A 46,359-nucleotide genomic window follows, 5' to 3' on the forward strand; every position below is an offset into this window, starting at 1 on the left:
CCTCTTCGCCGAGGACCGCCCTGAGCACCGCGGGCCCGCCGAGCCCCCTCACCTCGGCGGGCCAGCCGTACCGCATCCAGTCCGCGTCGTACAACGCCCGGCGGACCCGGGCCAGTTGAGCGACCTGGGCGTCCAGGGAGTGGTCGGGGCCGGGGGACAGGTCGTGCTCGTCCAGCCAGCCGCGCAGGTCCGAGCGGAAGTCGGCGGCGTTCACGTACCCGGGCGCGGAGGCGGCGTTCATGTTCCCGGACGCTGATAGGCGTGCGGGCGGCCCGAGTCGTGCGCTCCGCTGCGGCGGATGAACGTCATCGCGCGGGTGCGCAGCCGCCACCCCTCGTCCGTGCGGACGTAGGTGTCGTTGTAGTAGCCGATCCGCATGCCGTGCGTGGCGTGGTCGACGAAACACAGCGGCTGGGTGCCGGTGGCGGTGTCGCCGGACAGGTCGACGGCCGGTGTACCTGTGAGGAACAGCCCCTTGGGGGCGGCGGCCACGAGCGCCGGGAACTCGTCGAGGCCGTAGGAGTCCCCGAAGGCGCTGTACGTGCCGTCGGGCGTGAAGACCGCCAGCACGCCGTCCAGGTCGCCGCGCGTGATGCACACCGCGTAGCGGGCGAGGAGCTGCTGGATCTCCATCAGGTCGTCGGTCGGACCCGGGGGAGGAGCCGGAACAGGCAAGGAGGACAAGGACTTTCCGCCCTTCACCATGAGTGAGAATGTCATTCTCTCAGATGAGTGGCAGATTTCCATGCTGCGTGAGGCGACGTCAACAGTCTCTGTCTGAATGGTTGATTCTCCGTAGATGAGAAGCTAGTTTCCAGCGATGGAGAGGGGAGATCCGACGCGATGGACCAGTTCCTCACCTTCGGGATCGTCGGCCTGAGCACGGCCGCGATCTATGCCGTCATCGGCAGTGGGCTCGTGCTCACCTACACCACCACCGGTGTGTTCAACTTCGCGCACGGCGCGGCCGGCATGCTGTCCGCGTTCATGTACTGGCAGCTGACCGTCGGCTGGGGCTGGCCCGTTCCGGTCGCCCTGGCCGTGGTGCTGCTCGTGCTCGCCCCCGGCTTCGGACTGCTCGTCGAGCGGTTCGTACTGCGGCCGGTCCAAGCCCTCGGCGAAGCCGAACGGCTCGTCATGACGGTCGCGCTGCTCAGCGGACTCATCGCCGCGGCGCGCTGGATCTGGGACCCGAACGTGGCCCGCCCGCTGCCGATGTTCTTCGCCGGCCGCAAGCCGTTCCACGTGGGGCCGGCCGTCATCACCTGGCACCAGGCGATCACCATGGCGGTGGCCGTCGCCGTCGCGATCGGCCTGCGCGTCCTGCTCTACCGCACCCGCGCCGGAGCCGAGATGCGCGCGGCCGTCGACGACCGGGCACTGGTCGGTCTGACCGGCGCGGACCCGGTCCGGGCGGGCCGGGTCTCCTGGATCCTGGGCACTCAACTGGCCGCGATCGGCGGCATCCTGATCGCCCCGACGGTCACACTCGACGCCGCCCAGCTCTCCCTGCTGATCGTGAGCGCGTACACCGCGGCCGTCTTCGGCAGGCTGCGCAGCCTGCCGCTCACCTTCCTCGGCGCTGTCGTCGTCGGCTGCATGGAGAGCTACCTGACCGGCTACCTCCCGCAGAACGAATACCTCCCCGGACTACGGCTCGCCGCCCCCGCACTCCTCCTCTTCCTCGCCCTGCTGGTCTTCCCGCACCGCCGCCTGCGCGGCCGGGAACGACGGCTCGCCCGTGTACCGGTGCCGAGCGCGCGCGGCACACTCGTGTTCGCCGCGGTGGTCATCGCCTTCGGCGCGATCCTGGCCTCCCTCCTCGGGGAAGCCGACCTCATCACCTACGGAGCGATCTTCTCGCTGGGCGTGGTGGCCCTCTCCTACGTCCCGCTCGCCGGGTACGCCGGACAGGTCTCCCTGTGCCAGCTGAGCATGGCCGGCATCGGCGCGGTCGTCTGGGGACACCTCGGCGCCCACGGCCAACTGTGGGCGCTCGGTGCCGCGATCCTGGTCTCGGCGGCGGCCGGAGCACTGGTCGCGCTCCCCGCACTACGGCTCTCCGGTGTGTATCTCGCTCTGGGCACAGCCGCGTTCGCCGTGATCCTCGACCGCTGGATCTTCACCATCCCGGCCTTCCACGTCTTCGGCCTGCGGATCGCCCTGTTCGACCAGGGCTCGGTGGACATCTCAGGACCCCACCTCTTCGGCCTACGGCTCGACAGCGGACGCCAGTTGATGGTGTTCGCCGCAGTCTGCCTCGCCCTCGCCTCGATCGGTGTGGCGGCCCTGCGCCGCAGCCGCTTCGGGCGGCGGCTCATAGCCCTGCGTGACAGCGAGGCCGCGTACGCCACCCTGGGCGGCAACCTGTTGGTCGCGAAGGTCGCGGTGTTCGCCCTCGCCTCCGGCATCGCCGGACTCGGCGGAGCGCTGTACGGAATGCAGCAACGCACGGTCACCGCCGACCAGTTCAGCCTGATCGCGGGACTGCCGATCTTCCTCGTCGCCGTGGTCGGCGGGCTCGGCGCGGTCGGCAACGGGCTCTTCGCCGGCACCGCCTTCGCCGGCCCGACGAACGCCCTGATCGCCGTAGCCCCCGGTACCGCGAACCTGGTCGCCCTGCTTCCGGGCCTCGCCGGCGTCGGACTCGGCCACAACCCCGACGGCATCGTCTCCCGCTTCCGCCGCCAGTGGGAGCCCCTCGCCCGCGACCGCATCGCCCTGCCCGCCCTGCTCTGCGTCCTCGCCCTGGCCTGGGCGCTGCGCTTCGGCGACGTCATCAACGACTGGACGTACTACGGCGGTTCACTGCTGCTCGCCGTCGCGCTGCGCACCTGGGCCGACGCCCGCCAGGCCGTTCCGACCGAGCCGGAGATCCCCGTCGAGTGGTGGGGCCTACGGCGCGAATGGCGCCCCGAGGACGAGGAGGTGCTGGCCCGTGGCATCGCTGCAGGTTAGTGGAGTGACCGTCTCCTTCGGTGGGAACCGTGCTCTCGACGGAGTCGCGCTGACCGCCGAGGCGGGCCGGGTCACCGGACTCATCGGCCCCAACGGGGCAGGAAAAAGTACCCTGTTCGACGTCGCCTCCGGACTACGCAGACCGTCCTCGGGGCAGGTCCGGCTGGACGGCCGTGACGTGACCAGGGCCCGGCCCTCCGCGCGCGCCCGGCACGGACTGGCCCGCACCTTCCAACGCCTGGAACTCTTCGGCCGGTTGAGCGTGCGCGACAACCTCCTCGTCGCCGCCGAACTCGGCCCCGAACGCCGCCGGGCGGAGCAGGTCGTCACCGAGATCCTGCACCGCCTCGACCTCACCGACGTCGCCGACACCTCACCCGACGCCCTCCCCACCGGAGTCGGCCGCCTGGTCGAGGTCGGCAGGGCCCTCGCGATCCGCCCGAAGGTGCTCCTCCTCGACGAACCCGCCGCCGGACAGGACGCGGAGGAGACCGAACGCTTCGCGGAACTCCTGCGCGCCCTCACGGAGGACGGCACCGCCGTCGTCCTCGTCGAGCACGACATGAGCCTCGTGATGGCGGTCTGCGACGAGGTGTACGTCCTCGACCTCGGCAAGATCATCGCCGTAGGGCCGCCCGAGGTGATCCGCAGCGACGAAACGGTACTCGCCGCCTATCTGGGGGACGCGTGAGCGCACTTCTCGAACTGCGCGGCATCCGCGCCGCCCATGAACGCATCACCGTCCTGCACGGCGTCGACCTCGACGTCGCCGCCGGACAGGTGGTGGCGCTGCTCGGCCCGAACGGCGCCGGAAAGACCACCACCCTGCGCGTCGCCGCCGGAGTCCACCCGGTCGAGTCAGGTCAACTCCTGCTCGGCGGAAGGGACATGACCGGCGCCTTCCCCCGCGACCTGGCCCGCGCCGGAGTCTGCCTCATCCCCGAGGGGCGAGGCGTGTTCCCGAACCTGTCCGTCCGCGACAACCTCCTGATGATGACCTTCACGGGCCGCAGCCGCGAGGAGATCGAGGAGATCGCGTTCGCCCGCTTCCCGGTCCTGGCGCAGCGCGCCGGACAGGCCGCGGGCACCCTCTCGGGCGGCGAGCAGCAGATGCTCGCCCTCGCCCGCGGCCTGGCCACCGACCCCGCCGTGCTGCTGCTCGACGAACTCTCCATGGGGCTGGCCCCGTTGGTCGTCGGCCGGCTCTACGAGCAGGTCGGCGAAATCGCCCGGCAGGGCGTGGCAGTCCTGGTGGTTGAGCAGTTCGCCGCCGCGGTTCTCGACATCTGCGACCATGCCGCCGTCCTCGTCCGCGGCCGGGTCGAACGGCAGGGCCACCCCGACGGCGGCCTGCGCGCCGAACTGTCCGCTCTCTACCTGGGGAGTTCCACATGACGTCCACCGAGACGCGAGCGGACCGCTTCGTCCGCGAACTCACCGTCCTGAAAATCCCGGACCCGGCCGCCGGAAGGTCCGCCCTCTGGCTGCGCGCGGGCGCCGCCCTGATGACGATCGGCGTCGTCCTCGGCGTGAGCGCCTACTTCATCTCGCACAACACCAGCGACCCGCTGGTCCAGAACGACGCCCTCACCCTCGGCCTCGCCGCGGTCGCCGGAAGCGTCGTCGGCTCCGCGCTCTTCCTGCGGTACTCGCTCACCGGCTTCCTGCGGTACTGGATGGCCCGTCAGTCCTACGACGTGGAACTCCTCGCCGACCGCCTGCTCGAAAGGGAACTCCGCCATGACCCCACCGGCACCGACGCCGCGCCCCGGTGACCAACTCGCCAGCACCGTCTGCGGCACCCGCGTGGTCGTCATCCGCGCACCCGCCGACGTACAGCCCCAACTGGCCTGCGGCGGCAGCCCGTTGGTGCCCGCGGCCGACGCGCCCCCGGCGAAGCCCGGACCGGCCGGCACCACCACCCTCATCGGCAAACGGTACGTCGACGCCGGCGGGACGCTCGAACTGCTCTGCACCGCCTCCGGCGCGGGCGAACTCACCTGTGACGGCGCCCCCATGACCCTGAAGGCGGCCAAGCCGCTGCCCGCCTCCGACTGACCGACCCACCCCCGAAGGAGCCGTCATGGACCGCGACGACCTCATCCTCATCAGCGTCGACGACCACATCATCGAACCCCCCGACATGTTCGTGAACCACCTCCCCGAGCGCTACAAGAAAGACGCGCCCCAACTGGTGCACCGGGACGACGGAACCGACGTCTGGCAGTTCCGCGGCGTCACCATCACCAACTCGGCGCTCAACGCCGTGGCCGGCCGCCCCAAGGAGGAGTACGGCGTCGAACCGCAGGGCCTCGACGAGATCCGCCCCGGCTGTTACGACGTGCACGAGCGCATCAAGGACATGAACGCGGGCGGCATCCTCGCCCAGATGAACTTCCCGTCCTTCCCCGGCTTCTCGGCCCGGCTCTTCGCCACCGAGGACGCCGACTTCTCCCTCGCGCTCGTCCGGGCCTACAACGACTGGCACATCGACGAGTGGTGCGCCGCCTACCCGGGCCGCTTCATCCCGATGGCGCTGCCCGCCATCTGGGACGCGGAGCTGTGCGCGGCGGAGGTCCGCCGGGTCGCCGAGAAGGGCGTTCACTCCCTCACCTTCACCGAGAACCCCGCCGTCCTCGGCTACCCGAGCTTCCACGACCCGTACTGGAACCCGCTGTGGCGCGCGCTGTCCGACACGGACACCGTCATGTCGGTGCACATCGGCTCGTCCGGCAGGCTCGCCGTCCCGGCCGCCGACTCCCCGCCCGACGTGATGATCACGCTCCAGCCGATGAACATCGTCTCCGCCGCCGCCGACCTGCTCTGGTCGCAGCCGGTCAAGGAGTTCCCGAATCTGAAGATCGCCCTCTCGGAAGGCGGAACGGGCTGGATCCCGTACTTCCTGGAGCGCCTCGACCGCACCTTCGAGATGCACTCCACCTGGACCCTCCAGGACTTCGGCGGCAAGCTGCCCTCCGAGGTCTTCCGCGAGCACTTCCTGACCTGCTTCATCACCGACAAACTGGGCGTACGACTCCGCCACGACATCGGCATCGACAACATCTGCTGGGAGGGCGACTACCCGCACAGCGACTCCCTCTGGCCGGACGCGCCCGAGCAGCTGCACGACGTGCTGTCGAGCTGCGACGTCCCCGACGACGACGCCAGGAAGATCACCTTCGAGAACGCGATGCGCTGGTACTCCTTCGACCCCTTCGCGCACATCCCGCGCGAACAGGCCACCGTGGGCGCGCTGCGCAAGGCGGCCGAGGGCCACGACGTCACCACCCGCTCGCGCAGCCACCAACTCATCGAGCCCGCAGAGAAGTTGGAGGCGTTCCGCTCCAAGGCCCGGGCGGCCGTGGCGGCGGCCCGATGAGCGACCTGATCCTGACGGAACGGGTCGGCGCCGTCCTGGTGGCGACCCTGAACCGTCCCGAGGTCCGAAACGCCATGAGCCCGGAGCTGATTGACGACCTGTCAGCCGTGCTGCGGGAGGCGGACGCCGACCCGGCGGTCCGGGCGATCGTCCTCACGGGCGCCGGAACGGTCTTCTGCTCCGGCATGGACCTCAAGGCGTTCGCGAAGGGCGGCGGCACATTCGACGGCCTGGTGTGGTTCTTCCGCGAGGGCATCGCCACCCCGGTGATCGCCGCCCTCAACGGCTCGGCACTCGCCGGCGGCTTCGAACTCGCCCTGGCCTGCGACCTGGTGGTGGCCGCCGAGGACGCAAAGCTGGGCATCGCCGAGGTCAAACGGGGCCTCTTCGCGGCCGGTGGCGGTACGACCCTCGCCGACCGGGTGCCGCTGGCCGTCGCCCTGGAGATGGGGCTGACCGGCGAACTCGTCACGGCGGCGGACGCCAAGCAGTTCGGCCTGGTCAACCGAGCCGTACCGGCCGAGCGGGTACGGGAGACCGCGCTGGACCTGGCCGCACGCATCGCCGAGAACGGTCCTCTCGGTGTCGCGATGACCAAGAAGCTTATGCGGGAGCGCCGTTGGGCCGAGCCGGAAGAGGTCGAGGCGGTGTTCAGGAGCGCCGACGCGGCGGAGGGGGCACGGGCCTTCGCCGAACGCCGTAGTCCTGTGTGGACCGGGAAGTGACCGAACTCCGGTGTCTTCGACGACTGTTGGAGACACCGGAGTGAGGCTCAGGAGCGGACCGCTTCCTGAGCATCGGCGGTCACGTCGTCGGTGTCGCCGATCTCGTCGACCAACCCCCAGCGCAGTGCGTCTACGACGCTCAACTCCGCGCCGGACAGGGCGAGATACGCGGTCCGCTCCCGACCGACCCGGAGCGGGACGCTCGCCGTGCCGCCCGCACCCGGAATCAGCCCCATCCCGATCTCCGGCAACCGGATCACCGTGTCCGGCGCGGCGACCACCCGCCCCGCGAAGGCGGCGAGCTCGATCCCCGCGCCGACACAGGCCCCGTGCAGATGCGCGGTCACACGCGACGCGCACCGGTGCAGGAGCGCGGCCGGACTCCGATGGACCCGCACGAGATGCGCGTGCGCGGGATCACGGGACGTACCGAACTCGGCGAGATCGCCCCCACTGCAGAACGTTGGACCGTTCCCGTACAGGTCGACGCGGGTGATCGACGGGTCGGCCACGGCCACCTGGAGCGCCTCGCACAGCGCGTCCCGCGTCGCCGCGTCGAACGCGTTGCGCACCCAGGGCCGGTCCAGCGTGACGGACAACCGGGAACCATCACGACCGAGCCGTACGGGAGTCTCGGCCGGGCGGTGCGTACGCCGGGGGGCGGCGGCCAGCCAGGACCGGAAGGTGGCTCCGCCCTGAAGCGTCGAGTAGGCCAGGGATTCGAGAACCAGCCTGTCCGGGACCGAGAGCCCGCTGCCCATCCGTAGCACCTGCACCAGCGCGACGGACGCGGCGGGCCGACTCTCGATGATGTGCCCCAGCTCCCGAGCCGTGGCCTGCGGATCCGCGCACGACACCCACGGCCTGGGCGGATCGGGGACAGCGGTGAGCAGTACGTCGTACCCGTCGATCGAGTCCTTGGGCGCTGCGGCCACACCGATCACGACACGGTCGCGGGCGGCTGGTTCCCACGTGGGGGCGCGGTCGAGATCGACGATCACGAAGGGTGACTCCACGGTGATCTCCCTCCAGGCGTGGACCGGAGTGTAATTTGAGATCACCTGTGGAGAGAAGGGGGTTCGACTCGTGGAGAATCACGCTCTCCGCGCATGGATGGGCACTGTCGAGCCTTACATGGCCCCTCTCGCTGACGTCGCCCGCTCGTTCACCGATCTGACGGGCGTACCGGTGGATCTGCCGAGCGCACTGTTCCTCCGGGCCCAACTGGCCGGTCTGGAACGCCCGGGAAGGATCTCGGCCAACGGCTCCTGCCACCTCCTCCGAGCCGCCGACGGCTGGACCGCCGTGAACCTGGCCCGCCCCGACGACCTCGCCGCCGTACCCGCACTGCTGGCGTTGCTCGGCTCGCCAGGTGAGCCCAGGGGTCGTCTGGATGCGGCCGTACGACGGGTCGCGGCTGCCGAAGCGGCGGAGGCCGCGCAGCTGCTGGATATGGCCGCTGCGGTACCCGGATCGGTGACCCCGGACGCACGTCCTGCGGTGCGCGCCGAGCAGTGGGGCGAGCGGCGTGTGCGAGCCATGGCCGATCTGCGGATTGTGGACTTCTCCGCGCTCTGGGCGGGGCCGTTGTGCGCGCGGTTGCTCGGGCTGGCGGGCGCGCGGGTGGTGAAGGTGGAGAGCGCGACCCGACCGGACGGCGCGCGCCTCGGGTCGCCCGCCTTCTACCGCTGGCTGCACGACGGCCACGACAACGTGGTGGTGGATTTCGCCCCCGGTGCGCTGGACGAACTCGTGGCCGAGGCCGACATCGTCATCGAGGCCTCACGACCCCGCGCGTTGCGCCGACTCGGCCTTCGCGCCGAGGAGTTCCTCGCCGCCCGCCCCGGCCGGGTCTGGGTCGGCATCACCGGCTACGGACGGGAGAACGACCGCATCGCTTTCGGAGACGACGCTGCCGTCGCCGGCGGCCTGACCGGCCTCGACCCGAACGGTGACCCCGTCTTCCTCGGCGACGCACTCGCCGACCCCGTCACCGGCGTCTTCGCCGCCCACGCCGCGGCCCGCTCCCTCGCCAGCGGCGGCGGAGAACTCCTCTGCGTCTCCATGGCCGCCTGCGCCGCGACCCTCGCCGAGACGCACACACCGGTCCGCCCGCCGTGCTGATCAGGAACGTGGAGGTGGTGGGCCACAGAGCGGCGGTGGACGTACGGATCGAAGGCGGGCGGATCGCCGAGATCGGGCCCGGGCTGCCGGGGCGCGGTGAAGTGGACGGTCGGGGCGGTGCGTTGCTGCCCGGTCTGCACGACCACCACGTCCACCTCGCGGCGCTGGCCGCCGAAGCCGCCTCCGTGCGCGTCGGACCGACAGACGTCCGGGACCGTACGGCGTTCGCGGCGGCCTTGGCGAGTGGGCCGCAGGGGGAGTGGGTGCGGGCCGTCGGCTACCACGAAAGCGTGGCGGGGGAGTTGGACCGGTGGACGCTGGACGCGCTGGTCCCCGATCGGCCGGTGCGGGTGCAGCATCGCACCGGCGCGCTGTGGGTGTGGAACAGCGCCGCGCTCCGGGCGGCCGGGCTGGACGGCGACGGACGGTTCTGGCGCGAGGACGAGCGGCTGCGCGGGTTCGTGCCGCCCATACGGCTGGATCTGGAGGGCGTGGGGCGGCGGGCGGCGGCACTCGGCGTCACCGGGTTCACCAACGCCGACCCGCACCCGGCCGCCGGGCTCACCCAGCTGCTGTCGGTCCTCCCGCAACGCCTCCTGGTGATGGGCGTCGACGAGCCTGTGAAGCTGATGCTCGACGATCCGACGCTCCCCACACCGGCCCAACTCGCTGGCACCATAGGGGAGATCAGACCCAGACCGGTCGCCGTGCACTGCGTGACCCGGGTGCAGTTGCTGGTGACGCTGCTCGCCCTGGACGAGGTGGGCCCGGCCGACGGCGACCGGATCGAGCACGGGTCGGTCATCCCGGCCGAGACGATCCCGTGGCTGCGACGACTAGGGGTGACGGTGGTGACCCAGCCCCACTTTCCCGCCGAACGGGCCGCCGCGTACGCCACCGACGTGGACCCCGACGACCGCCCCCACCTCTACCGCTGCCGCACCCTGACCGAGGCCGGCATCCCCCTCGCCGCGGGCACCGACGCGCCCTACGGCACCTCGGACCCCTGGGCGGTCATGCGGGCGGCGACCGAACGGGTCGACGGCGAGCGGCTCCGACCAGAGGCTGCGCTACGGCTGTTCACCGGCGAGCCCCAACACCCAGCCCGGACAAGACGGTTGGCGGTGGGCGCGGTCGCCGACCTGTGCCTGCTCCATGTACCGCTGCGCGAGGCCCTCAACGCGTTGTCCGGTGAACTGGTCCGCGCCGCATACGTGTCCGGCCGCCCTATCACGCCCGTATGACCTCTACACGCTGTACCCGCCGTCGACTCCCAACGCCTGCCCGGTGATGAACCCCGCCCGGTCCGAGGCGAGGAACGCGACCGCCTCCGCGATGTCGGTCGCATCGCCGAAGCGGCGCATCGGGATGTTGCGCCGGGTGACTGCGAGGGCGTCCTCGTCGAGTTCGCCGGAGCTGATCAGACGACCGGCGATACCGTCGTTGAGCATGCCGGGTGCCACGCAGTTCACGCGGACGCCGTAGCGGCCCTCCTCGGCGGCCAGTGCCCGGGCCACCGCCTCGACCGCGCCCTTCGCGCCCGACGACAGCCCGTCCCGTACGGGGAAGCGGCGGGTGGCGACGGTCGTCACGGCGACGATGTTGCCCCGGCCCTCGCGCAGCAGCGGCAGCGCGGGATGGACGAGGTTGAAGAACGCCACGGCGTCGCCTTCGAGTTGGGCGCGGTACTCGCTCGGCGAGACCCTGCTCAGGTGCCTCATCGGTACATGCGGGCCCGCCGCGTACACGAGCGTGTGGATGCCTCCGGGTGCCTCCGTCACGGCCTCGGCCGTGGCGGCCTCGTCGGTCAAGTCCAGCCGTATCGCCCGCACTTGACGGCCCAGCTTCCTCGCCTCGGCGGCTACGGCGTCCGCCGCTTCCTGGTTGGCCCGGTACGTGAGGACGATGTCGCTGCCCCGTTCGGCGAGGAGTCGTACGACCGCCGCCCCGATACCGCCCGAGCCGCCCGCCACGAACGCGACACCTGGTCTGCTGGAGAAGTCCGGCACCGTAACCGCCTCACAATCCGAGGGACTTGGCGATGATGACCTTCATGACCTCGCTGGTTCCGGCGTAGATGCGGGTGATGCGCGCGTCCGCGTAGAGCCGGGCGATGGGGTATTCCAGCATGTAGCCGTAGCCGCCGAACAGTTGCAGACAGCGGTCGACCGCGCGGGCCTGCATCTCGGTGCAGAAGAGCTTGACCTTGGCGGCGTCCGGCCCGCTCAGTTCACCGGCGACGAGTTCGAGCACCGCCCGGTCGAGCATGGCCTGTGCGGCCTCGACCTCGGCTGCCACGGCGGCGAGTTCGAACTTGGTGTTCTGGAAGGAGGCGACCGTTTTCCCGAACGCCTTGCGCTCCTTGACGTACGCGATCGTCGTGTCCAGGGCCGCCCGCGCCTGCGCGACCGAACCCACCGCCACCGTCATCCGCTCCTGCGGGAGGTTGTGGCCGAGATAGCCGAACGCGGCACCCTCCTCGCCGAGCCGGTTGGCGACCGGGACCCGCACGTCGTCGAAGGCCAGCTCCACCGTGTCCTGCACCTTGATGCCCAGCTTGTGCAGTACCCGGCCCCGAGTGAAACCGGGCATGCCGTCCTCGACGACCAGCAGGGTGAGCCCGGCGCGGCGGTTGTCCGGGTCGGTAGACGTACGGGCCACGACGATCACCAGGTCGGCGAGGAGGCCGCCGGTGATGAAGGTCTTCGCACCGTTGAGAATGTACGAGTCCCCGTCGCGCACGGCGGTCGTACGGATCCCGGCGAGATCCGAGCCTGTGCCCGGCTCGGTCATCGCGATGGCCGTCAGCAGCTTTCCGGAGGCCAGACCGGGGAACCAGCGCTCGCGCTGCTCCCGGTCGGCGTAGGTGAGGAAGTACGGCAGGACGACGTCGAGTTGGGTGCGGACGGTACCCAACGTGACCAGGGCGCGGGCCGATTCCTCCTGGAGGACGACGTTGTAGCGGTAGTCGTCGAGGCCCGCTCCGCCGTACTCCTCGGGGACCGCCGTGCCCAACAGGCCCAGCGAGCCCAGCTGTTCGAAGAGCATGCGGGGGAGTCGGCCGGCCTCCTCCCACTCGGAGTAGTGCGGGACGACCTCCTTGGCGACGAAGTCCCTGGCGAGCCGACGGAATGCCTCGTGGTCGTCGGTGAAGACGTCTCGGCGCACAACATCCCCTGTCAGGAAGCGAGTTCGACGACGGTGGCGTTGGCGGTGCCGCCGCCCTCGCACATGGTCTGCAGGCCGTAGCGGATCCCGTGGTCCCGCATGTGGTGGAGCATGCGCGTCATCAGGACGGCACCCGACGCGCCGAGCGGATGCCCGAGCGCTATGGCGCCCCCGAGCGGGTTGAGGAGGGCCGGGTCCGCTCCGGTCTCGGCCAACCAGGCGAGCGGGATCGGCGCGAAGGCCTCGTTGACCTCGACGACGCCCACTTCGGAGAGTGCCACTCCGGCCTTGCGGAGCACCTTCTCGGTCGCGGGGATCGGCCCGGTCAGCATCAGGACCGGATCGGAACCGGTGACCACGCCCGCCCGGTAGCGCGCGATCGGCGTCAGCCCCAGCTCACGGGCCTTCTCCGGAGTGGTCACCAGCAGGGCCGCCGCACCGTCGGAGATCTGCGAGGAGTTGCCCGCGTGGATCACCCCGTCCTCCTGGAAGGACGGTTTCAGCTTCGCGAGAGTGGCGCTGCTCGTCCCTCGCCGGATGCCTTCGTCCAGGGTCACGGTGTCGCCCTTGTCGTCGGTCACCGGCACGATCTGCGCGTCGAACGCCCCGCCGTCCTGCGCGGCCGCCGCCCGCTCGTGCGACAGCGCGGCGAACTCGTCGAGGACACCCCGGCCCAGTCCCCACTTCCGCGCGATCAGCTCGGCCGAGACGCCCTGGTTGAAGGAGAAGTCCTCGTAACGGGCGAGGACTTGGGGACCGTACGGCATCCCGCCGGCCCGGGAGGCCCCGAGCGGCACCCGGCTCATCACCTCGACGCCGCCCGCCACCACGACGTCCTGCTGGCCGGACATGACCGCCTGGGCGGCGAAGTCCAGGGCCTGCTGGCTCGATCCGCAGGCCCGGTTCACCGTGGTCCCAGGAATGGTCTCGGGCCAGCCCGCGGCCAGTACCGCGTAGCGGCCGATGTTGCTCGACTGGTCGCCGAGCTGGCCCACGCAGCCCCACACCACGTCGTCCACGACCTCGGGATCCAGGCCCGTACGGTCGACGAGGGCCCGGAGGACGACGGCGGAGAGGTCGGCCGCGTGCACGCCGGCCAGACCGCCGTTCCGCTTGCCGACGGCGGTCCGGACCGCCTCGACCACCACTGCCTCACGCATTACGTCTCCTTTGTCGTTCTGGGCGCGGCTGTTCCCGGCACCGCCCAGCGCCCCGTGTAGCGAGGCGGACGCTTCTCCACGAAGGCCGCGTACGCCTCCGGGACGTCCGCCGTGGCGAAGTTCATGGCCTGCGACCGCGCCTCACCGGCAAGGGCCTCGCGCAGGGTGCGATCGGCGTTCTCGTTGAGGAGCGCCTTGTTCTGCGCGAGAGCCACCGGGGCCCCGGCGACCAGTCGGGCGGTCAGGTCGTCCACGTAGGCGTCGATCTTGTCGGTGTCCACGACCCAGGTCACCAGGTTCAGCGCGCGGGCCTCCTCGGCGTCGATCGTCTCGGCCAGCAGCACGAGCCGTTTCGCCTGCTGCAACCCCACCAGCTTCGGCAACAGCCACGAGCCGCCGCAGTCCAGGGACAGGGCACGGCGCGCGAAGATCTGCGAGAACGTGCTGTCCGGGGTGGCCACGACGAAGTCACAGCCCAGGGCGAGATTCCAGCCCGCGCCGACCGCCACGCCCTGCACCTTGGCGATCGTGGGGATCGGCAACTCGTGCAGCAGCAGCGTGACTTCGGTCAGAGTCCGCATCCGGTAGAGGGGATGCTCGTCGCTGACGCCCTTGCGGATGTCGGCCCCGGAGCAGAACGCACCGCCCGCACCGGTCAACACCAGCGCACGTACCGTACGGTCGCGGCCCGCAGCGGAGAGCGCAGTGCGCAGCGCGTCCCACAGTTCGGCGTCGATCGCGTTCTTGCGCTCCGGCCGGTTCAGCGTCAGCGTCCGAACGCCGTCGGCGTCGCTCGTCAGAAGCACCGGCGGCCCGCTCATCGCACCGCTCCCTGTGCCCGGAGAACGGCGATCTCCTCGCCCGTGAGGCCGAGTTCGGTGAGTACGGCGTCGGTGTGCTGGCCGAGCGCGGGAATCGCGCCCATCGGTGGGTCGTACCCGGCGATGACCGGGGGTGGCAGCAGCGCCGGTACCGGACCGGACGGTGTGTCGATCTCCCGCCACCGGTTGCGCGCCTGGAGATGCGGGTGGGCGATGACGTCACTGGTCGTGTTGTAACGGGAGTTGCCGATCCCGGCCGCGTCCGCGCGGTCCTGTACGTACGCGAGGTCGTGCCGTGCGCACCAGGCGCTGATCTCCGGCTCCAGCAGGTCGCGGTGTTCCACCCGCCCCGCGTTGCTCCGGAAGCGGGGATCGTCCGCGAGGTCGGGCCGGTCGAGCAACTCCCGTGCCAGGCGCTGCCATTCACGGTCGTTCGTCGTCCCGAGGATCACGGTGTGGCCGTCGGCGGTGCGATGGGCGCCGTACGGTGCCACGGCGGGCGAACTCAGGCCGAGCGGCTGCTGCTCGACCCCGGAGTGCTGGGTGTAGGTGAGCGGATAGCCCATCAGTTCCGTCATCGTGTCGAACAGGCTCACCGCGACGGACGAGGCAGCGGGACCCACCCCGCGTTCCCTGCCGCAGAGCAGCGCGACGACCGACAGCGCCGCGTACAGGCCGCTGGACACATCGGCCATCGGCGGGCCTGGTTTGGCCGGTGCTCCCGGGTGCCCGGTCACCGAGCAGGCGCCCGACTCGGCCTGCACGAGCAGGTCGTAGGCCCGCTTGTGGGAGAGCGGGCCACCGGGGCCGTAGCCGTCGATCTCGACGGCGATCAGCTCGGGGTGACGGGTCGTCAAGTCGCCGGGGGAGATGCCGAGTTTGGCCGTGGTGCCGGGTGTGAGGTTGGAGACGAGGACGTCGGCGCGCTCCAGCAGCCGGTGCAACACGCCCATGCCGCCGGGTGACTTGAGGTCCAGGGCCACCGACTCCTTGCCCCGGTTGACCCACACGAAGTGCGCCCCGAGTCCCTTGACGACGTCGTCGTAGTGGCGGGCGAAATCCCCGCCCTGGGGGTTCTCGACCTTGATCACGCGGGCGCCGAAGTCGCCGAGCGTGCGGGTGCACATGGGAGCTGAGATCGCCTGCTCCAAAGCGACCACGGTGATTCCGGCCAGCGGCCCGGTCGTTGTCGTCATCACTCAGCCCACGGCCGTGAAACTGGCACGGAGCTCGTCCTTCAGTACCTTCTGGCTCGCGTTGCGCGGGAGTTGGTCGACGAAGCGGACATGCCGGGGGACCTTGAAGTTCGCCATGTTCTCGCGGGCCCAGGCGATGATCTCGGGCTCGGTCGTCGGGTGCTCCGGGGCCGCGACGACGAACGCGCAGCCGACCTCGCCGAGGCGTTCGTCGGGAACGCCGATCACGGCGACCTGCTGGACGCTCTCGCAGCCGAGAAGCAGCTTCTCGATCTCGGCCGGATAGGCGTTGAAGCCGCCCACGATGTACAGCTCCTTCTTGCGGTCGACGATGGCGAGGTTGCCGTCGTCGTCGAGCCGTCCGATGTCCCCGGTGTGCAGCCAGCCCTCGGCGTCGATCGTCGAGGCGGTGGCATCGGGGTCGTCCCAGTAGCCGCGGGTGACGTTGAAGCCGCGCACGAGGATCTCGCCGTCGAGCCCGATCGGGACGTCGAGCCCGTCATCGGCGACGATCCGGACCTGAACACCGGGAATGGCGCTCCCCGTGGTGTGCGCGACCGTCTCCTCCGAGTCCCCGACCCGGGTCGTGGTCACCAGCGCGGTGGACTCGGTGAGGCCGTAGGCGCTCATCACGATGTCGAACGACAACTCCGTCTTCATGGCCCGGATCAGCGATTCCGGGATCGTCGTACCGCCTGTCATGGAGACCCGGAGCGAGGCCAGGTCGTGCTCGGCGCGGGCCGGGTGGTTGACCAGGTCGTGGAAGATCGTCGGCGGGCCGAGGAGGATGCTCACCCGCTCCCGGGCGATGAGGTCCAGTGCCCGCCCCGCGTCGAAGACGGCCATCGGTATGACGGTCACCCCGTGCATCAGGGAGGCCAGCCACCCCGCCTTGTATCCGAAGCAGTGGAAGAACGGCGGGATCACGAGGAAGGTGTCGGACTCCCGGAACGTGTACTCCTCCGCCATCCACCCGTAGGCGCGCAGGGACTGGCCGTGCGTGAGCATCACGCCCTTGGGGTGGCCCGTCGTGCCGGACGTGAACATCACGTCGGAGACGTCGTCCGGCGTCAGGCGGTCGATCGACTCATGGGCCGCGGAGGTCGAAATGCCCTCTCCCGCACCGAGGAAGTCGTTCCACGCCAGCTCGGCCGCCCCTTGCGGACCGAGAACCGACACCGTCTTGTGCAGGGCCGGCAGTTCCGGATCGGCCTTGCGCAGTTCGCCGATGTAGTCGTTGCCCAGGAAGGGCGAGGCGAACACGGCAGCCGCCTCCGACTTCCGCAGGATGTACGAGATCTCCTGCGCCTTGAACCGGGTGTTGAGCGGCACGAGTACGACCCCGGCGCCGTGGATCCCCAGCGCGGCGAAGATCCACTCCGCCGAGTTGGGGGCGCACAGCCCGACCCGGTCCCCGGGCTTGATGCCGAGCGCGATGGTGGCGCGGACCGCGTGGAGCATCTGGTCCTGCAGCTCCCGGAACGTCCAGCGGCGGTCCCCGTCGATGAGTGCCGTGGCGTCCCCGAAGCGTTCGGCGGCCAGCCTGATGACGTGGGGGATGCTCAGGAATTCGTCGTCGTAGCGCATCAGTTGGCTCCAGGGCTAGCCGTTCGAAGGGAGATGCAGGATCCGCTTGGCGATGATGTTCCGCTGGATCTGGGAGGTGCCGCCGTAGACGGAGGCCGCACGGGAGTAGAGGTAGTCGCCGAACAACTCGCCGCCCTCACCGGCCAGTTCGGCCGGGAACACCTCAAGTGCCGTGTCGTAGAGCCGCTGTTCGGTCCTCGTCATCAGCAGCTTGTCCACGGAGGACTCGGGACCGGCGACCTGTCCGGCGAGGCGTTCGGCGGTGCGGCGGCGGGCGTGCGCCACCAGGACCTCGTAGTCCACGACACACCGGCCGATACGCGACAGCAGCCCGTCGGGCAGACTGCCGCGCCGCTCGGCGGCGAAGCTCCGCAGCCGCTCGACGAGCAGCCCGTACTTCGAGATGTGCCCGGTGTCGAGAGCGTTGCGCTCGTACGACACCGTCGTCATCGCCAGTGCCCAGCCGACGCCCTCGGCGCCGACGCGCTCGGACTCCTCGATGCGGACGTCGTCGAGGAACAGCTCGCAGAACTCGTCGTCTCCGTTGGCCGCGCGCAGCGGACGTACCGTCACGCCGGGGCGGTCCAGGGGCAGGACGAACGCCGAGATCGACTTGTGGGCCGGTGCCGAGCGGTCGGTGCGGGCCAACAGCAGGCACAGGCCGGAGTACTGGGCGTAGCTGGTCCACAGCTTCTGGCCGCGCACCGTGTAGTGGCCGTCGTGCCGCTCGGCGAAGGTGCTCATGCCCGCCAGGTCCGAGCCGGCTCCCGGCTCGCTGAAGCCCTGGCACCACACCTCGTCACCGGCCAGCATCCGTGGCAGGAACCGCAGTCGTTGCTCCTCCGAGCCGAACTCCAGCAGAGCGTGGGCGAGATAGCCGATCCGGGGGACGCCCGGGGCCCGGCAGGCGCCGAGTTCGTCACTGATCGCGACCTGGTGCAGCGCGGTCAGGCCCCGGCCGCCGTAGCGCTCCGGGACGTCCAGGCCGACCCAGCCGCCCGAGTGCAGCAGTTGGTGCCAGCGGTGCAGGAAGACCGGGACCGGTTCGCCCGACTCCCTTTCGGGGAGCGGGTGTTGGGCCAGCCAGGCGCGGAACTCGTGGCGCAACCGGTCCAGGTCGGCCGGGTCGCCGAAGTCCAGCGGAGTGTCGGTCATCGCGGCACCTCCGGTGCGGCCAGCGCGGGGAGCAGGTCGTCCGTCGTGGCGAGCAGCGTGGCGCCCAGCCGCACTTTGCGCAGATACAGGTGCGCGATGTGCTCCCAGGTCTGGGCGATACCGCCGAAGACCTGCATCCCGGCGTACACCGCCTCCAGCGCCGAGGAGTTGACCTCCGCCTTGGCGACGCGCGCCGCCGTCAGGGCCCGCTCCGGCGGCTCGTTGTCGAGAGACCAGGCCGCGTAGCGCGTGACACTGGTGCCCGCCTCCACCAGGACCGTCGCGTCGGTGAGGAGATGCTGTACGGCCTGGAAGGAGCCGATCGCCTGACCGTACTGGCGGCGGACGCGGGCGTATTGCACCGCCAGTTCCACGAACGAGCCCGCCGCGCCGACGAGTTCGGCGGTCACGAGGACGAGTGCGTAGGCCTGCCAGCGGAGTCGGTCCGGTTCCGTGAGACGACCGACGGTCTCCACGGGAGTGTCGGCCGGGACTGCGCGGATCGTGCGCAGCAGGTCGGTGCTCGGTGCCGTCGGGCCCAACTCGACCCGGGTGACCGTCCCGTCGGTGGTGACGCAGAGCGCGCTGTCGGCTCCCTCGCAGTCCCAGGCGACGAGATCCGCCGACTCCGGCCCGGGGAAGCGTAGTTCGCGGGTGAGCGCGACGGTGGGCGTCCCCGGCGAGGTGTCGTCGCCGAGCAACCGGAGCAGCTCCGGAGCGAGCAGGACCGTACCGAGCAGGGACGTGGTGAGCGGGTGGCGGCCGTGTTCCTCCGCGAGCAGTGCGCACTCCTGCGTGGTCGCCACCGGGGGAGACGTGCGTCGTAGATCTCGCAAACCCATGTCGTCCAGGGCCTGTTGGGCTGCCGAACGGGTCGCCGGCTTCAGCTCGTCGGCCGAGGTCACGCCGTGTCGGGGTGCGAGTGAGCGCACCATGTCGCGGACGAGGGCGAACTCCTCGCGCTCCACGCTCAGCGCTCCTCAGGGGGGTTCGCGCGCCGTTCGGCGCGGGCCGCGAGGTCGGTGATGATGCGGATGTGGTCGGGGTTGGTCATCGTGGCCCGCTCGGCCATCAGAGCCGCCTCCATTCCGCCGCGCGAGACCTGCTCGACGACGGCGGCGAGGGCCAGCTTGGTGGCGCGGAGGGCCTCGGCGGGCTGGGCCGCGAGCCGGTGGGCCAGGGCGAGCGCCTCGCTCATGAGGTCGTCGGGCGGGACCGTGCGGTTGGCGAGGCCGAACTCGACCGCCTTGGCCGCCGGGATGCGGTCCCCGGTGAAGAGGTACTCCTTCACCCGCAGCAGGCTGGTGAGCAGCGGCCACAGGGTGACTCCGCCGTCGCCCGCCACCAGGCCGACCGACACATGCGGGTCCGCGAAGTAGGCGTCCTCGGCGATCAGTACGAGATCGCAGGCCAGGGCGAGGCTGCAACCCAGGCCCACCGCGGGGCCGTTGACGGCGGCGATCACCGGCAGCGGGAAGCGGATCATCTCGGTCTGGATGGTGCGGTCGATCCGGATGGACCGCTCCCGCAACTCCGGGTCGGTGTGGTGCCGTAGGAGATGGTCGAAGTCGCCGCCCGCGCTGAACGCCCGTCCCGCGCCCGTGAGGACGACGGCCCGGGCCTTCGGGTCGTCCGCCAGTTCGCGCCACACCTCCGACAGTCGTCGGTGCAGCTCCTCGGACACGCCGTTCAGCCGGTCGGGGCGGTTCAGGGTGACGATGCGGACGTCTCCGTCGGCGGCCACGGTCAGCACGGAACTCACCTTGCTCATACCGCGATGGTATTAAAGGTCAGACCGAAACTGTCAATGGTGTTGCACGAAGAAGAGAATCACATTCTCATCTCCGGTGGGATCGGTTCTCGGCATCAGTTCTCGGGATCGGTCAGCTCCACGCCGTCCCGGCGGTCCACCTCGGCGGCGGCCCGGGCGAAGCCGCACACGTGGCGGGTCATACGGCGCATCGCCGCCTCGCTGTCGCCGTCCCTGATCGCCTCGGTGATCCGGGCGTGCGCGCGGGCCGTGAGCTTGCGGATGTCCGCGTCCATGAACTGCTCGATGTCGGTGGCCGCGTGGATCGACTGCGAGAGAGCGCTCATGAACCCGATGAGGAGCTCGTTCTCACCGGCCCTCGCCACGGCGTTGTGCCAGTGGATGTTGGCGCGCAGGAACCGCTGGATGTCGTCCCCCGCCGCCACCAACTCCGCGTGCGCGTCGTCCAGTTCCGCGAGGTCGGCGTCCGTCCGGCGCCTGGCCGCCAGCGCCGCGCAGGCCGGCTCGATCGCCTCCCGGGTCTCGTGCAGGTCCTCAAGGCGGATCCGCTGACCCCGGATCACCAACCGCACGGTGTTCGCGAGCGATTCACGCCCCGGCCGGTGCACGAAGGCGCCGCCCCCGCGCCCCGGCCGGATCTCCAGGAGCCGTTCGACCTCCAGGACGCGCAATGCCTCGCGCACCGTGGCCCGGCTCAGTCCCGTCTGTTCGACCAGTTGCCGTTCCGGCGGCAGCGCCATGCCCTCCGTGAACTCCCCGGAGAGGATCCGCTCGCGCACCTCCGCCGCCAGCACGTCCGAGGCCTTGGGAACGGTGAGCGTGTCGAAGCGCGGCCGGGGCTCACCGGCCGCGGCGCGCCCCCGGGCGGTGCGGGAAGGGTGCTCGGCGCTCTGCACAGGTTCGGGCCTCTCGTCGCAGGCCGCGCTCTTCGGCCTCTTTGGCTGAACCATTCAACACAGCACGCGCGCCCCCTGTCACATCACGGGACCGGCCGTCACATCACCATGCCGCCGTCCACCGGCAGCACCTGGCCGGTGATGAAGGAGGCCGCGTCCGAGGCGAGGAACACGAAACTGCCCGCGATCTCCGCCGGTTCCGCCCACCTGCCCAGCGGAATCCGGGCGAGCATCTGGGCCGCGAACTTCTCGTCGGTCCGGATGGTCTGCGTCATGGGCGTGGCCGCGAGCGGGGCGAGCGCGTTCACCAGCACGCGCCGGCGCGCCAGTTCGCGGGCCAGGGACTTGGTCAGTCCGACGATCCCGGCCTTGGCGGCCGAGTAGTTGACCTGGCCCAGCGTGCCGACCAGACCCGCCGACGAGGTGACGTTGATGATCCGCCCCTTCCCGTCGTCCGGGAGGAACGGCAGCGCGGCCTGCGCGCAGTGGAAGGTGCCCATGACGTGGATGTCGAGGACCAGGCGGAACGCCTCCTCCTCCAGCTTGTCGAACATGGCCGGGGCGATGACCCCGGCGTTGTTGACCAGGATGTGCAGCGTCCCGTCGGCGAGCGCCGCCGCGCGTGCCACGGCCGTATCGGCGGCGGACCGGTCCCGTACGTCGAGGGCGGCGCTGTCCGCCGTTAGGCCCGCCGCGTTGATCTTTCCGGCGACGGCCGCCGCGGCCGACTCGTCGACGTCGGTCACCAGCACCGCGGCGCCCGCGCGCGCCAGTGCCTCGGCGACGGCGGAACCGATGCCGCCCCCGGCGCCGGTGACCAGTGCCGACCGGCCCGTGAGGTCGAACAGCCCTGTGCTCTCGGTCATTCAGTAGCTCCTCGGGAGTCCCAGCGTGTGCGATCCCAGGTAGTTCAGGATCATTTCCTGACTGATCGGTGCGATGCGCATGAGGCGGGCCTCGCGGAAGTAGCGGGACACGCCGTACTCCTCGGAGTAGCCCATGCCCCCGTGGGTCTGCAGGGCCCGGTCGGCGGCCGTGAACCCGGCGTCCGCGCACAGGTACTTGGCGGTGTTCGCCTCCCGCCCGCAGGGCTTCCCGTTGTCGTACAGCCAGGTCGCCTTGCGCAGCACGAGTTCGGCCGCGTCGAGGCGGGCCAGGGAGTCCGCGAGGGGGAACTGGATGCCCTGGTTCATGCCGATCGGGCGGCCGAAGACGACCCGCTCCTTGGCGTACCGCACCGCCTTGTCGAGCGAGGCCCGGCCGATGCCCAGGGCCTCTGCCGCGATCAGCATGCGCTCCGGGTTGAGGCCGTCGAGGAGATAGCGGAAGCCCTGGCCCTCCTCGCCGACGCGGTCCTCGACGGGGATGCGCAGGTCGTCGATGAAGAGTTCGTTCGAGGTGACGGCGTTGCGGCCCATCTTCGGGATGGGGCGGATGTCGATCCGGTCGCGGTCGATGTCCGTCAGGAACAGGGTCATCCCGTCCGTCTTCTTGGCGACCTCGTCGGCCCTGCTGGTGCGGGTCAGGAGAAGGATCTTCTCCGACTCCATCGCCTTGGAGATCCACACCTTGCGGCCGTTCGCGACGTAGTGGTCGCCGTCCCGTCGCGCGTACGTCGTGATGCTCGCGGTGTCGAGTCCCGCGCCCGGTTCGGTGACGCCGAAACAGACGTGCAGATCGCCGTTGGCGATGCGCGGGAGGGTCCGGCGCTTCAGTTCCTGGGAGCCGTGCACCACCACGGGATGCATGCCGAAGATGGAGAGATGGATGGCGCTGGCCGCGTTCATGCCGCCGCCCGCCCGCGCCACCTCCTCGAGCAGCAGGCTCGCCTCGGTGATGCCTAGGCCGTGGCCGCCGTACTCCTCCGGGATCGTGATCCCGAGCCAGCCGCCGCCCGCGACGGTCTCGTAGAACTCCGTCGGGAACTCGTGCGCCTGGTCCTTCTCCATCCAGTACTGGTCGTCGAAGTCGCGCAGCAGTCCGGCGACGGACTTGCGGATCGTTTCCTGGTCCTCGGTCAGTTCGAAGTCCATGCACGGACCCTTCTCCGGTTCCGGCTGCGAAACATATCAAAGGTCAGACCGAAACTGTAGGGGACCGATAAGGGCCTACCGTCGAGTAATATCGCGCGGCAGGCCATCAGAGGAGGAACCGTGCCACGGTCCGAACGCTCGTCGCTGCTGCTCGCCGGACTGCTGGCGACCGCGGGGGTCGCCCACTTCGCCTCGCCGAAACAGTTCGACGCGACGATCCCGCGCGCCCTGCCGGGATCGCCCCGGACCTGGACCTACGCGAGCGGTGCCGTCGAACTGGCGCTCGCCGCCGGGATCGCCGTGCCGCGCACCCGGCGTACGGCCGCGCTGGCCGCGGCGGCGTTCTTCGTGGGCGTGTTCCCCGCCAATGTGCAGATGGCGATCGACTGGCGGGACCGCCCGGCCCCGCAGAAGGCGGCGGCCCTCGGACGACTGCCCCTGCAGATACCCCTCGTGCTGTGGGCCCGTAGTGTCGCCAAAAACAATGGGGAGGGACAATCGTGAGTGATCGCCTGAACGTCGGTGACAAGGTCGAGGACTTCACGCTGCCGGACGAGACCGGCGCGGAACGCAGCCTCATGGAACTGCTCGCCGAGGGGCCCGTGGTGCTCTTCTTCTACCCGGCGGCGCTGTCCGCCGGCTGCACCGCCGAGGCCTGCCACTTCCGTGATCTGGCCGCCGAGTTCGCGGCCGTCGGCGCCCGGCCCGTCGGCATCAGCGGCGACACGGTCGACAAGCAGCAGGAGTTCGCCGGGAAGAACGCCCTCGGCATGCCCCTCCTCTCGGACGTCGACGGGACGATCCGGGAGCGGTTCGGCGTGAAGCGCGGGTTCTCGCTCGCGCCCACCAAGCGGGCCACCTTCGTCATCGGCGAGGACCGCACCATCCTGGAGGTCGTCGCCAGCGAACTCCGTATGAACACCCACGCCGACCGCGCCCTCGCCGCACTGCGCGCCCACCGGAAGTGACACGGGGGCCGCAAATGCCGTAGCGCGGTTGATGCGATGCGGTACAGGGACCATCCTGGACGATATGGAGCAGGCCTCCGCCGCGGCGGTCATCGATGCCCGGGGCATCGTGACGGGGTGGAGCGAGGGTGCCCGGACGCTGACGGGATACCCGGCCGAGGAGGCCGTGGGCCGGTCGGTGGCGGCACTGCTCGCCGAACCCCCCGCCGCCACGTCCGTGGCCGCACTGGCCGGCCCGGTGGTCCTACGACACCGGGACGGCTCCCCGCTCCCGCTCACCGTGCGGGCCTGCGCGCTGCTCGGCGCGGACGGCGCACCGGACGGATACGTCCTCACCGCCGAACCCCCGCCCGAACCCGGCCCCACCCTCGCCGAGCAGGCCTTCGAGCAGGCGTCGATGTCCCTGTCCGTCTTCGACACCGGGCAGCGCTATCTCCGCGTCAACGACGTCGCCTGCCGTGTGATGGGAGTCCCGGAGGACGTCCTGATCGGCCGGTTCTTCCCGGAGACCGTCGAGGACGCCGAACACAGCCGGAGCTTCCTCCACAACCTGCGCCAGGTCGTCGAGACGGGCAGACCGGTCCGCTACGACAGCTGGGCGGGCGCCCCCGCCCTGAACCGGGAGCACGCCTGGAGCATCGAGATGTGGCCGCTCAGGGATCCCTCCGGCGAGCTGACGGCGGTCGCCCTCGCGGCCTTCGACAGCACCGAGCAGTACCTCGCCCGACAGCGGCTGGCCCTGCTGAACGAGGCGGCGACCTGCATCGGCACCACCCTCGACGTGGTGCGCACCGCCGAGGAACTGGTGGAGCTGCTGGTGCCCCGCTACGCCGACTTCGCCAGCGTCGACCTGCGGGACTGGGTGCTCGGCGCGGACGAACCGCCGACCGACCTGGGGGGCGAGGTCATCCTGCGCCGAGTCGCCCATGGGTCCGCCATCGAGGGCACGCCCGAGGCGGCGCTGCACCTGTCCGAGGCGGACGTCTACCCGCCGTACTCGCCGCCCGCGCGTGCGCTGAGGTCGGACCGGGCCGTCCTCAGCCAGGCGGGCGAACCCGACTTCGTCCGCTGGGTGGCGGAGCGCAACGCGCGCAGCCCCGCCGCGGCTTCGTACCGCAAGGGCGTCCACTCGATGATCGCGGTGCCGCTGCGGGCGCGCGGCACCACCCTCGGCGTCGCGGTGGGCGTCCGTATGGCGCACCCGGACGACTACGCGGAGGACGACGCCGTACTCGCCGAGGAGTTGGCCAGCCGGGCCGCCGTCTGCATCGACAACGCCCGCCGCTTCGCCCGCGAACGCAGCACGGCGCTGGCCCTGCAGCACACCCTGCTGCCCAGAGGCCTGCCCGGACAGGCCGCGGTCGAGGTGGCACACCGCTACCGGCCCTCCGGTTCGCTCGCGGGCATCGGCGGCGACTGGTTCGACGTGATCCCGCTGTCCGGCAGCCGAGTTGCCCTCGTCGTCGGTGACGTCGTCGGACACGGCATCGCCTCCTCGGCGACCATGGGCCGCCTCTGCACGGCCGTCCGCACGCTCGCCGACGTGGACCTCCCGCCCGACGAACTTCTCACCCACCTCGACGACTTGGTCACCCACCTCGCGACCGACGACACCGGCGACGAGGTCGCGGAACTCGGCGCGACCTGCCTCTACGCCGTCTACGACCCCGTCTCACGCCGCCTCACCATGGCCGCCGCCGGACATCCGCCGCCCGCCCTCGTCCTGCCCGACGGGACCGCGAGCCTCGTCTCCATGACGGCCGGACCACCGCTCGGAGTCGGCGGACTCCCTTTCGAGGCCGTCGAGTTGGAGCTGCCCGAGGGTGCCGTCGTCGCCCTGTACACGGACGGGCTGATCGAGGACCGGGACCGCGACGTCGACCACGCCACCGCCGAACTGTGCCGCGCGCTCACCGCCTCCGCCGAATCCCTGGACGCGCTGTGCGACTCGGTGCTGAAGGCCGTGATGCCGGAGGAACCGAGCGACGACGTGGCCCTGTTGCTGGCACGCACCCGCGCGCTGGGCGGCGACCGCGTCGCCACCTGGGACATCGAACCCGACCCCGAGCGCGTGGCCGGGGCCCGGCAGGCCGCCACCGACCAACTCGCCGCCTGGGGACTGGAGGAGGAGGCCTTCGTCACCGAACTCGTCGTCAGCGAACTGGTCACCAACGCCATCCGCTACGGCCAACCGCCCATCCAACTCCGCCTGATCCGCGACCGCGCCCTCATCTGCGAGGTCTCCGACGGCAGTTCGACCTCACCGCATCTGCGCCGCGCCCACGCCTACGACGAGGGCGGACGCGGACTTCTTCTCGTCGCCCAGCTCACCCAGCGCTGGGGCAGCAGACAGACCGGCAGCGGCAAGACGATCTGGGCGGAGCAGCCGCTGCCGCCGGACTGACGGGGGGCCTATTCGAAGGGGCAGCCGGGGTTCGGCGCGTCCTCGGAGAACGGCGATCCGTGCGGCAGGACGTACAGCACGTCCAGGACGAGCGGGGTCTTCCCCAGGTTGCGGCCGATGTGCACGTTGCCCGCCCCGGCCGGCTCCTGGATGGTGCTGCCCTTGCGGTAGACGCCGTCGGAGGCACAGCTGGAGTCGAAGTGGCTGAGCGTGCCCTCCTTGACGATTCCGTACAGGGGGCCGTCGTGGTAGTGCCAGCCGGTGGCCTGGCCGGGCGGGATGGTGATCTCGCGCACCGTGTAGTCGGTGTCGCCGATCGTGGTCTGGCTGATCAGCTTGGCGGTGACGCCGGGCCCGGCGGGGGTCGCCTGGGCGACGGTGCCGCCGGCCAGCAGGGCGGCGGTGGCCACCGCTCCGGTCACGGCGGTACGGAACGCGTTGCGCATACGAGGGCCTTCCGGTGAGATCGTGAGCCTCCGCCGTGAACATAGAGGCAGGGAAGGCGAGTTGGGGGTGGGAACACGCAACTTCCACCCCCGGATTCTCAGAATTCCTCGTGCGTTTCCGGGTCCCCGCCCAGTCGCTGCGGGGCGTGGTCGGAGAGGGCGGCGAGCTGGGCCGGGCCGAGTTCGAACCCGAAGATGTCGAGATTGGCGCGCTGCCGGTCCGGGTCGGCCGACTTGGGGATCGGGACGGCCCCGAGCTGGGTGTGCCAGCGCAGCACCACCTGTCCCGGGGTGACACCGAAGGCCTCCGCGACCGTCACGACGGTCGGGTCGTCGAGCAGCGCGGAACCGCGCCCGAGAGGGCTCCAGCTCTCGGTGAGAACGCCCTTCTCGGCACCGAAGGCACGCAGTTCGTCCTGCGGGAACAGCGGATGCAGCTCGATCTGGTTGACCGAGGGCAGTACGCCGGTCTCCTTCTCCAGCCGCTCGATGTGCCCGGGCGTGAAGTTGGAGACACCGATCGACCGGACGAGACCCTCCTCGCGGAGCTTGATCATCGCCTTCCACGAATCGACGTACTTGCCGACGCGGGGCAGCGGCCAGTGGATCAGATACAGGTCCACGTACTCGACGCCCAGCCGCGCCCGGGACTCCTCGAAGGACGCGAGGGTCTCGTCGTAGCCGTGGTGGCGGCCGGGCAGCTTCGTCGTCACGACGATCTCCTCGCGCGGCACACCGCTGCGGGCGACGCCCCGGCCGACGCCGGTCTCGTTGCGGTAGTTCGTCGCCGTGTCCACCAGGCGATAGCCCATGCGCAACGCGCCGTCGACGGCCTCCTCGGCCGTCGCGTCGTCCATCGGCCAGGTGCCCAGGCCGATGGCGGGGAGCTGCGTTCCGTCGTTGAGCGTGTGCGTCGGGATGCTGATCACGGTCGACCTTCCCTTGACTGTGCGGTACAGCCAGTATGGGCGTCCGGGAGCCCTGTCGCCTCGTGCGGTGATCGCTGTCACGATCTTCTTGAACCCGGTACGACCTGGGTACGAGCCGGTGGGCACGACCGACCGAGCAGGTACGACGACGGAGCGCGCATGACGAAGGACAGCGGTACGACGGACGACGCGGTGCGGGTGGACGGCATGGAGGTGAAGCCGGCCGCCGGGCACATCGGGGCCGAGATCACCGGTGTCGATCTGGCCGGGGAACTCGACGACGCCGTGGTGGCCGCGATCCGGGCGGCGGTGCTGCGCTGGAAGGTCGTGTTCTTCCGGGACCAACGACTCGATCACGCGGAGCATGTGGCGTTCGCGTGCCGCTTCGGCGAACCAGTCGTGCTCGGGCGGCGCGGCAGCGCCTCACCGGCCGGCTTCCCCGAGGTCGAAACCACCGCCGACCGGCTGGAGTTGGGCGGCCGGTTCGGCATGGAGCACGAGGAGTGGCTGGAGCGCCGCCGGCACACCCTGCTGCGCGGCTGGCACTGCGACCACGGCGCCCGCATCGACCCGCCGGCCGCGACGATCCTGCGCGCGGAGACCGTCCCGCCGTACGGCGGTGACACCACCTGGTCGAACCTGGCCGCCGCCTACGCCGGACTGTCGCAGCCGGTACGGGAGTTCGTGGACGGACTGCGTGCCGAGCACCGGCTCGGCGTCGGCTACCAGCCGCGGCCCGGCGACGACGCGTACGTCCGTCATCTGCTGGACCACCAGGTCGCCTCGGTGCATCCGCTGGTGCGGGTGCATCCCGAGACGGGGGAGCGGGTGCTGTTCGTCAACGGCTACTACCTGGAGCAGATCACCGACATCTCCCGCGCGGAGAGCGCCGCGATTTTGGAACTGCTGCTCGCGCAGGCGACCCGGCCCGAGTACACCGTCCGCTTCCGCTGGGAGCCGGGCAGCGTGGCCTTCTGGGACAACCGGGCCACCATCCACCTCGCCCCCAGCGACAACGCCCACCTCGGCTTCCCCCGGACCATGCACCGGGTGATGCTCACCGGCGACATACCGGTGGGCGTCGACGGGAAGCCGTCGGAGCCGATCGTGGGCACCGAGCCCGGCCGCTGGTGAGACCGGGGTCAGGCGGTGGGCTGCCAGCCGAGTGCCGGTCCCAGCTTTGTCGCCATGTCCGTGAGGATCTGCACGTAGTCCTCGTGCTCGAAGGTGAACGGCAGCGCGAACGCCACCTCGTCGATCTCCCTGAACGCGGCGTGCGCGCCCAGGAGTTCGGCGATCTCCTCCGAGGTGCCGACGATGTCCGGCGCGAACATCAGCCGGGCCGGGCCCTGCGGTGACGTCGTACGGGGAGTGCGCCTGCGGGCGAACTCCTCGTACTTCGCCCGCTGTTCGGGCGACGCGGAGTCGGTGGGGATCACGACCAGCCCCTGGGAGACGCGAGCGGCCTCCCCGTCCGGGTGGTGGGCGCGGAACGTACGGACGTGGGAGAGCTGGATCTCCGCGAAGTCCCTTGACTCGTCCGGCCCTTCGGCCTTGACGACACTGCTCGTCAGGAAGTTCATGCCGTGCTCGCCGGCCCACTTCGCCGAACTCGCGCTGCCCCCGCCGTACCAGAGACGACGGCCCAGACCGGGAGAGTGCGGTTGCACCCGGTCGGAGAACACCTCGAAGCCCTCGACGCCGCTGAAGTCGGTGGCCGGCTTGCCGCGCACGAAGTCCACGAGCCGCCGCACCCGCTCGTAGCTGAAGTCCTCGGCGTCGGCCGTGTCGGGGTACAGCGCTTCCTTGACCTGGTCGTAGTGCATCGGCGGGCCGACGCTGACGCCCGGGTTGATCCTGCCCCCGGAGAGGATGTCGACGGTGGCCAGGTCCTCCGCGAGCCGCAGCGGGTTCTCCCAGCCCAGCGGGATCACCGCGGTGCCGAGTTCGATACGGCTGGTGCGCTGCGAGGCCGCCGCCATGATCGCGACGGGGGAGGAGATGCCGTACTGGAGATGGCGGTGGCGCAGCCAGGCGCTGTCGAAGCCGAGGCGCTCGCCGAGTTCGATGATCTCCAGCGTCGACTCGTGGCCCCGGCGCGGATCGGCCTCGTCGAAGAGACCGATCGTGAGGAAGCCCAGCTTCCGCAGCGGGCGTGAGGTGGGCGGCACGGGCTCCTCCGGCGGTCGTACGTCAGTTCTGTTCTGTCCCGATTGTGGCAGGTGAACGTTGCGGGCGTGTGATCAGCGCAGCGGGATGGTGATTTCGTCCTCGACGGGAGGGTCGATCTCCTGGGCACGGTTGCCCGTGGCCGCGAAGCAGCGCAGCCGGACCGCCTCCGGAGTGACGTCCAGCCGCAGGAAGCACTTGAAGAACGGCGGGCTGTACGTCACCGAGCTGGGCGAGAAGAGCTGCGTGTAGATCTTGCGCACCGGGAGCCGGAATCGGGAGGTGCGGTCCGGGCGGCCGCCCGCGCCCAGCAGACTGGCGACCAGCCGGATGCGGCGGGTGATGCGGACCGGCGGGCCCGGGGTGCGGGTCGGCGGGATCCCGAGGCGCTCGCAGATCACGGCCGACGCCTCGGCCTCGGTGAGGGTGAAGAAGCGGCTCAGGTGCAGTCGGCGCCCGTACAGCCTGCTGTAGAAGGCCAGGGAGTCGCCGCGCAGCGGATAGCAGCGGAAGTCCCGCTCGGTGACGCCCGCGATGTCGACGCGCGGGACGGTGTGGGTCGCGTGCATGAACGCGCCGCCGCCGCCCGAGACCACGTACTGAAGCGTGCGCCCGTCGTCCAACCGCACCGGATAGCGCTGGTAGTTGTGGATGTCGCCGCCGATCGCCGCCACGAAGTGGTGGTCCGGATCGCGGACGATGTCGTCGACCGTGCCGCCGCCGTCGATGGCACAGGGGTCGTACTTGCCGTCCACGTACAGCGGCGAGCCCGTGACGAGGATCTTCGGCGTCGGCCCCTTCGCCACCTCCCGCAGCCAGGCGCCCTGTTCGGCGTCGATCGTGCCCAACAGGCCGGTGTCGATACCGATGATCCGCACCGGTCCCGCGTCGATCGCCCAGTACGGGCCCGGCTGGACGGCCTGTTGGAGCGGGGAGGAACGCAACTCCCGTTCCTTGTCCAGGTGTTCGCCGTCGGCCGGGCGGGGGTGGTGCCACAGCAGCGAGCGCCACCAGGCCCGGGTCAGGGGGCGCGGCTTCGACGCGGGTGCGGGCAGCGCGGGCGCGTCGTCGCAGAAGACGCGCATGAAGCCGCCGAGGCCTTCGTACCAGTCGTGGTTGCCGGGTATCGCGTAGATGGGCGCCGGATAGTCCTGGTACGGGCGGAAGAACTTGCTGCCGTAGTCGTCCGCGGTGCCGACGGGATAGATCACGTCGCTGGTGATGACCGCGAAGTCCGTCCCCTGACCGACCTTCAGAAACCCTGGCACGACGGCGTATTGGGGATCGTCGCCCTCGCCCGTGTCACCGATCACCATGAAGGAGAAGGTGTCCGCGTCGTCGCGCCGGATCACCTTGTCGGCGGGGGCGCCAGCGGCCGTGCGCTGCGCGACCCAGCGGCTGCGGGTGTCGCCGGTCGGGTCCCCGAACCAGGAGGCCAGCACACCGTTGCGCGCCGCCCACAGGGTCTTCGGATTCAGCCACGAGACCTTCTGGACGTGGGTCGGCATGAGTTGCTGGTACGCGCCGCGTTCCGTGGATCCCCAACCGGCGCCTTCGGCGGTATCGCGTGAAGATTCAGACACCGGCGAACCGTAACAACGAGCCATGGCGGGGCGAGAGGCGGGGGCCTGGCAACATCAACTCGACGACGCTCGACCGAAAGGCCCCCGCATGTCCGGCGAAGCCGACTTCATCGATCTGCTCCCCGACCCCGAACTCCGGTCGGACCGGCTGCTGTTGGGCATCCGCCACTTCGACGAACCCTTCCTGGTCACCGTCTCCCTCTCCCAGGGCCTCGGCTCCAGCGACCTGTGGCTGGACCGGGGCAGGGCGGGCAAGGCGCGGCTCGCGGAGTTCCGCCGGATCGGCGACCGGGTCCTGTTCGCCGTCCGCAACAAGCACTTCCTCACCTCCGGCGACGAGGCCGCCGTACGTGCCGGGGACGAGTCGTTCGCGCTGTCCGTGGTGTGGAGCGGGCCCGTGCTGCGGGAGGAGAACGGGGCGGTGGTCGTCGACGCGACCGGCCTGGTCGTCGCCGACCACGACCGGGTCGCCGAGCATCTGCACGCACACGAGCAGGGCGACTACACCATCGACGAGTCCGCGAGCCTCCCGCTCGTCGCCGACAGCCGCACCGGGCCGCGCGCCGTCCGGCTGCCCGCACTCCTCACCTTCCGGGGTCCCGGCCGCGGCCGGTCGGTCCAGGCCGTGGCCGCCGACCCGCGCGCGATCACCGTCGTCCAGCAGCTCAACCTGATGCGGCTGCCCGCCACCCCGCTGCCCGTCCGCCGCTACCACCCCGCCTCGGGCGGCTACGGCATCGGCTACGCCGACCACGGCCTCGTCGGCCGGGTGGGCACCCAGGTCAGGTTCCAGCCCCGCTTCCGCGCGGAGCCCGGCGGCGACCCGATCGTCTTCCAGGTCGACCCGGCCGTCCCGGAACCCTTCCGCTCGGCGGTCGTCGAGGGCGGCAACTGGTGGCAGCGGGCCTTCGCCCGGATCGGCCTCCCGGACGCCTACCGGGTCGAGGCCGGTGGCGCCGACTTCGACCCCTACGACCCCGACGTCAACGGCGTCGTCTGGGTGCACCGGGCCGGCCGCGGCTGGTCCCTCGGACAGGGGCTCACCGACCCGCGCACCGGCGAGATCCTGCACGCCCGGGTACGGCTCGGTTCCCAGCGCGTCGAGCAGGTCCGCGCGCTCGGCGAGGCCCTGCTCGCCCCTTACGGCCGCCCGGACGAGGCCGAACGGCTCGCCGCCGTCGAGGAGTTGGTGCTCGCCCGGCTGCGCCAGCTGGCCGCGCACGAGATCGGCCACGCGCTCGGTTTCATGCACAACTTCGCCGGTACGGGCCACCCCGAACCGTCCGTCATGGACTACCCGCACGCCCGCATCCGCGTCACCGAGGAGGGCGAACTCGACCTCTCCGCCGCCTACGGCACCGAACTCGGGCCGTGGGACCACTACTTGGTCGCGCACGCCTACGCGCGGTTCGGCGAGGATGACGGCGACGAGGACACCGCGCTCGCCGTACTCCGCCGCGAAGCCGCCGAGGCCGGTCTCACCTACGTCTCCGACGAGGACGCCCAGGGTCCGCACGCCGCGCACGCCGACGCCGTGCCCTGGGTCGGCGGAGCGGACGCCCTGCGGGCGCTGGAGACGATGCTGCGGGTCCGCCGTATCGCCCTGGACGGATTCTCCCGCGGAGTGCTGCCGCCCGACCGGCAGACCGGTGAACTGGAGGAACGCGCCGCGCTGTTGCACCTCCTGCACCGGCATGAAGTGGCGGCCGTGGCCCGGCTGGTGGGCGGAGTGCGCTACGCGTACGGCCTCGCCGGCGAGGCAGGCCGGGGCGCGGAAGCCGTCGACGCGGCCACTCAGCACACGGCGCTGACCCGACTCGCCGAGCTCCTGCGCGCCGAACAACTCGCCCTGCCGCACACGGTGTTGGACACCCTCACCCCGCCCGCGATCCGCTACGGCCGGACGGAGCAGTACCTCGACACGGGCGCCGGACGGATCTTCGACCCCTTCGAGGCCGTACGGGCCGCGACCGCCCTGGTGACCCAGCAGTTGCTGGACCCGGCCCGGCTCAACCGGGTTGCCTGGCAGCACGCGGCCGACCCTGCCGTACCCGGTGTCGTCGACATCGTGGACGCGCTCCTCGCCGCGACCTGGCTCCGTAGCGACCCGGTACTCGGCGAGCTGCCCGGCGGGGCCGCCGTGCAGCACACGGCGGACTGGACCCTCCTGAACCATCTGCTGACGCTGCTCGACGACACCGCGCTGCATACTCCGGTGCGGATGTCGTTGCGCGGTGCCGTGCGGCGGCTCGCGACGGAGCTGCGCTGCCAGGGCGACGAACAGGCCCGTGAGGCAGGGGAGTTGATCCGCGACTACCTCGCCGACCCCGGCGCGGTACGGCTCGATCCACTGCCCCGGGTGCCGCCGGGCGCGCCCAACTGAGGCGCCGCTAACGGGCTCTGCGGCGGCCGGTGGTCGAACTCGGGCCGTGGCGACCGCCGTCGGTCACCACGGCCCGGGGAGCGGAGTCCCGTGCGGTGAGGGCCGCAGCCGCTCGCTTGTCAGCGGTCTTCGGGGCGATGGGGTGCCGGGCGAAGGAACGGTCCCAGTTGCCCTCTCCCATCACCAGCAGCGGGTCGAACATCACGACGACCCCGGCCAGCAGCAGGAAGATGATCGGTCCCAGCAGCATGGGCAGCAGCAGCGAGGTGGCCGAGTCGCCCGTCCATGCCCCACCGGTGCTGTGCAGATGGACGCTCACGGCGGCCATCGCCGTGTAGTGCATCCCGGACACGGCCACGCCCATCACCAGGCTGGCGCCCAGACTCGCCAGGAAGCCCCGGATGGAGACGGCTGCCCAGAGGGCCGCCGTCGCGGCGACGATCGCGATCGCGATGGAGAGCGCGACCGTGCTGGTCCGGTACTCGATGCTGCCGTTCAACTGCAGGGCCGACATGCCCAGATAGTGCATCGCGGCGACCCCGAGGCCGGTGATCACACCCGCCGCGGCGAGCGTGCCGGTGGTGGCGCCGCGATATCCCACGATGAACACCCCGACGGCCACCATGACGATCGCCACGGCCAGACTCAGCACCGTGAGGCCGACGTCGTAGCCGATGCGGGTCTCCTCGACCTGGAAGCCGAGCATCGCGATGAAGTGCATCGTCCAGATGCCGGTGCCGATGGATGTCGCGCCCAGCGCGAGCCAACCCGCCTTCCAGGAATGTTCGTTGTGCAGGGACCGCACCACGCAGCGCAGTCCCAGAGCACCTCCCAGGCAGGCCATCAGATAGGCCGCCACCGGAGTCACCGCACCGTAGCGGAACCCGTCGATCGTGCCTTGCATGAGCCAACTCCCCCCAGAGTCCTGGCTTCCTGTGGGGGGAGTATGTACGAATCGGGGCCGGGGTGCGCGCCGCTTTCACATCTGTACTTGACGAAGTCTCCACTTTCAGAGACCACTTGAGGCGCATCGAGGGCGATACGCGGACAGATGCGGTCAGGCGTTCAGGGCTGTTGGGGCTTCTCACGGTCGATGAAGTCCTTGGCCTTGTCCTGCGCCATGTCGACCTGCTTGGCGTGCTTGCCGCCGGTGCGCTCGTCGACCATGTCGCCCGCCTTGTCCACGGCCTGCTTGGCCTTGTCGGGGTTCTGGCCGAGCATTCCCTTGACCTTGTCCATGAACGACATGGCTGTCCTCCTTCGGACGTGCGTTGGCCCTCTCAGCATCCCCCGCGTTCACCGAAGCCGCATTTCGGTGCCGAGCGGGGCCCGCCGCCCCGGCCTCACGCGGGCACGAGCGGTTCGTGATCGTCGGTGGCGCGGGCATCGCGGGTGCGGGACACAGCGAGCGCGAGTGCCTGGAGGACCGCTCCGGTCAGGCCTACGGACAGGGCGAAGCGGTAGCCGACGTGGTCGGCGAGGAGCCCGCCCAAGGGGGCCCCGATCGCCACCATTCCCCAGTTGAACGAGCGGATCGTGGCGTTCATCCGGCCCCGCAGCCGGTCGGGCGTGACCGCCTGGCGGTAGCTCATCTCCACCGGGCTTTCCAGCGAGATCGCCGCGGACACCACGAAGAAGGCCGCCGACACGGAGACCAGTGCCCACGGCCCGCGGTGCGCGAGGACCAGCGGCAGCCAGCCGACGGCGGCGACGAGCCGGCCCGCGATCAGCGTGGCACCGACGTCGAACCTCTTCGCCGCCCGTCCCGAGAACGCGCCGCCGAGCACTCCGCCGAGCCCCGCGCAGGCGTACGTCACGCCCAGACCGAAGTCCCCGATCCGCAGGTCACGCAGCGCGAAGACGACGAAGACGGTACTGACCACGGTGTTGAAGAGGAGCATCAGGTGCGAGGTCAGCGCGATGGACGCCAGGGTCCGATGGCGGTAGACCCAGTCGACCCCCTCCCGCAGTTCGCGGAGGAGACTGCGCCGCGCGCCCCGGTCGGGCACCGGATCATGGGCGCGCACCGAGGTGAGCAGCAGACCGGAGGCCAGATAGCTGGCCGCGTCCACGAGCACGGCGACCGGTGCGCCCAGCAGCTTGATCAGTACGCCGGCGATGAGCGGCCCGGTCGATCCGGCCACCGCGTCGGCCTGTCCCACCCGGGCGTACCCCGCGTTGAGGAGTTCTCGGGGGACCAGCCGCGGCACGTAGGAGTGGTTGGCCGCGTCGAAGAACAGACAGAGCACCCCGAAGGCGAAGACGCACGCGCACAGGGTGGCGATGTCGAGCCGGTCCAGCGCGTACAGCAGCGGAATCGCGCCGAGCAGCGCGGCCCGGCCGAGATCCATGGCCACCATCACCGGCTTGCGTCGGCACCGGTCCACCAGGACCCCGGCCACGAGGCCGAAGAGGAGGTAGGGCGCCCAGCGGGCCGCGTTGACCAGGCCCACCTCGGTGGCCGACGCGCTCAGCGTGACGGCGGTGAGGATCTGCAGGGCGAGCCCCGACACCTGGGAGCCGAACGCCGAGACCGCGGAGGCGGTCCAGAAACGTGCGTACCCGGGGACATCCACCAGACGCGGCATGATCGGACCGTACCCGGCGCGGTCCTCGCGTCACCTTCGCGAACCGCAAGTGGCCGGTCCCCGACGTCGGTTGAGCCCGGGGACAGAGGGAAAACCCTTGAGTGCCCCGACCCTGCGTGACATGGACGGGTCAACGCTGTCATCCTCCACGCAGTTACCCCACGGATCCTCCATGGATCGGTCAAAGTTCGGTCGGCCCCGCACAGCTCAGCTCTCCCGGACAGCAGACCCGGCTGTCCGGTCTGTCACCGGCCGCGCCCGCGGCCGTCGCAGGAGGAGTACGAGTGAGACGCATCCCCCGCAAGCGGACCGCGGTTGGAGCCCTGATCTCCACCGCCGCGCTCCTCGCCGTCGGCATCCAGTCGGTTCCGGCGAGCGCGAAGCCCGCGTCCCCCCACCCCAGCCCGCTGCGCACCGGCAGCCTGGAGGCGAAGCTCACCCCGGCACAGCGCACGGCCCTGGTGAAGAGCGCCTCCGCGAACAGCACGAAGACCGCCCGCACCCTCGGCCTCGGCGCCAAGGAGAAGCTGGTCGTCAAGGACGTCGTCAAGGACAACGACGGCACGGTGCACACGCGCTACGAGCGCACCTACGCCGGTCTGCCCGTCCTCGGCGGCGACCTCGTCGTGCACACCCCGCCCGCCGCGCAGGCGACCGGCACGGTGAGCGCGACCTTCAACAACAAGCACACCCTCACGGTGCCCTCCACCACCGCGTCCGTCGCCAAGTCGGCGGCCGAGACCAAGGCGCTCACCACCGCGAAGGCCCTCGACGCCAAGGCGCCGAGCACCGACAGCGCCCGGAAGGTCATCTGGGCCGGCGACGGCACTCCGAAGCTCGCCTGGGAGACGGTGATCGGCGGCTTCCAGGACGACGGCACCCCCAGCAAGCTGCACGTCATCACCGACGCCACCACCGGCAAGGAACTCTCCCGCTTCCAGGGCATCGAGACCGGCACCGGCAACACCCAGTACAGCGGCACGGTCTCGCTGAGCACCACGCTGTCCGGTTCGACGTACCAGCTGTACGACACCACGCGCGGCGGTCACAAGACGTACAGCCTCAACAACGGCACGTCGGGCACCGGCACGCTGATGACCGACTCCGACGACGTGTGGGGCACCGGATCCGGCTCCAACACGCAGACCGCGGGCGCCGACGCGGCCTACGGCGCCCAGGAGACCTGGGACTTCTACAAGAACACCTTCGGCCGCAGCGGCATCAAGAACGACGGCGTCGCCGCCTACTCGCGCGTCCACTACAGCACGGCGTACGTCAACGCCTTCTGGGACGACGACTGCTTCTGCATGACCTACGGCGACGGCACCAGCAGCACCCACGCGCTGACCTCGCTGGACGTGGCGGGCCACGAGATGAGCCACGGTGTCACCTCCAACACCGCCGGGCTCAACTACACCGGTGAATCGGGCGGGTTGAACGAGGCGACCTCCGACATCTTCGGCACGGGCGTGGAGTTCTACGCCAACAACTCCACCGACGTCGGCGACTACCTCATCGGCGAGAAGATCGACATCAACGGCGACGGCACGCCGCTGCGTTACATGGACAAGCCGAGCAAGGACGGCAGCTCGGCGGACAGTTGGTACTCGGGCGTCGGCAACCTCGACGTCCACTACTCCTCGGGCCCGGCGAACCACATGTTCTACCTGCTCTCCGAGGGCAGCGGCACCAAGGTCATCAACGGCACCACCTACACCAGCACCACGTCCGACGGCGTGGCCGTCGCCGGTATCGGCCGGGACGCCGCCCTGCAGATCTGGTACAAGGCGCTGACGACGTACATGACGTCCACGACCAACTACGCCGGGGCCCGCACCGCGGCGCTCAGCGCCGCCGGGGCGCTGTACGGCACAAGTTCCGCGCAGTACGCGGGAGTCGGCAACGCCTTCGCCGGCATCAACGTCGGCAGCCACATCACCGTGCCGACCAGTGGTGTCACGGTCACCAACCCGGGCAGCCAGTCCTCCACCGTCGGCACGGCGGTGAGCCTCCAGGTCGCGGCCAGCAGCACCAACAGCGGGTCGCTCACCTACGCGGCGACCGGACTGCCGACCGGCCTGTCGATCAGCAGCTCCACGGGCGCCATCACCGGCACCCCGACGACCGCGGGCACGTACAGCACCACCGTGACCGTCACCGACAGCACCGGGGCGACCGGTACCGCGTCCTTCACCTGGACCGTCAGTTCCAGTGGCGGGGGCGGCAGTTGCACCTCGACGCAGTTGCTGGGCAACGCGGGCTTCGAGTCGGGCAACACGACCTGGACCGCGACCAGCGGGGTCATCACCAGCTCCAGCAGCGAGGCGGCCCGCACCGGTTCGTACAAGGCCTGGCTCGACGGCTACGGCTCGACCCACACCGACACGCTGTCCCAGTCGGTGACGATCCCGAGCGGCTGCACGGGGACGACGTTCACGTTCTATATCCACATCGACACGGCCGAGACCACGACCAGCACGGCGTACGACAAGCTGACGGTCACCGCCGGATCGACCACCCTGGCCACGTACTCGAACCTCAACGCGGCCACCGGATATGTGGCGAAGTCCTTCAGTCTGTCGGCCTTCGCGGGGACCACGGTCGCGCTGAAGTTCAGCGGGGTCGAGGACTCCTCGCTCCAGACCAGCTTCGTGATCGACGACACCGCCGTCACGACCAGCTGATCCGCTCCACCTGTTTTGTCCGGCACCCCGCACGCGCCCCCAGGCGTGCGGGGTGTTCCGGTCCTGATCAGCTCAGCGGGTCCAGCGTCAGGTAGGCCTGCTGCGGGTTCCCGTCGTTCACCAGGGACTCCTGGGCGCCGACGTCGTCGAACGCGAACGCGTACGCCTTGCCGTCGGCCATCTGCGCGTGGATCTTGCGGGCGTAGTGGTTGGTCACCACGTCCTGGTAGAAGTTCGCCGTGGTGGTGTCCGGCTGGTTGGGGTTGACCAGGAGCGTGGAGCGGTTGTAGCCCGCGCACAGCGTGCGCGAAATCGGCCCGCGCACCAGGTCGTTGGGGGCGTCGAGGTACTTGTAGCAGCCGAAGATGCTGGCCGCGTCCGGCTTCTGGAATGTGGTGACGACCGCACCGGAGCTGTTGGTGAAGTTCATGACGTTGCCCGAGACCCGGCCGTAGTACTTGGTGTTCGGCTGGTCGGCGAACGGTGTCACGGTCAGGGTCGACGACGAGTACTTCGACCAGACGCGGTTGATGTAGTCGTCCATGACGGTGCTGGGCAGGGCGCCCGTCTCAATGCCGTACGTCGGTGAGAGCGCTCGCAGGACCGTGCCGTCCGACCGGGTCTGGATCAGGTTGGCCCAGCCGCCCGGCTGTCCCCGCAGCGCGTTGTAGAACCCGGTGTAGCCACCCGACTTGAGATGTCCGGTGCTGGCCGTGCTCCCGTCGGACCGCTGCACCCCGACCGCGTACGGCGCGGAGAACATGTCCACCTGGGTGCTGTTGATCCACAGCCCGGAGTCGTTCAGCGTGTACTCGGACCAGTTGAAGAGGATGTTGCGGTTCGGGTCGGTCGGGTTCTGCACGGCCGGCTGCACCAGGCCGCCGGTGGTCAGCTTGAACACGAGCTTCTGACCGTACGAGAAGTAGATGCGGCCCGAGAACTTGGGGATCCGGATGGTGGTGGACTGTCCGGCCGCCGGGCCCGCGATCGACGCGTCCGGTGCCGGGGTGGGCGGGTTGCCGCCGGCCGGCCAGGCGTGGAACGTGCCGGCCGCGTCGGCCCAGCCCTGTTGGCCGGTGGCCAGGTTGGTGCCCAGGTTGTAGACGTAGACCGCGTCGCCGCGGCCCGAGTTGTTGGTGATCTTCAGCGGGATCGTGGCGGGCACCGCCGCGTCCGCCGTCAGCGGTGTGGCCAGCGCGAGCATCGTGGCCACCGCGGTCGCGGCGCCCAGTCGGCGCAGAATTCTGCCGAGCACTACTCACCTCCGTGTGGGGGGTGTACGAGAAATTGGTCCGTACCTGTGTGAGAGCGCTCTCAATGTCGCGCCGAGCCGCCTGTGTGTCAATGAGTTGAACGAAAGGTGCCCACGGCAACTCGCGCCGTGGGCACCCGGGTTGAATCAGGAAACGCGGTCCTCGATCAGAAGGTGCGCTCCAGCAGGTCGAGCAGCGCGACCCAGTGACGCTCGTCGGCCTCCGCGTCGTACGACGAGGTGTCGGCCTGCGTGTAGCCGTGCCGCGCGCCCGGATAGACCTCGCAGCGGTGCCGGACGCCGGCCGCGGTGAGCGCGTCGTCGAACCGCTTGATCTGGTCCTCGGGCAGCGAGGGGTCCTGGTCGGCGTGGCCGAAGTACAGCTCGGCGGTGATGTGTTCGGCGGCCAGGTGCGGGCTGTTCGGGTCGTCGGTGGCCAGCCGCCCGCCGTGGAAGCCGCCCACCGCGGCCACTCGGTCCGGGTAGGCGCCGGCGGTGTACAACGCGAGGCGGGCGCCCATGCAGTACCCGGTGATCGCGACCGGCCCGTCGGCCACCACGGGAGACTCGGCCAGCCAACGGAGATAGGCACCGGCGTCCCGCTCGATGAGATCGGGCGTCAGCCCCATGATCAGCGGGCCGACCTTCTGGAAGATCTCCGGGCGCGCCTCGGGATCGATGAACTCCGGCAGCTCGACCACCGGCGCAGGGCCGTGCCGGTAGAACACGTTCGGTACGAGGACCGTGTGACCGGCCTCGGCCAGCCGGTCGGCCATCGACCTGAGGTGCGGACGCAGTCCGAAGGCGTCCTGGTAGAGCAGCACGGCCGGACGGGGGCGATCGTCGCCGGGATGCACCAGATAGGCGTCGGCGATGCCGTCCTCGGTGGGGATGTCCACGGCTGTGCCCTGTACGGCGGTCATGGCGGGGGTGCCTCCCAGCGGATCGGCGCCGGGCCTGCGGCCGGCCCGGAGCGGCGTGTTCCGATCATCGTGGCACGCCTGATCGCGGCCCCGCCGCCGGGGTCACTCGAAGCGGGAGACGTCCCCCGCGCCCTTGCGGACGATCTCCGCCTCGCCGCTGGAGAAGTCGATGACGGTCGTCGGTTCCGTGCCGCAGTCCCCGGAGTCGAGCACCGCGTCCACCACGTGGTCGAGCCGGTCCTTGATCTCCCAGCCCTGGGTCATCGGCTCCTCCTCGTCGGGCAGGAGCAGGGTGCTGGACAGCAGCGGCTCGCCCAGCTCGGCCAGCAGCGCCTGGGTGACGACATGGTCGGGGATGCGCACGCCCACGGTCTTCTTCTTCGCGTTCAGCAACTGACGCGGCACCTCCCTCGTCGCCGGGAGGATGAAGGTGTAACTGCCGGGCGTGGACGCCTTGATGGCCCGGAACACGTCGTTGTCGATGTGCACGAACTGGCCCAGCTGGGCGAAGTTCTGGCACACCAGCGTGAAGTGGTGCCGGTCGTTCAGCTGCCGGATCGTACGGATCCGCTCCATGCCCTCACGATTGCCGAGCTGGCAGCCCAGCGCGTAGCAGGAGTCGGTCGGATACGCGATCAGCGCACCCGACCGCACACTGTCCGCGACCTGCGAGATGGTGCGAGGCTGCGGGTTGTCCGGGTGCACGTCGAAGTACTTGGCCACCCGCCGAGCTTATGCCGTACGGCCACGGGTCGCCGCGCGGGCCCTCACGTCACCCGAATCGCACGGGCGTACCCCGGTGAAAGCGGGGAAGCCGACAAGTGCGCTCGGGGCTCTCCCCCGAACCCGGGCAGCACGGCTCCGCCTGCGGCTCCCCTCCGAGGCCGCGGCGGAGCCGTTCCGGCGCCGGGTGCCCGAGCGGCCGTACGGATTCACCGGCGGCGCTCAGCCGTGCAGACGTATCGGGATCTCCTGCCAGCCGAAGGCGATGAAGGACGGCACCTGGCGCAGGGTGTCCGCGTCGACGGCGAGGCGGGCGTCCGGGAAGCGGTCGAAGAACGCGGGCAGCGCGGTGAGGGCCTCCACGCGGGCCAGCGGTGCGCCGATGCAGCGGTGCACGCCGATGCCGAAGGACAGGTGGTCGTCGGCGCCGCGGGCCGCGTCGAAGGTGTCCGCGTCGGGGCCGTAGTGTGCGGGGTCGAGCCCGGCCGCCGCGTATGTCGTGAGGATGGCGTCCCCGGCCGGGACGGTGATGTCGCCGACGGTGAGGTCACTGACCGCGAACCGGAGCGGCAGCGAGGCGATGGACGGGTGGACGCGCAGGGTCTCGTCGACGACCGCGTCCCAGGTGATCTTCCCGGAGCGTACGTCCGCGAGCTGCTCGGGGCGCTTGAGCAGGGCGACGATCGCGTTGCCGATGAGGTTGACCGTCGTCTCGAAGCCCGCGCCGATCACCAGCAGCAGCGTGTAGAGCAGTTCCTCGTCGCTGAGCCGGTCGCCGTCCTCGTCCCGGACCCGGATCAGTTCCGTGGTGAGGTCGTCACCGGGGTGTTCGGTGCGGTGGGCGATCAGCGCGGGCAGTACGGTGCCGATCTGCCGCTGGACGAACTCCGCGTGCTCCGGGGTCGGGTCCGAGGTGTCCATGATGGCCGCGATCAGCCGCCCGGTGTCGGCCACCAACTCGTCGGGCACACCGAAGAGTTCGCAGATGATCCGCATCGGCAGGGGATGCGCGAGGGCGGCCTTGATGTCGACCACCTCGGCGTCGTCGGCCGCCACCGCGTCGAGCAGCTCCGTCGTGATCGTCTCCACCCGGGCCCGCATCGCCTCGGTGCGCCGGTGCGTGAAGCTCGGCGCCACGAGTTTGCGCAGGCGGGCGTGGTCGGTGCCGTACGTGGAGAGCATGTTGACGACGCCGATCCAGCCCAACACCCAGCCCCAGGAGGGGTGTTCACCCATCTCGGGCCACAGGCGCCAGTGCAGTCGGGGGTCCCGGCTGACCTGCGGGTCGAGGATCAGTTCCTTCAGGACGTCGTAGCCGGTGGGCGCCCAGGCGGGGATGCCGCCGGGCAGTTCGACGGGCACGATCGGGCCGAGGGCACGCAGCTTGGCGCTCTCGGCGGCCATGTCGGCGCCGAACGGGTCGAGGACGATGCGGTCGGACACGGTCACGACGGGTCTCCTGGCTGGTCGGGGGAGCGGGGGCTGAACCGCACGGGCAGCGACGTGAGCGAACGGTGGAAGGGGCCCGGCCGCCAGGTCAACTCCGCGCGCGGTACGACGGGTTCGAGGTCGGGCAGCCACAGGGTGAGCCGCTCGATCGCCTCCGTCGCGATGAGCAGCGTGTGCCGTTTGACCGGGCAGGCGTGCGGACCCGCCGACCACGACAGGTGCGAGGCGTCCTTCGGATGCCGGCCGCTGACGACCTCCTGCTCGGCGAAGTGCGCGAGCGCGCCGTACGAGACGACGACCGGAATCGCCGGTCTGATCCACGCGCCGTGGAAGGTGACGGGCGAACGGGCGTAGTGGATCCCGTAGTTGGCGAGCGGGGTCTCGTGGTGCAGAACCTCCACCACGGCGTCCATCACCGGACGGGCGCCACTGGTCAGCGTGGAGTAGTAGACCGAGGTGCCGAGGATGCGGGACAGGGCGTTGGACACCAGGTTCGCGGTCGGCTCGTGCCCCGCGCCCAGGGTGAGGAACACCTGCCAGGCGACCTCCTCCGGATTCAGCCCGGCCGGATGGTCCAGGAGCCAGCTCGTCAGGTCGTCGCCGCGCGACTCCGCCTTGGCGGCGATGAGTTCGAGGACGTAGCCGCCGAACTCGGCCTCGCCCTCGGCCGCTCGGTCGCCGCCCTCGATCATCATGCCCAGCGCCCGGTCCAGCCGCTCGCTCTGGCTGTCGGGCAGTCCGAACAGGCTGTTGAAGACCAGCGCCATCAGCGGCCGGGCGAACTCGCCCACCAGATCGGCCTGTCCGCGCGGCCCGATCCGGCTCACCAGGACATGGACCGCCCGGTGCACCCGGGCCCGCAGGTCGTGCGGCTCGATCCGGTCGAAGGTGTCGATCAGCGAGGCACGGTAGCGGACATGCGCGGCGCCGTCCGCGAACAGGGAATTGGGCCGCCAGCGCATCATCCCGAGAACCGGCGAGTCCTCGGCGACCGTCGACTCCCACGGCCGGGGATCGTGCGAGAACGTGACGGTGTCACGCAGCAGCTCCAGCGCCGCCCGCCGCTCGGTGACGACGTACGCCGGTACGCCCGGGGCGAGTTCGGCCCAGCCGACCGGGCCCTGGGCGCGCAGGGCGGCGTAGTAGCCGTAGGGATCCAGCGCGAAGCCGTCCTCCCACAGCCGGACGGGTCGGACGGGGGACGAAGTGGTCACCGGTGCTCCGGGGGGTCGCGGTCGATCAGGTGCTGGACCAGGGCGAGCAGCGCGTCGATCGAGGAGTTCGCGTCCCGGGCGTCGCAGGTCACCAGCGGGGTGTCCGGCGCCAAGTCCAGTGCGGCGCGCAGCTGTTCGTCGGTGTGGTGCCGGGGTGCGTCAGGGAAGGTGTTGACGGCGACCGCGTACGGCAGCCCGCTCTCCTCCACCAGACCGAGCATGTCGAAGGAGGCGTCGATCCGGCGGCTGTCGACCAGGACCAGCGCCCCCAGCGCGCCGTGGGAGATGTCCTCCCACAGCGCCCGGAACCGCTCCTGCCCGGGCGTCCCGAAGAGGTACAGCACGATCCCGCCCGGCAGGCTGAGCCGCCCGAAGTCGATGGCGACGGTCGTCGTCGACTTCTCCCGCACCCCGTCGAGGTCGTCCACGTGGACGGAGGCCTCGGTCAGCCGCTCCTCGGTGTGCAGCGGCCGGATCTCCGACACCGAGTCGATCAGGGTCGTCTTGCCCACCCCGAACGGGCCCGCGATCAGGATCTTGACCAACTCCTGGGCGGTGTCAGGCAGATGGATGCCACTAGTCGTGCTTGAGGGCGCGTAGGCCATCGGCCACTCTCTTCAGCAGGTCGGGGTCGAAGGACTCGGCGGGCGGGATCGGGGCACGGGCGAGCAGCAGGTTCCGGTCGAGGAGACCGCCGGCCAGGACCCGAACGGCGGAGACCGGCAGCTCCAGCAGGGCCGCCGCCTCCAGTACCGTCAGCGAACCGCCGGACAGGGCGTCCAGCAGGGCGAGTTGAGCGGCGGGCAGCCCGGCCGGGACGGGCTCGCCGCTGCCGGAGAGCACCGTCAGCCGCTCCAGTTGCGGACGGCTCGGCCGGGCCACCCCGCCGGTCGACAGATACGCGGGGACCAGGGGACGGCCGCCGCGGCGGCCCGTCATGCCGACGCGCCGCCGTCAACTCCCCGCGGAGCGGCGGCCATCGTCTTCTCGCCCAGCCGCGCCACCTGCGAGTGCACCCGGTGCGCGAGGAGGTCCAGGCGCACCTCGGTGTCGCCGTAGGCCGCCACACAAGTCCCGTGATCCGTGGGGACGATGAGCACATACCCGTGGTCCGACTCGATCACCACCTGCCGGATCTCGGCGTCCTCCCGGTCGGCGAACGCCGCCGCGGCGGTACGGCACGCCCCCTGCACCGTGCTGGTGATCGCGGCCACCCGCTCGCCCGAGGCCTGGGACAGCGCGTCGGTGTACCCGCGCACCAGCCCGTCCCGGGTCAGCAGCACCGCGGCCACCACATGCGGCACCTCCAGGATCGGATCGAGCACCCACGCCGTGTCGCCCCCATCGCGGCTGATCATCTAGCCGCTCCCCCCTCGTAGTCGTTCCCGTGTTTCTTCTGATCGAGGTCACGCACCACCGGTCGCGGTCCCGCGGACTCCTCGTCCACGGCGCTCCCGGCGCCGTCACTCGCGGCGCGCGCGGCGGCGGTGGCGGACTGGAGCGCGCCGAGCGCGGCGGCGGCCTGCTCCGGGCGCCACTCCGGCTGGGCCGGGGCGACGGGTACGGCCGGGGCCGCCTGCGCGTTCGCTGCGGCGACCGGGGTGCGGCGGCGTCGGCGCGGCAGCCCGCCGACGTCGGGGACGGGCTGGTGCCCGGGCACCAGCCCGTCCC

45 protein-coding genes and 1 pseudogene (1 of these 46 cut by a window edge) are annotated in these 46,359 nt (G+C 70.7%); 15 read left to right on the forward strand and 31 right to left on the reverse strand.

The window, feature by feature from the left end; all coding sequences use genetic code 11:
* A protein-coding gene (locus JHN45_RS00810) for an acyl-CoA dehydrogenase family protein (RefSeq protein ID WP_201047568.1) crosses the window boundary here: on the reverse strand, positions 1-241 show its start. The gene continues 875 nt to the left of window position 1, outside the view; the window shows 241 of its 1,116 coding nt (coding positions 1-241); its start codon is at positions 239-241; its stop codon lies off the left edge, out of view.
* Complete coding sequence (locus JHN45_RS00815; RefSeq protein WP_201047569.1) at positions 238-633, reverse strand: nuclear transport factor 2 family protein; 396 nt, start codon at positions 631-633, stop codon at positions 238-240. Before JHN45_RS00815 ends, JHN45_RS00810 begins: the two co-directional genes overlap by 4 nt.
* 210 nt (positions 634-843) lie before the next feature.
* Here JHN45_RS00815 and JHN45_RS00820 point away from each other — a divergent pair, with 210 nt between their 5' ends.
* Genes JHN45_RS00820 through JHN45_RS00850 form a run of 7 tightly spaced genes read left to right on the forward strand, consistent with a single transcriptional unit; the run spans position 844 to position 7,062 of the window.
* Positions 844-2,958 carry an ABC transporter permease gene (locus JHN45_RS00820; protein WP_201047570.1) on the forward strand — a complete coding sequence of 705 codons (2,115 nt, stop codon included), beginning with the start codon at positions 844-846 and terminating at the stop codon, positions 2,956-2,958.
* The gene (locus JHN45_RS00825; protein ID WP_043259620.1) at positions 2,939-3,649 is read left to right on the forward strand and encodes an ABC transporter ATP-binding protein; all 711 of its coding nucleotides are present in this window, start codon (positions 2,939-2,941) and stop codon (positions 3,647-3,649) included. The genes JHN45_RS00820 and JHN45_RS00825 overlap by 20 nt, the downstream gene beginning before the upstream one ends.
* Entirely contained in the window at positions 3,646-4,353 is a 708-nt protein-coding gene (locus tag JHN45_RS00830) for an ABC transporter ATP-binding protein (protein WP_201047571.1), read from the forward strand. The genes JHN45_RS00825 and JHN45_RS00830 overlap by 4 nt, the downstream gene beginning before the upstream one ends.
* Positions 4,350-4,733 (forward strand): hypothetical protein, encoded by a 384-nt coding sequence (locus JHN45_RS00835; protein ID WP_200711233.1) that lies wholly within the window; start codon positions 4,350-4,352, stop codon positions 4,731-4,733. Before JHN45_RS00830 ends, JHN45_RS00835 begins: the two co-directional genes overlap by 4 nt.
* The gene (locus tag JHN45_RS00840) at positions 4,699-5,016 is read left to right on the forward strand and encodes a hypothetical protein (protein ID WP_201047572.1); all 318 of its coding nucleotides are present in this window, start codon (positions 4,699-4,701) and stop codon (positions 5,014-5,016) included. The genes JHN45_RS00835 and JHN45_RS00840 overlap by 35 nt, the downstream gene beginning before the upstream one ends.
* A 25-nt stretch (positions 5,017-5,041) precedes the next feature.
* A complete protein-coding gene (locus tag JHN45_RS00845) occupies positions 5,042-6,337 on the forward strand; it encodes an amidohydrolase family protein (RefSeq protein WP_200711235.1) in 1,296 nt (431 codons plus the stop codon).
* Positions 6,334-7,062, forward strand: a complete 729-nt coding sequence (locus JHN45_RS00850; protein ID WP_201047573.1) for an enoyl-CoA hydratase-related protein — start codon at positions 6,334-6,336, stop codon at positions 7,060-7,062. The genes JHN45_RS00845 and JHN45_RS00850 overlap by 4 nt, the downstream gene beginning before the upstream one ends.
* Positions 7,063-7,109: 47 nt before the next feature.
* On the opposite strand, the gene JHN45_RS00855 is transcribed toward JHN45_RS00850, so the two are convergent.
* Positions 7,110-8,078: an enoyl-CoA hydratase/isomerase family protein gene (locus JHN45_RS00855; RefSeq protein WP_201047574.1), complete on the reverse strand. Its 969-nt coding sequence runs from the start codon at positions 8,076-8,078 to the stop codon at positions 7,110-7,112.
* A 118-nt stretch (positions 8,079-8,196) separates the two neighbouring features.
* Between JHN45_RS00855 and JHN45_RS00860 the strand changes: the two genes are divergently transcribed.
* Positions 8,197-9,186, forward strand: a complete 990-nt coding sequence (locus tag JHN45_RS00860) for a CoA transferase (RefSeq protein WP_236583021.1) — start codon at positions 8,197-8,199, stop codon at positions 9,184-9,186.
* Between the two features lie 14 nt (positions 9,187-9,200).
* Positions 9,201-10,430: an amidohydrolase family protein gene (locus tag JHN45_RS00865; protein ID WP_307783013.1), complete on the forward strand. Its 1,230-nt coding sequence runs from the start codon at positions 9,201-9,203 to the stop codon at positions 10,428-10,430.
* Between the two features lie 3 nt (positions 10,431-10,433).
* Here the strand turns inward: JHN45_RS00865 and JHN45_RS00870 are convergent, their stop codons facing one another.
* The 12 genes from JHN45_RS00870 to JHN45_RS00925 all read right to left on the reverse strand — a co-directional run bounded on the left by JHN45_RS00870 (position 10,434) and on the right by JHN45_RS00925 (position 22,973).
* Positions 10,434-11,159 carry an SDR family NAD(P)-dependent oxidoreductase gene (locus tag JHN45_RS00870; RefSeq protein WP_201047603.1) on the reverse strand — a complete coding sequence of 242 codons (726 nt, stop codon included), beginning with the start codon at positions 11,157-11,159 and terminating at the stop codon, positions 10,434-10,436.
* A gap of 46 nt (positions 11,160-11,205) precedes the next feature.
* A complete protein-coding gene (locus tag JHN45_RS00875; RefSeq protein WP_201047577.1) occupies positions 11,206-12,354 on the reverse strand; it encodes an acyl-CoA dehydrogenase family protein in 1,149 nt (382 codons plus the stop codon).
* Between the two features lie 11 nt (positions 12,355-12,365).
* Complete coding sequence (locus JHN45_RS00880) at positions 12,366-13,514, reverse strand: thiolase family protein (RefSeq protein ID WP_201047578.1); 1,149 nt, start codon at positions 13,512-13,514, stop codon at positions 12,366-12,368.
* Positions 13,514-14,335, reverse strand: coding sequence for an enoyl-CoA hydratase/isomerase family protein (locus JHN45_RS00885; RefSeq protein WP_201047579.1), 822 nt, complete (start codon positions 14,333-14,335; stop codon positions 13,514-13,516). Before JHN45_RS00885 ends, JHN45_RS00880 begins: the two co-directional genes overlap by 1 nt.
* A complete protein-coding gene (locus tag JHN45_RS00890) occupies positions 14,332-15,531 on the reverse strand; it encodes a CaiB/BaiF CoA-transferase family protein (RefSeq protein WP_201047580.1) in 1,200 nt (399 codons plus the stop codon). The genes JHN45_RS00885 and JHN45_RS00890 overlap by 4 nt, the downstream gene beginning before the upstream one ends.
* Before the next feature lie 3 nt (positions 15,532-15,534).
* Entirely contained in the window at positions 15,535-17,118 is a 1,584-nt protein-coding gene (locus tag JHN45_RS00895) for a FadD3 family acyl-CoA ligase (RefSeq protein ID WP_201047581.1), read from the reverse strand.
* Between the two features lie 15 nt (positions 17,119-17,133).
* A complete protein-coding gene (locus tag JHN45_RS00900; protein ID WP_201047582.1) occupies positions 17,134-18,273 on the reverse strand; it encodes an acyl-CoA dehydrogenase family protein in 1,140 nt (379 codons plus the stop codon).
* Positions 18,270-19,241, reverse strand: a complete 972-nt coding sequence (locus JHN45_RS00905; protein WP_201047583.1) for an acyl-CoA dehydrogenase family protein — start codon at positions 19,239-19,241, stop codon at positions 18,270-18,272. Before JHN45_RS00905 ends, JHN45_RS00900 begins: the two co-directional genes overlap by 4 nt.
* 2 nt (positions 19,242-19,243) lie before the next feature.
* Complete coding sequence (locus JHN45_RS00910; protein ID WP_200711246.1) at positions 19,244-20,044, reverse strand: enoyl-CoA hydratase/isomerase family protein; 801 nt, start codon at positions 20,042-20,044, stop codon at positions 19,244-19,246.
* A gap of 95 nt (positions 20,045-20,139) precedes the next feature.
* Entirely contained in the window at positions 20,140-20,940 is an 801-nt protein-coding gene (locus tag JHN45_RS00915; RefSeq protein WP_201047604.1) for a FadR/GntR family transcriptional regulator, read from the reverse strand.
* A gap of 98 nt (positions 20,941-21,038) precedes the next feature.
* Positions 21,039-21,806 (reverse strand): SDR family NAD(P)-dependent oxidoreductase, encoded by a 768-nt coding sequence (locus JHN45_RS00920; protein WP_201047584.1) that lies wholly within the window; start codon positions 21,804-21,806, stop codon positions 21,039-21,041.
* Positions 21,807-22,973 carry an acyl-CoA dehydrogenase family protein gene (locus JHN45_RS00925; protein WP_201047585.1) on the reverse strand — a complete coding sequence of 389 codons (1,167 nt, stop codon included), beginning with the start codon at positions 22,971-22,973 and terminating at the stop codon, positions 21,807-21,809.
* A 120-nt stretch (positions 22,974-23,093) separates the two neighbouring features.
* Between JHN45_RS00925 and JHN45_RS00930 the strand changes: the two genes are divergently transcribed.
* The 3 genes from JHN45_RS00930 to JHN45_RS00940 all read left to right on the forward strand — a co-directional run bounded on the left by JHN45_RS00930 (position 23,094) and on the right by JHN45_RS00940 (position 26,345).
* Positions 23,094-23,477: a DoxX family protein gene (locus tag JHN45_RS00930; protein WP_200711250.1), complete on the forward strand. Its 384-nt coding sequence runs from the start codon at positions 23,094-23,096 to the stop codon at positions 23,475-23,477.
* Positions 23,474-23,941, forward strand: a complete 468-nt coding sequence (locus JHN45_RS00935) for a peroxiredoxin (RefSeq protein WP_307783014.1) — start codon at positions 23,474-23,476, stop codon at positions 23,939-23,941. Before JHN45_RS00930 ends, JHN45_RS00935 begins: the two co-directional genes overlap by 4 nt.
* Positions 23,942-24,005: 64 nt before the next feature.
* Positions 24,006-26,345 carry a SpoIIE family protein phosphatase gene (locus JHN45_RS00940; protein WP_201047586.1) on the forward strand — a complete coding sequence of 780 codons (2,340 nt, stop codon included), beginning with the start codon at positions 24,006-24,008 and terminating at the stop codon, positions 26,343-26,345.
* Positions 26,346-26,353: 8 nt separating this feature from the next.
* Here the strand turns inward: JHN45_RS00940 and JHN45_RS00945 are convergent, their stop codons facing one another.
* Complete coding sequence (locus tag JHN45_RS00945) at positions 26,354-26,791, reverse strand: cupin domain-containing protein (RefSeq protein ID WP_201047587.1); 438 nt, start codon at positions 26,789-26,791, stop codon at positions 26,354-26,356.
* Positions 26,792-26,889: 98 nt separating this feature from the next.
* Positions 26,890-27,720, reverse strand: coding sequence for an aldo/keto reductase (locus JHN45_RS00950; protein WP_201047588.1), 831 nt, complete (start codon positions 27,718-27,720; stop codon positions 26,890-26,892).
* A gap of 159 nt (positions 27,721-27,879) precedes the next feature.
* Here JHN45_RS00950 and JHN45_RS00955 point away from each other — a divergent pair, with 159 nt between their 5' ends.
* The gene (locus JHN45_RS00955; RefSeq protein WP_201047589.1) at positions 27,880-28,854 is read left to right on the forward strand and encodes a TauD/TfdA family dioxygenase; all 975 of its coding nucleotides are present in this window, start codon (positions 27,880-27,882) and stop codon (positions 28,852-28,854) included.
* Positions 28,855-28,862: 8 nt separating this feature from the next.
* Here the strand turns inward: JHN45_RS00955 and JHN45_RS00960 are convergent, their stop codons facing one another.
* Together JHN45_RS00960 and JHN45_RS00965 are read right to left on the reverse strand one after the other, a co-directional pair.
* On the reverse strand, positions 28,863-29,891 hold the full coding sequence (locus JHN45_RS00960) for an LLM class flavin-dependent oxidoreductase (protein ID WP_201047590.1): 1,029 nt from the start codon (positions 29,889-29,891) through the stop codon (positions 28,863-28,865).
* A 72-nt stretch (positions 29,892-29,963) separates the two neighbouring features.
* Positions 29,964-31,472 (reverse strand): metallophosphoesterase, encoded by a 1,509-nt coding sequence (locus tag JHN45_RS00965; RefSeq protein WP_201047591.1) that lies wholly within the window; start codon positions 31,470-31,472, stop codon positions 29,964-29,966.
* An 88-nt stretch (positions 31,473-31,560) separates the two neighbouring features.
* On the opposite strand from JHN45_RS00965, the gene JHN45_RS00970 reads away from it, so the two are divergent.
* Positions 31,561-33,855: a zinc-dependent metalloprotease gene (locus JHN45_RS00970; protein WP_201047592.1), complete on the forward strand. Its 2,295-nt coding sequence runs from the start codon at positions 31,561-31,563 to the stop codon at positions 33,853-33,855.
* 7 nt (positions 33,856-33,862) lie between these two features.
* On the opposite strand, the gene JHN45_RS00975 is transcribed toward JHN45_RS00970, so the two are convergent.
* From JHN45_RS00975 to JHN45_RS00985, 3 genes are all read right to left on the reverse strand, one after another.
* On the reverse strand, positions 33,863-34,759 hold the full coding sequence (locus JHN45_RS00975; protein WP_200711257.1) for an MHYT domain-containing protein: 897 nt from the start codon (positions 34,757-34,759) through the stop codon (positions 33,863-33,865).
* A gap of 161 nt (positions 34,760-34,920) precedes the next feature.
* Entirely contained in the window at positions 34,921-35,103 is a 183-nt protein-coding gene (locus JHN45_RS00980; RefSeq protein ID WP_200711258.1) for an antitoxin, read from the reverse strand.
* A gap of 95 nt (positions 35,104-35,198) precedes the next feature.
* On the reverse strand, positions 35,199-36,443 hold the full coding sequence (locus JHN45_RS00985; protein WP_201047593.1) for an MFS transporter: 1,245 nt from the start codon (positions 36,441-36,443) through the stop codon (positions 35,199-35,201).
* Positions 36,444-36,727: 284 nt separating this feature from the next.
* Here JHN45_RS00985 and JHN45_RS00990 point away from each other — a divergent pair, with 284 nt between their 5' ends.
* Complete coding sequence (locus JHN45_RS00990; RefSeq protein ID WP_200711260.1) at positions 36,728-39,127, forward strand: M4 family metallopeptidase; 2,400 nt, start codon at positions 36,728-36,730, stop codon at positions 39,125-39,127.
* Positions 39,128-39,194: 67 nt separating this feature from the next.
* Here the strand turns inward: JHN45_RS00990 and JHN45_RS00995 are convergent, their stop codons facing one another.
* The 9 genes and pseudogenes from JHN45_RS00995 to JHN45_RS01035 all read right to left on the reverse strand — a co-directional run.
* On the reverse strand, positions 39,195-40,382 hold the full coding sequence (locus JHN45_RS00995) for a glycoside hydrolase family 64 protein (protein ID WP_201047594.1): 1,188 nt from the start codon (positions 40,380-40,382) through the stop codon (positions 39,195-39,197).
* A gap of 164 nt (positions 40,383-40,546) precedes the next feature.
* Positions 40,547-41,302, reverse strand: coding sequence for a dienelactone hydrolase family protein (locus JHN45_RS01000; RefSeq protein ID WP_201047595.1), 756 nt, complete (start codon positions 41,300-41,302; stop codon positions 40,547-40,549).
* Positions 41,303-41,404: 102 nt separating this feature from the next.
* Positions 41,405-42,025, reverse strand: coding sequence for an L-threonylcarbamoyladenylate synthase (locus JHN45_RS01005; RefSeq protein WP_200711263.1), 621 nt, complete (start codon positions 42,023-42,025; stop codon positions 41,405-41,407).
* A 222-nt stretch (positions 42,026-42,247) separates the two neighbouring features.
* Positions 42,248-43,474 carry a cytochrome P450 gene (locus tag JHN45_RS01010; protein WP_200711264.1) on the reverse strand — a complete coding sequence of 409 codons (1,227 nt, stop codon included), beginning with the start codon at positions 43,472-43,474 and terminating at the stop codon, positions 42,248-42,250.
* On the reverse strand, positions 43,471-44,688 hold the full coding sequence (locus JHN45_RS01015) for a cytochrome P450 (protein ID WP_200711265.1): 1,218 nt from the start codon (positions 44,686-44,688) through the stop codon (positions 43,471-43,473). Before JHN45_RS01015 ends, JHN45_RS01010 begins: the two co-directional genes overlap by 4 nt.
* Entirely contained in the window at positions 44,685-45,293 is a 609-nt protein-coding gene (locus JHN45_RS01020; protein WP_200711266.1) for an ATP/GTP-binding protein, read from the reverse strand. Before JHN45_RS01020 ends, JHN45_RS01015 begins: the two co-directional genes overlap by 4 nt.
* Entirely contained in the window at positions 45,265-45,627 is a 363-nt protein-coding gene (locus JHN45_RS01025) for a DUF742 domain-containing protein (protein ID WP_200711267.1), read from the reverse strand. Before JHN45_RS01025 ends, JHN45_RS01020 begins: the two co-directional genes overlap by 29 nt.
* The gene (locus JHN45_RS01030) at positions 45,624-46,046 is read right to left on the reverse strand and encodes a roadblock/LC7 domain-containing protein (RefSeq protein ID WP_093631113.1); all 423 of its coding nucleotides are present in this window, start codon (positions 46,044-46,046) and stop codon (positions 45,624-45,626) included. The genes JHN45_RS01025 and JHN45_RS01030 overlap by 4 nt, the downstream gene beginning before the upstream one ends.
* Positions 46,043-46,359, reverse strand: a pseudogene (locus JHN45_RS01035) (ATP-binding protein); the annotation flags it as partial. The gene JHN45_RS01030 and the pseudogene JHN45_RS01035, both read right to left, overlap by 4 nt.

The sequence above is a fragment of the Streptomyces sp. MBT53 genome, assembly GCF_016654115.1.
Taxonomy (GTDB): Bacteria; Actinomycetota; Actinomycetes; order Streptomycetales; family Streptomycetaceae; genus Streptomyces.

Bases quoted from the DNA above. Each gene is read 5' to 3' on its own strand.
- JHN45_RS00815 (WP_201047569.1), bottom strand. From the start codon at position 633: ATGGAGATCCAGCAGCTCCTCGCCCGCTACGCGGTGTGCATCACGCGC.
- JHN45_RS00820 (WP_201047570.1), top strand. From the start codon at position 844: ATGGACCAGTTCCTCACCTTCGGGATCGTCGGCCTGAGCACGGCCGCG.
- JHN45_RS00835 (WP_200711233.1), top strand. From the start codon at position 4,350: ATGACGTCCACCGAGACGCGAGCGGACCGCTTCGTCCGCGAACTCACC.
- JHN45_RS00840 (WP_201047572.1), top strand. From the start codon at position 4,699: ATGACCCCACCGGCACCGACGCCGCGCCCCGGTGACCAACTCGCCAGC.
- JHN45_RS00845 (WP_200711235.1), top strand. From the start codon at position 5,042: ATGGACCGCGACGACCTCATCCTCATCAGCGTCGACGACCACATCATC.
- JHN45_RS00850 (WP_201047573.1), top strand. From the start codon at position 6,334: ATGAGCGACCTGATCCTGACGGAACGGGTCGGCGCCGTCCTGGTGGCG.
- JHN45_RS00860 (WP_236583021.1), top strand. From the start codon at position 8,197: ATGGCCCCTCTCGCTGACGTCGCCCGCTCGTTCACCGATCTGACGGGC.
- JHN45_RS00880 (WP_201047578.1), bottom strand. From the start codon at position 13,514: ATGCGTGAGGCAGTGGTGGTCGAGGCGGTCCGGACCGCCGTCGGCAAG.
- JHN45_RS00885 (WP_201047579.1), bottom strand. From the start codon at position 14,335: ATGAGCGGGCCGCCGGTGCTTCTGACGAGCGACGCCGACGGCGTTCGG.
- JHN45_RS00890 (WP_201047580.1), bottom strand. From the start codon at position 15,531: ATGACGACAACGACCGGGCCGCTGGCCGGAATCACCGTGGTCGCTTTG.
- JHN45_RS00895 (WP_201047581.1), bottom strand. From the start codon at position 17,118: ATGCGCTACGACGACGAATTCCTGAGCATCCCCCACGTCATCAGGCTG.
- JHN45_RS00900 (WP_201047582.1), bottom strand. From the start codon at position 18,273: ATGACCGACACTCCGCTGGACTTCGGCGACCCGGCCGACCTGGACCGG.
- JHN45_RS00910 (WP_200711246.1), bottom strand. From the start codon at position 20,044: ATGAGCAAGGTGAGTTCCGTGCTGACCGTGGCCGCCGACGGAGACGTC.
- JHN45_RS00920 (WP_201047584.1), bottom strand. From the start codon at position 21,806: ATGACCGAGAGCACAGGGCTGTTCGACCTCACGGGCCGGTCGGCACTG.
- JHN45_RS00925 (WP_201047585.1), bottom strand. From the start codon at position 22,973: ATGGACTTCGAACTGACCGAGGACCAGGAAACGATCCGCAAGTCCGTC.
- JHN45_RS00940 (WP_201047586.1), top strand. From the start codon at position 24,006: ATGGAGCAGGCCTCCGCCGCGGCGGTCATCGATGCCCGGGGCATCGTG.
- JHN45_RS00945 (WP_201047587.1), bottom strand. From the start codon at position 26,791: ATGCGCAACGCGTTCCGTACCGCCGTGACCGGAGCGGTGGCCACCGCC.
- JHN45_RS00955 (WP_201047589.1), top strand. From the start codon at position 27,880: ATGACGAAGGACAGCGGTACGACGGACGACGCGGTGCGGGTGGACGGC.
- JHN45_RS00970 (WP_201047592.1), top strand. From the start codon at position 31,561: ATGTCCGGCGAAGCCGACTTCATCGATCTGCTCCCCGACCCCGAACTC.
- JHN45_RS00975 (WP_200711257.1), bottom strand. From the start codon at position 34,759: ATGCAAGGCACGATCGACGGGTTCCGCTACGGTGCGGTGACTCCGGTG.
- JHN45_RS00980 (WP_200711258.1), bottom strand. From the start codon at position 35,103: ATGTCGTTCATGGACAAGGTCAAGGGAATGCTCGGCCAGAACCCCGAC.
- JHN45_RS00985 (WP_201047593.1), bottom strand. From the start codon at position 36,443: ATGCCGCGTCTGGTGGATGTCCCCGGGTACGCACGTTTCTGGACCGCC.
- JHN45_RS01000 (WP_201047595.1), bottom strand. From the start codon at position 41,302: ATGACCGCCGTACAGGGCACAGCCGTGGACATCCCCACCGAGGACGGC.
- JHN45_RS01020 (WP_200711266.1), bottom strand. From the start codon at position 45,293: ATGGCCTACGCGCCCTCAAGCACGACTAGTGGCATCCATCTGCCTGAC.
- JHN45_RS01025 (WP_200711267.1), bottom strand. From the start codon at position 45,627: ATGACGGGCCGCCGCGGCGGCCGTCCCCTGGTCCCCGCGTATCTGTCG.
- JHN45_RS01030 (WP_093631113.1), bottom strand. From the start codon at position 46,046: ATGATCAGCCGCGATGGGGGCGACACGGCGTGGGTGCTCGATCCGATC.